General features: G+C 63.6%; 66 protein-coding genes (2 of these 66 running past the window's edge). 50 read left to right on the plus strand and 16 right to left on the minus strand.

What is annotated here, in order from left to right; genetic code table 11:
* Nucleotides 1-413, minus strand: partial view of an AAA family ATPase gene (locus LH20_RS21690; RefSeq protein ID WP_053556458.1) — the 5' portion only. The gene continues 271 nt to the left of window position 1, outside the view; only the first 413 of its 684 coding nucleotides appear in the window; the start codon lies at nt 411-413; its stop codon lies off the left edge, out of view.
* Nucleotides 414-422: 9 nt separating this feature from the next.
* Nucleotides 423-872, minus strand: a complete 450-nt coding sequence (locus tag LH20_RS24105) for a hypothetical protein (RefSeq protein ID WP_235527233.1) — start codon at nt 870-872, stop codon at nt 423-425.
* 36 nt (nt 873-908) lie between these two features.
* On the opposite strand from LH20_RS24105, the gene LH20_RS21695 reads away from it, so the two are divergent.
* From LH20_RS21695 to LH20_RS21705, 3 genes are read left to right on the plus strand one after another with little or no spacing between them, the layout of a single operon-like run.
* On the plus strand, nt 909-1,361 hold the full coding sequence (locus LH20_RS21695) for a hypothetical protein (RefSeq protein WP_235527234.1): 453 nt from the start codon (nt 909-911) through the stop codon (nt 1,359-1,361).
* A gap of 15 nt (nt 1,362-1,376) precedes the next feature.
* A complete protein-coding gene (locus tag LH20_RS21700; RefSeq protein WP_053556460.1) occupies nt 1,377-2,021 on the plus strand; it encodes a DUF6927 domain-containing protein in 645 nt (214 codons plus the stop codon).
* Between the two features lie 46 nt (nt 2,022-2,067).
* Nucleotides 2,068-2,274 carry a hypothetical protein gene (locus LH20_RS21705; protein ID WP_053556461.1) on the plus strand — a complete coding sequence of 69 codons (207 nt, stop codon included), beginning with the start codon at nt 2,068-2,070 and terminating at the stop codon, nt 2,272-2,274.
* A 32-nt stretch (nt 2,275-2,306) separates the two neighbouring features.
* On the opposite strand, the gene LH20_RS21710 is transcribed toward LH20_RS21705, so the two are convergent.
* On the minus strand, nt 2,307-2,792 hold the full coding sequence (locus tag LH20_RS21710) for a hypothetical protein (protein ID WP_053556462.1): 486 nt from the start codon (nt 2,790-2,792) through the stop codon (nt 2,307-2,309).
* A 123-nt stretch (nt 2,793-2,915) separates the two neighbouring features.
* On the opposite strand from LH20_RS21710, the gene LH20_RS21715 reads away from it, so the two are divergent.
* Genes LH20_RS21715 through LH20_RS21750 form a run of 8 tightly spaced genes read left to right on the plus strand, consistent with a single transcriptional unit; the run spans nt 2,916 to nt 10,202 of the window.
* On the plus strand, nt 2,916-4,166 hold the full coding sequence (locus tag LH20_RS21715) for a hypothetical protein (RefSeq protein ID WP_158501182.1): 1,251 nt from the start codon (nt 2,916-2,918) through the stop codon (nt 4,164-4,166).
* 44 nt (nt 4,167-4,210) lie between these two features.
* Nucleotides 4,211-6,604, plus strand: coding sequence for a DNA cytosine methyltransferase (locus LH20_RS21720; protein ID WP_053556464.1), 2,394 nt, complete (start codon nt 4,211-4,213; stop codon nt 6,602-6,604).
* Between the two features lie 46 nt (nt 6,605-6,650).
* Nucleotides 6,651-7,289, plus strand: a complete 639-nt coding sequence (locus LH20_RS21725) for a DUF7007 domain-containing protein (RefSeq protein ID WP_053556465.1) — start codon at nt 6,651-6,653, stop codon at nt 7,287-7,289.
* The gene (locus LH20_RS21730; RefSeq protein WP_053556466.1) at nt 7,286-7,606 is read left to right on the plus strand and encodes a DUF5983 family protein; all 321 of its coding nucleotides are present in this window, start codon (nt 7,286-7,288) and stop codon (nt 7,604-7,606) included. Before LH20_RS21725 ends, LH20_RS21730 begins: the two co-directional genes overlap by 4 nt.
* On the plus strand, nt 7,603-8,565 hold the full coding sequence (locus tag LH20_RS21735; RefSeq protein WP_053556587.1) for a hypothetical protein: 963 nt from the start codon (nt 7,603-7,605) through the stop codon (nt 8,563-8,565). The genes LH20_RS21730 and LH20_RS21735 overlap by 4 nt, the downstream gene beginning before the upstream one ends.
* Nucleotides 8,562-8,921, plus strand: coding sequence for a DUF3768 domain-containing protein (locus LH20_RS21740; RefSeq protein ID WP_053556467.1), 360 nt, complete (start codon nt 8,562-8,564; stop codon nt 8,919-8,921). Before LH20_RS21735 ends, LH20_RS21740 begins: the two co-directional genes overlap by 4 nt.
* Nucleotides 8,921-9,151, plus strand: a complete 231-nt coding sequence (locus tag LH20_RS21745) for a hypothetical protein (RefSeq protein WP_053556468.1) — start codon at nt 8,921-8,923, stop codon at nt 9,149-9,151. Before LH20_RS21740 ends, LH20_RS21745 begins: the two co-directional genes overlap by 1 nt.
* Entirely contained in the window at nt 9,144-10,202 is a 1,059-nt protein-coding gene (locus LH20_RS21750) for a helix-turn-helix domain-containing protein (protein WP_053556469.1), read from the plus strand. The genes LH20_RS21745 and LH20_RS21750 overlap by 8 nt, the downstream gene beginning before the upstream one ends.
* 139 nt (nt 10,203-10,341) lie before the next feature.
* On the opposite strand, the gene LH20_RS21755 is transcribed toward LH20_RS21750, so the two are convergent.
* Nucleotides 10,342-10,788, minus strand: coding sequence for a hypothetical protein (locus LH20_RS21755; RefSeq protein WP_053556470.1), 447 nt, complete (start codon nt 10,786-10,788; stop codon nt 10,342-10,344).
* Between the two features lie 110 nt (nt 10,789-10,898).
* Between LH20_RS21755 and LH20_RS23150 the strand changes: the two genes are divergently transcribed.
* The 6 genes from LH20_RS23150 to qatD all read left to right on the plus strand — a co-directional run bounded on the left by LH20_RS23150 (nt 10,899) and on the right by qatD (nt 16,994).
* On the plus strand, nt 10,899-11,123 hold the full coding sequence (locus LH20_RS23150; protein WP_268796126.1) for a helix-turn-helix domain-containing protein: 225 nt from the start codon (nt 10,899-10,901) through the stop codon (nt 11,121-11,123).
* 128 nt (nt 11,124-11,251) lie between these two features.
* Nucleotides 11,252-11,839 (plus strand): hypothetical protein, encoded by a 588-nt coding sequence (locus LH20_RS21760; protein ID WP_144423746.1) that lies wholly within the window; start codon nt 11,252-11,254, stop codon nt 11,837-11,839.
* Between the two features lie 199 nt (nt 11,840-12,038).
* On the plus strand, nt 12,039-13,997 hold the full coding sequence (qatA, locus tag LH20_RS21765) for a Qat anti-phage system ATPase QatA (RefSeq protein ID WP_053556472.1): 1,959 nt from the start codon (nt 12,039-12,041) through the stop codon (nt 13,995-13,997).
* On the plus strand, nt 13,997-14,887 hold the full coding sequence (gene qatB / locus LH20_RS21770; RefSeq protein WP_053556588.1) for a Qat anti-phage system associated protein QatB: 891 nt from the start codon (nt 13,997-13,999) through the stop codon (nt 14,885-14,887). The genes qatA and qatB overlap by 1 nt, the downstream gene beginning before the upstream one ends.
* Nucleotides 14,884-16,233 carry a Qat anti-phage system QueC-like protein QatC gene (gene qatC / locus LH20_RS21775; RefSeq protein WP_053556473.1) on the plus strand — a complete coding sequence of 450 codons (1,350 nt, stop codon included), beginning with the start codon at nt 14,884-14,886 and terminating at the stop codon, nt 16,231-16,233. The genes qatB and qatC overlap by 4 nt, the downstream gene beginning before the upstream one ends.
* A gap of 8 nt (nt 16,234-16,241) precedes the next feature.
* A complete protein-coding gene (gene qatD / locus LH20_RS21780; protein ID WP_053556474.1) occupies nt 16,242-16,994 on the plus strand; it encodes a Qat anti-phage system TatD family nuclease QatD in 753 nt (250 codons plus the stop codon).
* A gap of 28 nt (nt 16,995-17,022) precedes the next feature.
* Here qatD and LH20_RS24110 read toward each other — a convergent pair whose 3' ends face one another.
* On the minus strand, nt 17,023-17,370 hold the full coding sequence (locus LH20_RS24110; protein ID WP_321164252.1) for a helix-turn-helix transcriptional regulator: 348 nt from the start codon (nt 17,368-17,370) through the stop codon (nt 17,023-17,025).
* Between the two features lie 112 nt (nt 17,371-17,482).
* Here LH20_RS24110 and LH20_RS23160 point away from each other — a divergent pair, with 112 nt between their 5' ends.
* Nucleotides 17,483-18,028: a hypothetical protein gene (locus LH20_RS23160; protein ID WP_200905511.1), complete on the plus strand. Its 546-nt coding sequence runs from the start codon at nt 17,483-17,485 to the stop codon at nt 18,026-18,028.
* A gap of 72 nt (nt 18,029-18,100) precedes the next feature.
* Here LH20_RS23160 and LH20_RS21790 read toward each other — a convergent pair whose 3' ends face one another.
* Both LH20_RS21790 and LH20_RS21795 read right to left on the minus strand, forming a co-directional pair.
* On the minus strand, nt 18,101-19,300 hold the full coding sequence (locus LH20_RS21790; RefSeq protein ID WP_053556476.1) for an acetyl-CoA C-acyltransferase: 1,200 nt from the start codon (nt 19,298-19,300) through the stop codon (nt 18,101-18,103).
* A complete protein-coding gene (locus tag LH20_RS21795) occupies nt 19,293-20,774 on the minus strand; it encodes an MFS transporter (RefSeq protein WP_235527236.1) in 1,482 nt (493 codons plus the stop codon). Before LH20_RS21795 ends, LH20_RS21790 begins: the two co-directional genes overlap by 8 nt.
* A gap of 311 nt (nt 20,775-21,085) precedes the next feature.
* Here LH20_RS21795 and LH20_RS21800 point away from each other — a divergent pair, with 311 nt between their 5' ends.
* Together LH20_RS21800 and LH20_RS21805 are read left to right on the plus strand one after the other, a co-directional pair.
* Nucleotides 21,086-21,940 (plus strand): alpha/beta hydrolase, encoded by an 855-nt coding sequence (locus LH20_RS21800; RefSeq protein ID WP_235527241.1) that lies wholly within the window; start codon nt 21,086-21,088, stop codon nt 21,938-21,940.
* Nucleotides 21,941-21,990: 50 nt separating this feature from the next.
* Nucleotides 21,991-22,902: an SDR family NAD(P)-dependent oxidoreductase gene (locus LH20_RS21805; RefSeq protein ID WP_053556478.1), complete on the plus strand. Its 912-nt coding sequence runs from the start codon at nt 21,991-21,993 to the stop codon at nt 22,900-22,902.
* Here the strand turns inward: LH20_RS21805 and LH20_RS21810 are convergent.
* On the minus strand, nt 22,899-24,125 hold the full coding sequence (locus LH20_RS21810; protein WP_053556479.1) for a TetR/AcrR family transcriptional regulator: 1,227 nt from the start codon (nt 24,123-24,125) through the stop codon (nt 22,899-22,901). The two genes, LH20_RS21805 and LH20_RS21810, sit on opposite strands and share 4 nt — an antisense overlap.
* Before the next feature lie 161 nt (nt 24,126-24,286).
* Between LH20_RS21810 and LH20_RS21815 the strand changes: the two genes are divergently transcribed.
* Entirely contained in the window at nt 24,287-25,225 is a 939-nt protein-coding gene (locus LH20_RS21815; RefSeq protein ID WP_083455633.1) for an SDR family NAD(P)-dependent oxidoreductase, read from the plus strand.
* A 21-nt stretch (nt 25,226-25,246) separates the two neighbouring features.
* Here the strand turns inward: LH20_RS21815 and LH20_RS21820 are convergent, their stop codons facing one another.
* Nucleotides 25,247-26,863, minus strand: coding sequence for a class I adenylate-forming enzyme family protein (locus LH20_RS21820; RefSeq protein ID WP_053556481.1), 1,617 nt, complete (start codon nt 26,861-26,863; stop codon nt 25,247-25,249).
* A gap of 197 nt (nt 26,864-27,060) precedes the next feature.
* Between LH20_RS21820 and LH20_RS24295 the strand changes: the two genes are divergently transcribed.
* Nucleotides 27,061-28,038, plus strand: a complete 978-nt coding sequence (locus LH20_RS24295) for a TonB-dependent receptor plug domain-containing protein (protein ID WP_053556482.1) — start codon at nt 27,061-27,063, stop codon at nt 28,036-28,038.
* A gap of 35 nt (nt 28,039-28,073) precedes the next feature.
* Here LH20_RS24295 and LH20_RS21830 read toward each other — a convergent pair.
* The 5 genes from LH20_RS21830 to LH20_RS23170 all read right to left on the minus strand — a co-directional run bounded on the left by LH20_RS21830 (nt 28,074) and on the right by LH20_RS23170 (nt 33,191).
* A protein-coding gene (locus tag LH20_RS21830; protein WP_442800470.1) for an IS3 family transposase occupies nt 28,074-29,437 on the minus strand; the annotation gives its coding sequence in 2 pieces (ribosomal slippage) (nt 28,074-29,087 and nt 29,090-29,437; 1,362 coding nt in all).
* Nucleotides 29,438-29,476: 39 nt separating this feature from the next.
* The gene (locus LH20_RS21840; protein ID WP_053556483.1) at nt 29,477-30,721 is read right to left on the minus strand and encodes a methyl-accepting chemotaxis protein; all 1,245 of its coding nucleotides are present in this window, start codon (nt 30,719-30,721) and stop codon (nt 29,477-29,479) included.
* Nucleotides 30,722-30,811: 90 nt separating this feature from the next.
* Nucleotides 30,812-32,188, minus strand: a complete 1,377-nt coding sequence (locus LH20_RS21845; protein ID WP_235527237.1) for an FAD-binding oxidoreductase — start codon at nt 32,186-32,188, stop codon at nt 30,812-30,814.
* 29 nt (nt 32,189-32,217) lie between these two features.
* Entirely contained in the window at nt 32,218-32,685 is a 468-nt protein-coding gene (gene gloA, locus LH20_RS21850; protein ID WP_235527238.1) for a lactoylglutathione lyase, read from the minus strand.
* Nucleotides 32,686-32,708: 23 nt separating this feature from the next.
* Nucleotides 32,709-33,191: a cupin domain-containing protein gene (locus tag LH20_RS23170; RefSeq protein ID WP_083455635.1), complete on the minus strand. Its 483-nt coding sequence runs from the start codon at nt 33,189-33,191 to the stop codon at nt 32,709-32,711.
* A gap of 239 nt (nt 33,192-33,430) precedes the next feature.
* On the opposite strand from LH20_RS23170, the gene LH20_RS21860 reads away from it, so the two are divergent.
* The 23 genes from LH20_RS21860 (at nt 33,431) to LH20_RS21970 (ending at nt 48,597) form a co-directional block, all read left to right on the plus strand.
* Nucleotides 33,431-34,222, plus strand: a complete 792-nt coding sequence (locus LH20_RS21860; protein ID WP_235527242.1) for an SDR family NAD(P)-dependent oxidoreductase — start codon at nt 33,431-33,433, stop codon at nt 34,220-34,222.
* A gap of 42 nt (nt 34,223-34,264) precedes the next feature.
* Nucleotides 34,265-35,131: an acyl-CoA thioesterase gene (locus LH20_RS21865; protein ID WP_053556488.1), complete on the plus strand. Its 867-nt coding sequence runs from the start codon at nt 34,265-34,267 to the stop codon at nt 35,129-35,131.
* Nucleotides 35,132-35,253: 122 nt separating this feature from the next.
* Nucleotides 35,254-36,747, plus strand: coding sequence for an MFS transporter (locus LH20_RS21870; RefSeq protein WP_083455637.1), 1,494 nt, complete (start codon nt 35,254-35,256; stop codon nt 36,745-36,747).
* Nucleotides 36,748-37,224: 477 nt separating this feature from the next.
* A complete protein-coding gene (locus LH20_RS21875) occupies nt 37,225-37,431 on the plus strand; it encodes a hypothetical protein (protein WP_158501184.1) in 207 nt (68 codons plus the stop codon).
* Between the two features lie 9 nt (nt 37,432-37,440).
* Nucleotides 37,441-39,279 (plus strand): recombinase family protein, encoded by a 1,839-nt coding sequence (locus LH20_RS21880; protein WP_053556490.1) that lies wholly within the window; start codon nt 37,441-37,443, stop codon nt 39,277-39,279.
* Nucleotides 39,280-39,331: 52 nt separating this feature from the next.
* Nucleotides 39,332-39,838, plus strand: a complete 507-nt coding sequence (locus LH20_RS21885; RefSeq protein WP_053556491.1) for a hypothetical protein — start codon at nt 39,332-39,334, stop codon at nt 39,836-39,838.
* Complete coding sequence (locus tag LH20_RS21890; RefSeq protein WP_053556492.1) at nt 39,835-40,296, plus strand: DUF6878 family protein; 462 nt, start codon at nt 39,835-39,837, stop codon at nt 40,294-40,296. The genes LH20_RS21885 and LH20_RS21890 overlap by 4 nt, the downstream gene beginning before the upstream one ends.
* A gap of 3 nt (nt 40,297-40,299) precedes the next feature.
* Nucleotides 40,300-40,698 carry a DUF6915 family protein gene (locus LH20_RS21895; RefSeq protein ID WP_053556590.1) on the plus strand — a complete coding sequence of 133 codons (399 nt, stop codon included), beginning with the start codon at nt 40,300-40,302 and terminating at the stop codon, nt 40,696-40,698.
* The gene (locus LH20_RS21900) at nt 40,682-41,026 is read left to right on the plus strand and encodes a hypothetical protein (RefSeq protein WP_053556493.1); all 345 of its coding nucleotides are present in this window, start codon (nt 40,682-40,684) and stop codon (nt 41,024-41,026) included. The genes LH20_RS21895 and LH20_RS21900 overlap by 17 nt, the downstream gene beginning before the upstream one ends.
* 19 nt (nt 41,027-41,045) lie before the next feature.
* A complete protein-coding gene (locus tag LH20_RS21905; RefSeq protein ID WP_053556494.1) occupies nt 41,046-41,741 on the plus strand; it encodes a hypothetical protein in 696 nt (231 codons plus the stop codon).
* Complete coding sequence (locus tag LH20_RS21910; RefSeq protein ID WP_321164253.1) at nt 41,711-42,862, plus strand: phosphoadenosine phosphosulfate reductase domain-containing protein; 1,152 nt, start codon at nt 41,711-41,713, stop codon at nt 42,860-42,862. The genes LH20_RS21905 and LH20_RS21910 overlap by 31 nt, the downstream gene beginning before the upstream one ends.
* 23 nt (nt 42,863-42,885) lie before the next feature.
* Nucleotides 42,886-43,266: a hypothetical protein gene (locus LH20_RS21915; RefSeq protein ID WP_053556495.1), complete on the plus strand. Its 381-nt coding sequence runs from the start codon at nt 42,886-42,888 to the stop codon at nt 43,264-43,266.
* Entirely contained in the window at nt 43,263-43,544 is a 282-nt protein-coding gene (locus LH20_RS21920; protein ID WP_144423754.1) for a hypothetical protein, read from the plus strand. Before LH20_RS21915 ends, LH20_RS21920 begins: the two co-directional genes overlap by 4 nt.
* Nucleotides 43,545-43,727: 183 nt before the next feature.
* Entirely contained in the window at nt 43,728-44,270 is a 543-nt protein-coding gene (locus LH20_RS21925) for a hypothetical protein (protein ID WP_053556497.1), read from the plus strand.
* A gap of 195 nt (nt 44,271-44,465) precedes the next feature.
* On the plus strand, nt 44,466-44,720 hold the full coding sequence (locus tag LH20_RS21930) for a hypothetical protein (RefSeq protein WP_053556498.1): 255 nt from the start codon (nt 44,466-44,468) through the stop codon (nt 44,718-44,720).
* Between the two features lie 218 nt (nt 44,721-44,938).
* Nucleotides 44,939-45,394, plus strand: a complete 456-nt coding sequence (locus LH20_RS21935; RefSeq protein ID WP_053556499.1) for a DUF736 domain-containing protein — start codon at nt 44,939-44,941, stop codon at nt 45,392-45,394.
* Between the two features lie 126 nt (nt 45,395-45,520).
* A complete protein-coding gene (locus LH20_RS21940) occupies nt 45,521-45,769 on the plus strand; it encodes a hypothetical protein (protein ID WP_053556500.1) in 249 nt (82 codons plus the stop codon).
* 53 nt (nt 45,770-45,822) lie between these two features.
* Nucleotides 45,823-46,131, plus strand: a complete 309-nt coding sequence (locus tag LH20_RS21945) for a type II toxin-antitoxin system prevent-host-death family antitoxin (protein WP_083455638.1) — start codon at nt 45,823-45,825, stop codon at nt 46,129-46,131.
* Entirely contained in the window at nt 46,112-46,516 is a 405-nt protein-coding gene (locus tag LH20_RS21950) for a hypothetical protein (protein ID WP_053556502.1), read from the plus strand. The genes LH20_RS21945 and LH20_RS21950 overlap by 20 nt, the downstream gene beginning before the upstream one ends.
* Before the next feature lie 512 nt (nt 46,517-47,028).
* Nucleotides 47,029-47,358, plus strand: a complete 330-nt coding sequence (locus tag LH20_RS21955) for a single-stranded DNA-binding protein (RefSeq protein ID WP_053556503.1) — start codon at nt 47,029-47,031, stop codon at nt 47,356-47,358.
* 53 nt (nt 47,359-47,411) lie between these two features.
* Nucleotides 47,412-47,678, plus strand: a complete 267-nt coding sequence (locus LH20_RS21960) for a hypothetical protein (RefSeq protein WP_053556504.1) — start codon at nt 47,412-47,414, stop codon at nt 47,676-47,678.
* A gap of 20 nt (nt 47,679-47,698) precedes the next feature.
* Nucleotides 47,699-48,148, plus strand: a complete 450-nt coding sequence (locus tag LH20_RS21965; protein ID WP_144423758.1) for a hypothetical protein — start codon at nt 47,699-47,701, stop codon at nt 48,146-48,148.
* A 260-nt stretch (nt 48,149-48,408) separates the two neighbouring features.
* Nucleotides 48,409-48,597 (plus strand): hypothetical protein, encoded by a 189-nt coding sequence (locus LH20_RS21970; protein WP_053556506.1) that lies wholly within the window; start codon nt 48,409-48,411, stop codon nt 48,595-48,597.
* A gap of 326 nt (nt 48,598-48,923) precedes the next feature.
* Here LH20_RS21970 and LH20_RS21975 read toward each other — a convergent pair whose 3' ends face one another.
* A complete protein-coding gene (locus LH20_RS21975) occupies nt 48,924-49,328 on the minus strand; it encodes a hypothetical protein (RefSeq protein ID WP_235527239.1) in 405 nt (134 codons plus the stop codon).
* Between the two features lie 554 nt (nt 49,329-49,882).
* Here LH20_RS21975 and LH20_RS21980 point away from each other — a divergent pair.
* The 3 genes from LH20_RS21980 (at nt 49,883) to LH20_RS21990 (ending at nt 52,473) form a co-directional block, all read left to right on the plus strand.
* The gene (locus tag LH20_RS21980) at nt 49,883-50,860 is read left to right on the plus strand and encodes a DUF2493 domain-containing protein (RefSeq protein WP_053556508.1); all 978 of its coding nucleotides are present in this window, start codon (nt 49,883-49,885) and stop codon (nt 50,858-50,860) included.
* Between the two features lie 473 nt (nt 50,861-51,333).
* Complete coding sequence (locus LH20_RS21985; protein WP_053556509.1) at nt 51,334-51,891, plus strand: hypothetical protein; 558 nt, start codon at nt 51,334-51,336, stop codon at nt 51,889-51,891.
* 357 nt (nt 51,892-52,248) lie between these two features.
* A complete protein-coding gene (locus LH20_RS21990; protein ID WP_053556510.1) occupies nt 52,249-52,473 on the plus strand; it encodes a hypothetical protein in 225 nt (74 codons plus the stop codon).
* A 109-nt stretch (nt 52,474-52,582) separates the two neighbouring features.
* On the opposite strand, the gene LH20_RS21995 is transcribed toward LH20_RS21990, so the two are convergent.
* Entirely contained in the window at nt 52,583-52,798 is a 216-nt protein-coding gene (locus tag LH20_RS21995; protein WP_053556511.1) for a hypothetical protein, read from the minus strand.
* Between the two features lie 542 nt (nt 52,799-53,340).
* On the opposite strand from LH20_RS21995, the gene LH20_RS22000 reads away from it, so the two are divergent.
* On the plus strand, nt 53,341-53,631 hold the full coding sequence (locus LH20_RS22000; RefSeq protein WP_053556512.1) for a ribbon-helix-helix protein, CopG family: 291 nt from the start codon (nt 53,341-53,343) through the stop codon (nt 53,629-53,631).
* A gap of 226 nt (nt 53,632-53,857) precedes the next feature.
* Nucleotides 53,858-54,348, plus strand: the start of a protein-coding gene (locus LH20_RS22005; RefSeq protein WP_442800471.1) for a type IV secretion system DNA-binding domain-containing protein. 1,735 nt of this gene lie beyond the right edge of the window; the window shows 491 of its 2,226 coding nt (coding positions 1-491); it begins with the start codon at nt 53,858-53,860; its stop codon lies beyond the right edge, outside the window.

Below are 54,348 nucleotides of genomic sequence, written 5' to 3' on the forward strand. Positions count from 1 at the left end.
TTGCGCTCCACCGCCTCTTCCTCCTCCTGAATGAGGGACACAGCGGCAGCGGCCAGTTCGGCATCGACTGGCGATTGATTGAACGGAACCAGCACCAGGTGCGATCGGATCAACGCGCGCGACATCATCCGGGACGCCGTGCCCTCGAGATCGATGATGACCATGTCATTCTCGTTGGCGAGCTGCGCGATCGTCTCGATCATCGCGGCTTCCTTTGGTTGAGACGTAACAGAATAGGGCAATTCACGCCCCGCTTCGGCACGCTTAGCCGCCCACTTTGTGATGATTCCGTTGGGATCGGCGTCGATCACCGCAACGCTGAGCCCATTTTCGACCAATTGATCGGCAAGGATCATTGCCAGGGTTGTTTTCCCCGCACCGCCCTTCGAGTTGCTGACCGAGATCACCGACATACACGCTCCTTATCCTGCAAGCATTTCAGCTTGCAACCATGCAGGCGCAATTGCTTTCGCTCGCGCCTGCGCTTTACCTTGCGCATGCGCATTACCTAGCGCTTTCGCTTTTGCAATCCCTTGCGCTAGTGCTTGCGCTTTAGCTTGCGCAATCGCCTGCGCAATTGCTTGCGCATACCCAATCGCAATGCTTGCGCACTTGCTTGCACGTTTGCTTGCAGAACACCGGAACGCCAGGAGAGGGGAGGGGGGGCGGAAAAGGCGATCAGCTTTGGGAGATCGCCGGTGCCACCCTTCACCAGATACGACTTGCCGTTCCGCTTCGAGCGCGCTCTGCAGCCTGACGCTCTGCGCGTGGTCGCCACCTGCACGATAGCCGTCAACGACGCCATAGCCGACGCGACGAACGCGGGTCTTGATCCGGAGCGCGATCCCGCCGTCCTTCTCCTTGCGCGCCATTTGGGTAGGGTTGCCGCTGGTCAAGACCCCGAAGCGATGCACGATGAGGACCGGGATCTGCGAACCCTATGCCGGAGCCGGATCGCGGCGTTGCGATCGGCCGATGTCCTGATTCCCCTGGTGCGTCGCGGCTTTGCTCATGATGCTCATCTGACGAAGGTCTATCGAAGCGCCGCGCGCGATCGTCTGCGCGCAGTGGCGCACGCGCTGGATCTGGAAGCAGCCGATTACGACCTGAGAACACGCTCCGATCAAGGGCCCGTACCGATCATGGATCTTCAGGCGGATCACTTTCGCGTCACGATTGCGCCCGAACGGTTGATGCCGGGCCGCGAAGTCCGCTGGCTCAGGACCGCGACCCGCAGGGGAGGGTGGGAGGGTTCAGCGACCACCGGCGAGATCGGCCTTCTCGCCGACATCGGTCAATTAGCGCGGACGCTTCGCCGGACGCTCCACCTGCCGGTTGCCGTGCAGCCGGTCATTCTCTAACGAAAGGATAATACCATGGGATGGCTATCCATGCCCCTGTCGAGCATGCACCCGCATTCGACCCCCAAGGCCTATCTCGATGCGCAGCTAACTTACGAGCGCGTGATCGACGAACCGGCCGAGGCCGAAGGGGAGGGCGGTCCGCTTCCAAGCCGGAAGGGCCTGCGCGTCATCGCGTCGTCGTGCTTGCGCAACAAGGTCTATTACGCCGCGGTGGCACCGACGACCGACGGCGTCGATGGGCCGGTGTTCGCGGTCGTGTGCCTCGTGCGCTGGAATCCGCGCGCCAAGGACGGCTATGTTTTCGCGTACAAGGACATGGACGAGACCGCCGGGCCGAACGAGGCTGAATGCCCGGAGCGTATCCTGGCGCTCCTCTCGCCCACCCAGAACCATTCCGCCCTGCAATGGCGCCGGCGCTGCATCCGCAATCTCGCGCGGCCGACGGCGAAACTCGAGGACGGCATGCGAATACGCTTCGCTTCGCCGATCAAGTTTACCGACGGCTACGAAGGACAGGAGTTCTTTGTCCGGAAGCGCGGGCGCAAGACGGCGCTGGCGATCAGCGAACATGGCTCGGCCCGCTACCGGGTCACAAACATGGCGCGCATGGCCTTTTCGGTCGTGCCGCAAACGAAGGTCCACCGGACGGTATTCTGACCGTCACCCGCCACGATCACCCTCACATCAGGAAGCGAGTTCGATCATGCCCGCCGCATCAACCAACGGCCAGTTCAGCAGAAAGCGCCAGGATCTCTGCAGCCGGACCCATGCCCAGAGGATCGCGGGCCGATTGCTGGATGTCCTCGGCAAGCCGATGGCCGTCATTCACACCGACAACCCGTTGCAGCCCTTTCGGGTCGGCGATCCATCAGAGACCTCGAGAAGGGTGGTGGTCGAGGTGCGCTCGTAACGCGCCCCGACCATCCTCAATCGATTGACCGCTTACTCGGCCAGAGTCGGATCGAGATACCACGAGGCACCCTGCCGGAAATCCCGATCAGGTTTTACCACCGGCCCGTCCGGCTCACTCGCGACGTAAGGCTTGACCAGCGGCATCGTGGCGACACGGCGCTTGGCCAGCTTGCCAGCGACCTTCCCGCGCGCCTTGAGCAACTCTTCAAGCCACATGAGGTCGTCGAGCATCTGCACGACGCCCCGGCCCGCCAGAATGTAGTAGAGACAGCGCTGGAAATCGTCGCACTCGTTACCGAGGATCATCGACAACTTCAGCTTGGCGCCCGCCACACCCTCGTGAACCCACTCGACCGCTTCGCGCAGTTCGACCGTCGAGAAATAGCTGTCCTCGACATCCATACCGATCGCCGCCGCCGCAAGCATGCGCCGGGTCGAGCGATTGCCCAGGTCGACGCTGGCATCGCGCAGCGTGATATCGAGATCGAACCGATTGATGAATACCGAACGCTTCATGACGAGGGTCTCCTTGTCCATGAACATACGGTGAACAGACTAGACCGTCAACGACCAATGCGGTAGGTGTCGCGCATGTGGTTGGTGCCTCGCCATTCGAGAGGCCTGTCTCTCCGCACGGACGTGCCTGTTGTCGTCCGCGACGCGCTCGTGCGCTGGTACGAAGGGGGGGGCACTGACGCCGATCATCGGGCCAGCGTCACGATGGTGGTCAAAGCGCGGACACACGGCCAGTGGATCGCCTGCGACTGTCTGGGCGGTGAAACGCCGCCGCCATTGATGTCGCCGTCCTACCTGTCCGAGGCAGAAACCTACTACCTTCGGCGGCTGACGAGCACCCGGCAGAAGCGCCCCGAGCATCTGACAGACTGTCCGTTCTACCGCGAGCAGGCCCCACAGCGATTCCGCGAAAAGCGCAGCGCAATCCCTTCGACGATCGATGAGCCGCACGGCCTGTTCAATGCGCACCGCTTGGCGCCGGAGAAGCTGGCGGCCATGCCGGACGACAGTGAACCCGACGACCGAACCCGGGGCGTTGCGATACCGCGTCTCGCGCGCCTGCTGTGGCTCCTCATGGAAATGGCGCACGTCAACGTCGTCGAACCCCTCCCTCCGGATCAAGGACGGGACACTTCGATGGCGAAGGAATTCGCTCGCCTACGCCGCGCTGCAGAGCGACTGGACATCGCGCCAGGTATTCCCCTCGCGAAGCACTTCTACACCCATGTCGACCCCTACGATCGGAATGTGGTGTTCGCCCGCCTGCGCAAAGCCGCGGCGAAATGGCCTTCGGGCCTGGCGCCGCAAGCCTTCCTTGCGCTCTACGCTCTCGACATTTCAGGAACGACCATCACACTCGCCGAAGGCCGCGAGCTCGAGGTCAAAACGCGGGTCCAATATGCCGGAGCGCGGGTCGGACCGCCTTACCTCGTCCTCGTCGTCGTAGGCGAACACAACCCGCGTGACGGCTTTTCCGCGCTCCGCGGCTATGCGCAGCCGATCGCCCGCCCATCCAGCTTCATCGCGGTGCACAACCAGGCCGAGCGTGACGCCGTCATCGGCCTTCTCGACCTTCAGTACCGCTGGCGTCGGCGGCAGATCGACATAGGCTTCAAGCGCCCTCTCTTCGATCTCACCACCAGGGCAGGTCCGCTAAGGCCGGATCTCGTCCTCGACATCCGTGACAACAGTACCGGCGAACTGATCGAGGCGGCGCTCGAAGTCATCGCCAACGACGAACCCGACTACATCGACGCCAAGCAGCGCAAGATCTCCGCGCTGGCCGAGCTGGGCCCAACCGTCTTTGCGCGCGCCGCGACGCTTCGCGACCACGGCATCGAGGCCATCCTGAAGGCGAACCTGGGCATCGGCTGAAAGAGGAGGGGGAAGAGCGGCTCGAATCCAACAGGAGACGAGCCATGGTTCCCTTCACTTCCTCGCCGACGATCGTCCGCGACATCCGCCACGCCCACCTATTCTGCGGGATCGGTGGCGGGGCCATCGGCTTCCAGAAGGCGAGGGTGCGCGTCGGCCCGATGCAGGGTCGATTCGTCTGCGCCGGCGGAATCGACGTCGACCCCGGTGCCATCCGCAATTTCGAGCGGATCACCGGCACTCCGGGCACCGTCCTCGATCTGTTCGATCGCGAGCAGTATCGCGCCTTCCACGGCGCCGAACCCCCGTCGGACTGGCGCGAGGCCGCGCCGGCAGACATTCGGCGAATCTTCGGCGAAAACGTCGACGTCCTCTTCCAGTCCAGCCCATGCAAGGGCTTCTCTGGCCTCCTGTCCGCCAAGCAGTCGAAAACGGACAAGTACCAAGCGCTGAACCGCCTCGCGCTGCGCGGTGTCTGGCTGACGCTCGAGGCATATCAGGATGACCCCATTCCGATCATCCTGTTCGAGAACGTGCCGCGCATCCTCAATCGCGGCCGCTGGCTCCTTGACCAGATAACCGCGCTGTTCCGCTGCTACGGTTACAGCGTCAACATCGATGTTCACGACTGCGGCATCATCGGAAATCTGGCGCAGAGCCGCAAACGTGCGCTGTTGATCGCCCGCCACACGAAGAAGATCCCGCCGTTCGTCTATCAGCCCCGCCACCATCGCCTTCGCGGCGTCGGCGAAGTGATCGGCAAGCTCCCGCTGCCGGGTGACCCGATCGCGGGGCCTATGCACCGCATCCCGGCGCTGCAGTGGAAGACCTGGCTACGCCTCGCGCTTGTGCCGGCAGGAAAAGACTGGCGCGCGCTCAACGATCTCGCCGTCGTCGACGGCCAGCTGCGCGATTACGGGATCGTGCCCGAAGCCCACCTGCGGGACAACGCCCTTGGCGTAAACGCTTGGACCGACAGCGCGCCCGTCATCACCGGGCAGCGTGCTCCGGGGCAGGGCCGATTTGCCGTCGCGGATCCCCGCCCCGGGGAGGCCTGGCACAACGAGGCCCTAGGGGTTCGGACGTGGGCGGACAGCAGCCGTGTCGTCGCCGGCGCGAGCCGCCCGCACAACGGAGCGCACAGCGTTGCCGACCCCCGACCGGGTTACGGCGCGGGCACCCACCAGAACATTCTGGCTGTCGCCGACTTCGTCCGACCGGCCAAGGCCGTCACGGGTGCTCGTCACCCAGCAGGGGGAGCGCTCTCGGTTGCCGACCCGCGGCCGAATTACGGACCCGCGACGCATCGCCACGTCCTCGGCGTCAACACCTGGTCGGGCGAGCCGACCGGCACGGTAACCGGCGATCCGAAACCCAGCACCGGCGCCTTCTCGGTCGCGGACCCTCGCGTGAATGGCCATGCCCGCAGCGTCCAGCTCGGCGTGCGCCCTTGGGACAAGCCCGCGGCCTGCGTCAAAGGCGACGTCAGCGTCGGAACCGGCCCCTATGCAGTCAGCGACCCGCGTCTGATCGGCGACCGCCCCCGGTATAACAACGTATTCCGCATCGTGCCGTTCGACACCCCGTCACCAGCGGTAGCCGGACCGGGCGGGGCAGCGGGCGGGATTGCTGTCGCGGATCCGGGCGGCGCTACTAGCGAGACCTACAGCAGCCGGAAATACAAGGTTACGCCGTTCTCGGAGAGCAGCCGCGCCGTGATCGGCGCGAGCTCGACGGGCGAGGGTGCCTTCGCCGTCGCCGATCCCCGCCCCAGCTGGGGAAACCAGCGGCATCGCAACATCCTGCGAGTCACACCCTACAGCGACCCGTCGGGAACCATCGCGGGCGGCCACAGCGTCACCGGAGGGCAACCGTGCGTCGCCGACGAACGCCGCGAGCACTACCAGACCGGCGGGCATTACGGTGTCGTCGACTGGAAACAGTCCTCGTACTCCGTGAGCGGATCGGCCTGCCACGACAACGGCTTCAATTCGGTGGCGGACCCGCGCCCGACGGATATCGAGGCCGAGCGCTTCGAGTTGCCCGCCGCCAACGACCGCCTCGTCTGCCGGATCATCGCGACCGACGGCACATGGCATCGGCCGTTCACGACACTCGATCTTGCCGCGCTGCAGGCGCTGTTCGACCCCGAGGAGATCTTCACCGCAGTCCAGGGCGAGCAGGGCATCGAATGGCACTGCCGGGAAGCGTTCGACCTCATCGACGGAAGCGACGTCACCAAGCGCGAATGGATCGGAAACATGGTCCCCGGCGCAGCCGCCACCGGAATGGCCGAGACGATCGGTGAGACGATCCTCCTGGCCGAGCAGGGGGAGACCTTCTTCCTCAGCACCCGGGAGATCTGGGTCAAACCCGGCGCGATGGCTCTGGCGATCGACAACGACCAGTCCGCCTTTCGGCTCGACGCCCTGGGATGAAAGGGAAGGGGGAGGGGGGTGCCCGATCCGGTTGAGGAGACGAGCAATGCACAAGTTTCAATCCGTTCCAGCGCCTGTCGCGACCCTGTGGGGCTCCCCCCAACAGTCCGAGCAGATCCTTCCGGGAGTGTGGGAGGTTCACACCGCCAGCCATGGCGGCATCGTCCTGTCGGAAGAGCGCCAGGCCGCGATGCCTGCTGCGCTGCGACTGGCGGACCCGTTCTACGAAGAGGACGTGGACTGGTGCCTCGCCATCGTTGCTTTCGAAGCTGAATACCGCGCGTCGGGACGTCGATGCGCAGCGCTTCTCGCTGACAATGCGCGATCGAGCCTCCGCGCGTGGCATCCCGACCGGTTCACCGCCTATACCGGCGAAGCGGTACCGGAAGATGCGAGCCCGGTCCTGCAACGACGCGCCGCCTACACCGCGCTGATCGGTGAATTCGTCGTCACAAGCGCCAGCGGCGATTGGGCCGACTGGGTTCCGAAGGGCAAGGTCGGGGTTGTCGCTCGCCGCGTGACCGGCGTCGATGCGCTCGGTTTCGCCCGCTACGCCAACGGAGAGACGATCCAGGGCCTCGTCGACAAGGACGCCTACAACAGTTCGGCGATCAACGGGTTCGACGCGATCGGCGCTGTGCGCATCGATGGCGATGCCCCTGCGACCAAGGAAGTCGCGCTGTGACCGGCGGCATCGGCAACGACTTCGAGATCGCGCGCTCGCTCGTCCTCAGCACGGCCCACATGCACCCCGCGACCGCGCGCGACTGGATGCCCCGGTGCCCCTGGTCGTGCTTCGAAAAGGGCGACTACGGGTGGTTCATGGACGTCTGCGACGACGTCGGCATTACCGAAGCGCATGACGTGCCCCTGGAAATCCGCTCCGCGATCCACGTCGCCAAGCGCGAAGGCTGCCAGTGGATCATGTGGGACTGCGACGGACCTCTTGTCGCGGAGCTCCGCGAATACGATTGGGCGGCGTCGCTGCCGATCGCGGCATGAACGCGCCGGCGTTCCTCACGACGAGGCCGCGGCGCGCGGTGGACGTGCTCGACCTGCGCAACCCGCCCATCGTGCTCGCCTACGGTATCGGAGTCGACTCGACCGCGATGCTCATCGAGCTCGTCGCGCAGGGCCGAAAGCCCGATCTGGTTCTCACCGCGGATACCGGGAGCGAAAAGCCAGCCACTTACGCCTACCTCGACGTCATCCGGCCATGGATGGCCGCGCACGGCATCGACTTTCGGGTCTGCCGCTACGTCCCGCAGCGCTTCAAGCACTGGCCGCCCTACATGAGCCTGCTCGAGAACGTGCTGACCAACGCCACGCTGCCGTCGATCAGCCTCGGCCGACACAGCTGCAGCCTCAAATGGAAGATCGCGCCCCAGGACAAGTTCGTCGAGACATGGCAGCCGGCCATCGACGCATGGGCGCGCAGCCAGAAGGTCATCCGCCTGATCGGCTACGATGCGTCGCCGGCGGACACGCGGCGTCACGCGCATGCGCTTACCATCCCAAGCGACCGCTTCGAATGCCGTTACCCCTTGCGGGAATGGGGCTGGACGCGCGACGATTGCATCGCTCGGATCGAGGCCGAAGGCCTCCCGGTCCCGCCGAAATCGGCCTGCTTCATGTGCTGCGGCTCGCAGCCTGACGAGATCCGCGACCTCCCTGCATGGTGCCTGCGGCTCATCGTCCTGATCGAGGCCCGGGCCGCGCCGCGGCTCCGCACCGTGGAAGGCCTCTGGCGCACCACAACCAAGAAGCGACCTGGACGAATGACCGACTTCATCCGCGCGGAGCAGCTGCTCCCTGAGGGCGAGATCGATCGCATCGCGCACGAGGCGCCGACTGCGCTGCGGCTCTTTCAGGACGCCGCGGCCGACATCCCGCTCCCGGAACGCCCGCACCTGGCGGACTGGATCTCCCAATTCAACGCACAGCTGGAGCTGGCCGCATGATCAGCGAAACACTCACTCGCGCCGAACAGATCGCACGCCTTAACGACCGCGCGCGCCAAGGTCTCGATCGAACCGCACTCGTCAACTTCACCCGGGCATGCCTTGCTGAGTTCTGCTCGGACGACACGCCGAGCGGGCTGCTCGCCCAGGCCGAGATGATGAAAGCCATGCGTCAGCACGCTTTCGTCAACGATGCCCATGGCGAGCGCGACTTCGGGCAGATGACGTTCCACGACACGCCCGTGTGGTTCAAGATCGATTATTACGACATCGATCTCGAATACGGCAGCGAGGATCCCGCTGATGCCAGCATCACGCGCCGGGTCATCACCATCATGCTTCCGAGCGACTACTGATGCGCCCGCTCCGCCCCGCCACGCAAGCCGAGGCCGATGCAGCGGCCGCGACGATCGCCGCACTCCGCATCGCACGCGACCACGCCCGCAAGGCCGGCTCGCCGCGAACACTCGCGCGGATCCGCCTCGCCCTCACCAGCGCCGAAGGTGCGCAGCGCCACGCGCTGCACCGGCGCAATCGCACGACCGAGAAATCGGCCCAGACCACGATCGGACAGATCCATGACTGACCCTGCAGGAACCTACCGCGAACTCGCCGAACGCTACGGGCTCGACATCGAGACCATCGGCGGCGGCGCGCAGATGCTCTCCCGCTACTTCGCCAGCGGAACCGGCGTTCACGTCACCTGCCTCGATGGCGGCGGACTTCCGGCGAGCGACAACTGGCATATCGGGGTCCACCCCGCCAACTGGGATGGTGACGGCGGCAGTCTCCTGTTCGAGCGCCGCTCTGACGACGGCGGCGCGCGGTCCTTCCCTGACACGATCGACGCTGCCCTGTGGACGGCGGAATACGGTCGACGTTCGATCGGCGCACTCACGGAGGAATATGCGGCATTCCTCAAGGAGGAAGGCTTGCCCGAGCTGTCCGCCGACGAACTGCTCCACGAAGACCTGAAGCCCAATCAGCGCCGCTATGTCAGCGCGTTTCTGGTCCGCTGGTCGGATGCCGAAAGCGAAGCACAAGACACGATCGCGCTGGCGACGTACAACATTGCCACAGGAGGGCGGATTACCATGAGCCGACGCGACATCCCGATCAAAGACGGCGAGCGCCGTGCCGTGCGCGCCGTCGTCGGTTACGACCGCCCGCTCGAAACATTCTTCGCCCAAGTGTTCGAAACTGATGCCGACGGCGAGGAAGACGCTTTCCTCTGGCAGGCCGACATTGACGAAAATCTGAACTGGCGTTTCACGCTCAAACTGCCGCCGACGCCAGCGCAGAAACTGGCTGAGAGCAAGGACCTCTTAGCCGCTGGTCTTAACCTCAAACAGGTCGCCCAAGCCTGCGGCTACTCAACCGGCGGAAACTTCGTTGCAGCGTTCCATAAGCTCTATGGGTTGGCTCCTCGTGCTTGGCTAGAGGAAAAGGGCTATCGGTTGTCCGAGGATGATAAGCTTCGGGAGGCCGAGCGCCTCATTCGCGAAGGCTACTCGCGCAATCTAGAGACAATTGCCCTCGCCGCGGGATACGTAAGTCGAGTAGCGATGAAGGGCGCGTTCTACCGGGTTCACGGGATGAGTGCAGGTGCGTGGAGGAAAAAGATCATTGATGAGTGAGATCATTGATGAGTGAACAAGTGGAGTTGGCGGTGGTAGTCAGGTCGACCAAGCCGATTCACTTTCAAGGTAATGGGCACGTGCCGATAGACTCGGCGCAGCGTATCGAAAGCGTTGCGGAGCGTTGTTTGCGATCGCGTCATGAACGCTGCTGACATACAGGCATGTAACTTTTCACATAGGGGACCAATTGCTCGAACCTCGCGGACAGCTTCGCAGGATCGATGCCTGGAATTCTGAAAGCTTCGGCGCTGTAATCGCTCGATCCGTCCTGCGATATGAAGTCCAGCGACGAGCCGATCGTCATCACCCCCCTCATGGAAGCCGTCTCGTAGAAAAACATGCGGAATCCCCCATAACCCCCGAACCCGTTCTTCGCGTTGTATTCCCCGCACAGGACCGTGACGTTCTCGCCTGTGGGAGAGGTCGTCGAAACGGCGCGTGTGTTGCGAAGGACGAGACTATCGGGATCGACCAGACGCGCTGCGATCAACGAACGTGCCCTGATGGATAGGCTGGCTGCATCCTGCGCCGATAGACAGCTCGGCGCGGAGATCAGCGCGATCGCGCAAGTCAACTTCACCATGACAACGGCTCTCCTCTCATCAATCCGGCGTGCAACCGCTAGGAGACAAAGGTTAACATAGGGCATCATACTCCGTGGACTGATACGCGCCTATCATTCGATCTGCCGGGGTGGACCCGTATCTCGACATCCTCGGCAGGCGCATCCGAGAGAGGCGAAAGAAGCTCGGCATGTCGCAAGAGGGGTTGGCCCACGAGTCCGGGCTCGACCGAAGTTACGTAGGGCGAATCGAGCGCGGCGAACACAATCTGACATTCGTGTCGCTGGTCAGGCTTTGCCGGGCCATGCGATGCGACGTGGCTTCCCTGACTGGAGGCCTGCCGAGTAGCAAATGATCAAGGGCTTGACACCGTGATGATTTTGTATTAAACTTCGCGTCGCTCGTCCGCGAAGTTCGCACGAGATAAAAGCAACGCCGAGCGTCACACCGCAGGCGTCTTTCCCCCCAAGACAGGATCGTAGCATGACTATGAAGTTTTCCGCGCGCCAGGCGTCCGTGCATATCTCCGAACTCGAACAGTTGACCTGTCGAGGATCACAAGGTGTCGCCATTTTGGCGTCGGCCCTTGGTCGGCCCGTTCTCTCAGATCACTCGGTAAGTGCGGACATCGGAGGAGCTGTAAATATGCTCACGCTGTCAATCGCGGCCGATCATGGAGTCGAACTAGCGATGATGAAGGAGTGGCTTCCTGGTCTCCGCGTGGAAACTCTGCTGATTCTCGCCCAGCGCTATTCCAGTTGGCAGTACGACGGGCCTGACGAGCATGAACTAACTTTTTACTCGAATCTCGCAGGAGTGCCTAGCACTGTGCGCTCTAACGTGGCGTCCTTGCTCTCGCTCAATCAATTCGATGCCCGAGCGCTACTACGCTTTCGCTCACCGAGTGATGTGGAAGCGTTGACTCACGAACAGCTCGGCACCGCGCGAAGCGATCGTCCTTCGCTATTCAATATTTACGCCGCCGCATTGGCGGATCGCATCCAGGGCGTGTGTCGCAGACCGCTGTTCGTCAGTCTCCCAATAGCCCAGGTGTCTTCTCGAGCTTACTGAGTTCTTGTGGCGCCAGTCAGGCGAGAGATCAGCGGCAGTCGGTCTCGCTTGCATGCTCGCGATGCCACGCCGCTAAGGGGAGGTGTTGTAGTCCGGCGCCTATCCCCGGAAAAGGTCTCATTTCGAACTGTTGATTTATGTTTTGTCTGAAACTTAGATAAGACCGTTCGCAGAATGGAAGAGCTTCAGCGGGGGCGGGATGATCCTCACCGACAACGAGACAAAGGTCGACCTCCTCAACAATGAGGCGATAGCCAAGACCATTATCGAGCTACTACGGGAAAAGCCCGAGCGAGCTGTGACAATCGGCGTGCACGGCGACTGGGGTGCCGGCAAATCGAGCATCCTCGAGATGATCGAACACGCCCTTAGCTCGGACGAAAATGTTCTTTGCATCAAATTCAACGGATGGCGCTTTCAAGGATTCGAAGACGCCAAAATCGCGTTGATCGAAGGTATCGTCACCGGCCTTATCGAACAACGCCCCTTGCTTGCGAAAGCCGGTGTGGCCGTCACAGACATCTTTCGGAGGATCGATTGGCTCAAGATCGCCCGACACGGGGGCGGACTCGCCTTCACTGCTTTCACTGGCATTCCCACAGCCGATCAAGTCGGCGCGGTAGTCGGCACCTTGAAAGGCATTTTCTCCGATCCGACTAAACTCGCAACCCAGGAGAACTATGACAAAGCGATTGACGGTGTTCAGGGTCTGCTGAAACCTGGCGAGTCGAAGAACGTGCCGGAGGAGATCGAGGCGTTCCGGAAAGCCTTTGATGATCTGCTCAAGCAGGCGGGTATCAAGCAACTGATCGTCCTCATCGACGATCTCGACCGCTGCCTGCCGGATACGGCGATCGAAACGCTCGAAGCCGTCCGCCTGTTCGTTTTCACCGCCCGCACTGCGTTCATCGTCGCGGCTGACGAGGCGATGATCGAATATTCGGTGCGTAAGCATTTTCCCGAACTGCCGGATACGACCGGCCCTCGGGACTATGCGCGCAACTATCTCGAAAAGCTGATCCAGATACCGTTTCGCATTCCGGCTTTGGGAGAGACGGAGACCCGCATCTACGTCACTCTGCTGCTTATCGGCGCCGAGCTGAGCGAGGATGATCCAGCCTACTCGGCGCTGATCGCTTCGGCCCGCGAGTTGCTCAAACGACCCTGGCAGACGGCCGGGCTCGACGCGCAAACGGTTAAGGCCGCGCTGGGCGACAAGCTCCCCGATGTGCAGAACGCCCTCACTTTGAGCGATCAGATCGGTCCGATCCTGGCCAATGGGACTCAGGGCAATCCGCGGCAGATCAAACGCTTCCTGAATACCCTGCTGCTGCGCCATCAGACCGCGCTCGCTCGCGGCTTCGGAGAAGAGGTCAAGCTGCCCGTCTTGGCGAAGCTCATGCTGGCCGAACGGTTCCTCTCCAGATTGTTCGATCAGATCGCCAGCGCCGCCGCCCGCGATCCGGACGGCCGCTGCTTAGATTTGGCAGCGCTTGAAGCCGCTGCGTCAGAGGAAAAGCCAGCCCCCAAAACGAAGCGGGGCGGGCCGAAGATCAGTTCTACCGACGACCTTAAGCCAACCGCCGTGCCGGACTCGAAGGACAGCGCCATTCTGACCGAATGGAAGGCGGCGGACGCTATACGGGCTTGGGCGCGGCTGTCACCGGCCTTGGCCGAAGTCGACCTGCGCCCCTATCTGTTCGTGACCAAGGATCGAAAGGACTACTTCGGCGCGGCTTCCGTCCTTGGGCGTCTCGCTGCGGTGGTCGAAAAGCTGCTCGGGCCGAAACTGGCCGTCCAGGCGTTTGAAGGCGAACTCAAGCAGCTCGTGCCGGCCGAGGCCGCCCAAGTCTTCGAGGAACTGCGTGGGCGCGTCATGGGCGGCGATACCTTCGACACCGCGCCTCCTGGAATAGATGGGCTTGCCGTCCTGGTTCGCGCTCATCCCACATTACAGGCGAATCTTCTCGACTTGCTTGAGGCCGTGCCAGCCGATCGGTGCGGGCCGTGGCCCGCCTCAGGTTGGGAGGGTGTTATCAAGGATTCCGGTGCTCTGACGCGCTTCGAGAAGTTGCTCCAAGGATGGTCCACTTCCGGTTCGACCTTCTTGAAGACGACGGCGAGCGCGGCGCTCCGCACGCGCAAGGGGGGGCGCTGATGGGCACGTCGAGCGCCTACGGCGGTGCAGGCGGTGGCACACCGCTCATTCCGAGCTGGTTACAGGGCGATGGCGATGGTGGTGCCGGTGCTGCCGCAGACGCGGGTGATGGCGACGGGGTACAGCCCCCGTCTCCCGCCGAAAAACCCCCAGCAGTTCCCCACGCGCCAGCGCCCCGTCCGGCCGCGCCGGCAGGAGCATCGGATCGGTTCACATCCGCGCGAACCAATTTCACGCGCTTCGCAGGCTCGGGCGGCAGCGACCGCAGGAGTCTCGGTCGCGCGGTCTCGCAATATGTGTCGAAGTCGGCGGGCGGCTCGCGTCAGGCTGCGCAGCGCATGGGTTCATCGCGGGGCGCAGGCGCCGGGCTCGTCAGATTTCTTAACGACGCCAGCGCCAATGGCGTTCGTGAAGCCCTACGGACGCTCAACCTCGAAAGCCTAGCCGGGCGGCCGATCGAGGAAGTATTCGCGGGACTCGCCGACTACATTTGCCCCGAAGGCGGCTCGATCGACGAAGGTATCGCGCGCGACGCCTTCGTTGAGACAATCGCCGATCTTGCCGGTGCCGGTATTACCGACATCGACGCGCTGACACCGGGTCAGATTCAGACCGTCTTCGAGTTGTATGCGACGCACGCTATCGAGGCGCGCATCTGCAACGACATCGGCACCAAGGTTGTGACCTTGCCTGCCGATCCGCGCGCGGCCGAGAGGGTTCAGGCGCAACTGCGTGATTTCATCCAACGTGGCGTCAGCGACGCGATCAACGCCGCGAGCGTCAACGTCCAATCACTGACCTCCGACGCGGTGCTGGGCTTTGTCACCGACGTCTATCAATCCGCTTTCGACGTGTTGCAGACGATGGGCGATGGGGAGGCAGCGAAATGAGGCGTCATGTCATCATCGGCCGTTTCGGCGAGGACGATAAGACCCGTGTTCCCAAGGCGCGCGATGAGGTTGCATCGACCTTGCAGTTGGTGGCGGGCAAGCGCCTCGATCATGGGATCGGCCGCGCATTGGCCGACCTTAGGGCCCTGCACCTGACGCCGAGCGAGATCGGTGCAGACATGCTTGTGGTCGCGGCCCACGTTCACGCAGCGGACACCCGCATCGCGCGCGCTACGGAATCGCAAGACGCCTGGACGCGGGAGATTCGGCTGGTCATTCCAGTCAGCGATCCGGCGCGATGGACAGCCGCAGGACCCATCCTGGTCCGCGCCCTAAACTTCTTGACCGGCGACAGATGGGATGTGGGCTTCCGCAAACGGACCAAGGGCTATGCGAAACTGGTTCCCGCTGCGGTACCGACCCTTATTCCCGCCCCATTCGATGGCGTGAGCCTGTTCTCCGGTGGTTTAGACAGCCTGATCGGCGCGATCGATAGCTTGAATGCTGGCGAGACGCCGCTGCTGGTCAGCCACGCCGGCGAAGGGTTGGTAAGCAAATCGCAGGAGCAGTGCTTCGAAGGATTGAAATCCGCCTACAAATGGTTGGCCTTCGACCGACTGCGGGTCTGGATGAGCTTTGATCGCGAACTGGTCGAGGATGTCGGATCGGAGGACACCACGCGGGGCCGCTCGTTCCTGTTCTTCTCCCTGGGTGTAGCCGCCGGCACGGCAATCGGGCCCAACTTCGTGCTCAAGGTTCCGGAGAACGGCTTGATCGCGCTCAATGTGCCGCTCGATCCGCTTCGGCTCGGCGCACTCAGCACCCGGACGACGCATCCGTTTTACATTGCCCGCTGGAACGACTTGCTGAGGGCGCTGGGCATCGGAGGGAAGGTGGAAAATCCCTATTGGGATAAGACGAAAGGAGAGATGGCCGCACAATGCGCCAATCCCGCCTTGCTGAAACAGCTCGCCCCGCTGTCGCTATCGTGTTCATCCCCAACGAAGGGGCGTTGGAAGAAGAAGCCGCAGGGGCACTGCGGATATTGCCTGCCTTGCCTCATCCGACGGGCTTCTCTGCGAGGCAAGGATTCGACAGCTTACGGCGTGCCCGACCTGAAGGCTGCCACCCTGGACACTAGGCAGGCGGAAGGTCAGCAGGTCCGTTCCTTCCAGATCGCGGTCGCGCGGCTATCAAAGCGCCCAGAGTTAGCCAAAGCCCTAATCCACAAGCCGGGGCCACTTTACGACGATCCATCCCGCCACGATGACCTGGCCGATGTCTATCGCCGCGGATTGGAGGAGGTTGGGCGCTTGCTGGCTGGCGTTCGCGCCGCACCATCGTAAGAGGCCTCATGCGATCGGGTCTCGTCGATTTTCATTGCCACCTCGATCTCTACCCCGACCATGCGGCCGTGGTGGAGCGTTGCGAGCGCGATGGCATATTCACACTCTCCGTGACCACGACCCCTAAGGCATGGTTCCGAAATCATGAATTGACGTCAGCGACCCGCCATGTGCGCACTGCGCTCGGCTTGCACCCCCAACTAGTCGCCAGTCGGGCGACAGAGATTGGCCTATGGGAGGATTTGCTGCCAAGAACCCGCTATGTTGGAGAGGTCGGCTTGGATGCTGGTCCGCGCTTCTACAAATCCTTCGATGCCCAAAGACAGGTGTTCGCGCGGGTGCTTTCCCTGTGCGCGGCGGCAGGGAACAAGATCGTCACGACACATAGCGTTCGCGCGACGAAGGCCGTGCTCGATATGATCGAGCAATACATGCCCCCCCCGCGTGGGCGTGTGGTGCTCCATTGGTTCACCGGCACCGTAGCGGAGGCGAAAAGGGCTGTTGATCTCGGCTGCTATTTCTCAGTGAATGCGGAAATGATAGCGAATGAAAAGCGCGCGGCCATAACCAAGACGCTGCCGTTGGAACGCATTTTAACGGAGACCGACGGACCGTTTACCCAGACCGACGCTCGGCCGACTATGCCAAGCGATGTCTGGATTGCGGTAGAGGGATTAGCCCGCCTGCATCAGATGCGACCGATCGAAATCTCCGCCTCGATCATTCAGAACGTCAAGGTGTTGCTCGCGGAGCCAGGATAGCCGCCTGTCTTTCGGATCGGCGCGGCAACTAGTTGCGGTCTCTCCTGCGGCGTCGTGGCGGTGGTGGGTGTGGATGGGAAAGCCTCGCGCCAGCGCCAAGCTTTTGATCCCCATCGATAAACAACACGCCCTCGTGTTCCAGTGTGGTGCGGAGCAGCGCCGAGTTTGCGCTCGTGATTGGGGCAACTCCATTGCCGGCTTCGGCTCGACGAATGGTGTTCACCGCCAAGCCCGTCTCTTCCGCCAGCTCCTTGACCGACATGTTCAGCAGCCCGCGAGCCGCGCGCAATTGTGTTCCGCTTAGGGACACCGCGCTCTCCAGGCGCCTCGAAGGCTTCTCTTGTTGCAATTTAGCACTCACAAGGCTCTTTAGCACTAACAAGGTTAAAGGCTTTCTAATGGCGCGAATTGTTCGCCCGATCCCTCTTTGCCCGATCCACGGACCTCCAACCAAGCGCGCTCGATGCCGCCTCTGCGGAGCAGCTTACATGCGGGAGTACCTTTGGCGGCGCCGGCAAGCCGAACCCGATCGCGAGCTCTGGCGTCGAGCAAAGAAACGTGCGGCCGATCGCGGTCTTCCATTCGATCTCTCGATGGAGGAAGTAGTCATCCCGTCGCACTGCCCGGTCTTGGGAATAGAGCTGCGTTGCGGTGAGGGCCGGGGACCAGGTTCTCCGTCGTTGGATCGCATCGAGCCGGAGCTGGGATACATCTCGGGCAATGTCAGGGTCATCAGCGATAAGGCGAACCGGATGAAAGGGAGGCGCGACCACGCTTCTTTAGTGAAGCGATCTCAATGCGCATCCGGGTGGGAGAAGGTGGAGTTCCTTATGATCGCCGAGTATGTTCGGCGAGAACTTCTGTTGAAAGAAGTGCGACGCAAGGCGAGGTCGGGGGGCGGAGCAAAGCAATGGAAGAAAGTCGAAGAATTCCTTGAAGCTGTCTTCAGTCGCGGACAACTCGTCGATGTGGAAGAAGTCAAAAAAGATGATGTCGTCGAACCCGTTCTCACTCATGACATGATGTCATTCTAGCTTGATCGTTGGATCGGACGGGACGTATCGCGCAGCCGACTGCATGCTGACTTGGAAACGAGACGAATCTCGTCAGAGTTCAAACAGACCCGCAGCCCCCATTCCCCCACCAATGCACATAGTGACTACGCCGTACTTGGCGCCGCGGCGCCGGCCCTCAATCAGCAGGTGTCCTGTCATGCGGGCTCCGGACATACCATACGGGTGCCCGATCGAAATCGCCCCGCCGCTGACGTTCAGGCGCTCGTCTGGGATGCCGAGCCGGTCACGGCAATAGATGACCTGGCTCGCGAACGCTTCGTTGAGCTCCCAGATGCCGATGTCATCAACGCTCAGTCCATGCTTTTCCAGCAGCTTCGGCACCGCGAACACAGGTCCGATGCCCATCTCTTCCGGGGCGCAGCCCGCGACCGCGAGGCCGCGATAGACACCGAGCGGCTCGAGGCCGCGCCGCTTCGCCTCTGCGGCCTCCATTAATACCAACGCGGCGGCGCCGTCGGATAGCTGCGACGCGTTGCCCGCGGTGATGTACTGACCCTGCTTGATCTGCTGCCCGTCCTTGAACACCGGCGCCAGCTTTTGCAGGTCCTCGAGCCGAGTCTGCGGCCGGTTGCCCTCGTCGCGGTCGAGGGTAACCTCGCGCTTGGTGGTCGCGCCGCTCTCGCGATCGGTCACCACCATCGTCGAGGTCATGGGCGCGATCTCGGCGTTGAAGCGGCCTTCTTCCTGCGCTTGCGCCGTGCGCTGCTGCGACTGCAACGCGTATGTGTCCTGCGCTTCGCGGCTGACGCCGTAGCGCTCGGCGACGATCTCCGCGGTCTCGATCATCGCCATATAGATCGCGGGCTTCGTTTCGATGAGCCGCGGATCGCCGGCGCGATAATGGTTCATATGCTGGTTCTGCACGAGGCTGATCGATTCGACCCCGCCGCCGACGGCCACGTCGATTTCCCCCGTCATTATGCGGTTGGCGCAAGCGGCGATCGCCATCAGGCCCGAGCCGCACTGGCGGTCCATGGTCATTCCCGGAATGCCGTCGGGCAGCCCCGCCCACAGCGCCGCCTGGCGCGCGACGTTGAAGCCGGTCGAGCCCTGCTGCATCGCGCAGCCGAGCACCACGTCCTCGACTTCGCCGGGCTCCACGCCCGCGCGAGTAACCGCCTCGCGCACCGCGTGGCCTGCCAGAGCCTGTCCCTGCGTATCGTTGAACGCCCCACGATAGGCCTTGCCGATCGGGGTGCGGGCGGTGCTGACGATTGCGACCTCACGCATTGTTGTTCTCCTGCAGGCGTTGGGGATGAGCGGCATCGTGATCCGACGACAATTCGCTCAAGTGCTGTTCGTGCTCGTCGCGGCCGAACGGGAAGCGGCTGTAAAACCACGCCGCGGTGAGGCCGAGAGCGAGATAAGCGGCGCAAAAGATTACGGTCAGCCGGTCGATCGTTCCGACGGAGACGGCTCCCGGCTGCGCTTCGGCCGGGAATCCGGCAACCGCGAGTATGCTGCCGGCAAGGAAGATGCCGATGCCGCTGCTGCACTTCTGGACGAAGAACCCGCCGGCGAAGAACACCCCTTCAGAGCGACGGCCGGTCGTGATCTCCGATTGTTCGACCACGTCCGCCATCATCGATCCGCCGATGATCATGGCGGCGACCCCGCAGCCAATGTTGACGATCAGGATTCCAAACAAGGCCGGCACCAGTAGCGGACTGCCGACTGCCGGAAATGCGCCAAGCAGACGGAGCCAGTACGGAAGCGTGAGGAGCAATGTGCCGAGCGCCGCGAGCACGCTGCCTGCGCGGCGTTTACCCAGCCGCGCCGACAAGCGTGGCCCGATCGCGAACGCGATCAGCACCCCCGTCATCAGCGCGGCGGGAAGCAGCATCAGCGCTCCCCCGCGCAGCTCCCAGACGAAATTGTAGAAGTAGTTCGACAGCGCGAAGCTGATCCCCTGCGCGACGTAAACGCAGAGGCCCGCCGCCATCAGGATGACGAACGCGCGGTTTCTGATCGTTTGTACGAGCTCTGCAGCGATCTGCCGAAGCGAGAGTCGCTCGATCTCTGGCTTGGGCAAGCGCCCGATCTCGTGATGCGTGCCCCACGCCGAGAGCAGAATAGCGACGAACATCAGCACGGCGCCGGTCACCGCATAGGCTTGATAGCCGCCCCGGTTGAGCAGCCCGTTGGGCTGTCCGGGCTCGGGCACGAGGAACATCGAGTAGGCCATGACGAGCATGGCGAGACCGCCGACCCACCCGAAGACGTAGCGGTAGGAGATGATCCGGGTCCGCTCGTCGTAGTCGGCGCTGAGCTCGGGCGTCAGCGCGGCTGAGGGCACCTCGTATGCAGAAACCGCGCTGCGGACCACGATCGAGGTCGCAAACACCCAGCCGAGCATTGCCGCCTGGCTCATCTCGGGCGGGTTCCACAGGAGCAGCCACCCGAGCGCGATCGGGATCGCCGAAGCGTACATCCAGGGGTGCCGCCGGCCCCAGCGATGCCTGGTCCGGTCCGACGCCGCGCCGATCACCGGATCGATGAAGGCGTCGACCACCAGGGCCAGCATGATCGCTGTCCCCACCGACATCGCCGGCAAACCCATGACCTGGTTGTAGAATAACAGCAGAAAGGTCTGGAAGCCGTTGTCCTTGACCCCGTAGGCGACCGACCCGAAACCGTAAGCCAGCATCGTCCGCTGGCTCAGCCGCCGCGCGGGCGGAACCGGCGCGGTGTCTCGGCTGGTCATGTCATCGCCGTCACGCCCGGCGGGACCCGATCCGACAGAGTTCACAGACGATCGCCGCAAACGCGGACCGAGCACCGGCGGTTCACTTCGTTCCGGTGCTGGCCCATTCGTTGTTCCACCGCGACCCCCTGTTTTTCGACGCACTTGTGCGCGGACTGCTCCGTCCAAGCCTAGCTATGCCACCCCAACGAAAATGGTCAATCCTAATTCAGAACTTGTGTATGGTGTTGGAGGGGGTAAATGGCCTAAACAACGGAGCCCATAAGAAGCGGCGTCAGTTCAACACAGGTGAGGGTATGCCAGTGGCCGAGATGAGCAAGCGATCGTTCAAGGTCTACAGCGAAGGCACGCGCCTCGCGGCGGACTTCTTCACACCCGCCGGAACGGCCCCGGAGGGCGGTTGGCCGGCCGTGCTGCTGTGCCATGGCTGGGGCGGCCTCAAAGAGCACCTCAACGTGTACGCCAAGCGTTTCGCTGCGGCCGGCTACGCAGCCCTGACTTTCGACTACCGCGGCTGGGGCGAATCCGACGGCAAGATCATCCCGCTCAAGGACAGCGAGCCGCTGCTGGAGGCGGGCGAGCGGACCATGGCCGTGCGCGTGTTGCGCGAGATCGTCGATCCGATCGACCAGGTCGCCGACATCAAGAACTGTCTTGCGGTCCTCGCCGCCGAACCTGCGATCAATCCCGAGCGGATCGCTATCTGGGGTTCGAGCTATGGAGGCGGGCACGCGGCTTGGATCGCGGGCAACGATGATCGCATCAAGTGCGCGGTCGCCCAAATCGGCGGCTACGACCTGCCTGTCCAATACCGCGAGATCGGGCGGCAGCGCGCAGCGGACCGAGCGCTAGGAAGGATTGATCCGGTCGTACCGCAGGGAATCGACGCTGTCGGCGAACTCAAGGGCACGCCCGATCTGGCGCGGATGATCGAGCATTCCCAGCTCGAAGGCGCGGCGAAGATCAAGGTGCCGACGCTGTTCATGGACGCCGAGTTCGAAGAGCTGAACAACCGCTGGGAGAATGGATGGTTCGCGCACCTCATGGTCCGCCGCAATGCACCGTCAGAGTATCATACGTTCCCCGGCAAGCACTACGACGTCTACGACGCGTTCTTCGAGCCCTCGGTCAAACAGGCGCTCGACTGGTTCTCCCGTTATCTGTGAGCGCCGTCACGGCCTGAACCAAAGCCTCAACACGAAGAACGAGACAACGCATGGCAATCGATTTGACCGGCCGGGTGGCCATCGTCACCGGAGCGGGTGGCGGCTTGGGACGCGAACACGCAAAGCTGCTCGCGGCGCGCGGCGCGAAGGTGGTGGTCAACGATCTGGGCGGTTCGGTCAGCGGCAGCGACGGGTCGATCGCGGCCGCGGACGCGGTGGTCCGCGAGATTGAGGCAGCGGGCGGCGAAGCGATGGCGGATGGCGCGTCAGTCACCGAGATGGCGCAGGTCGAGGCGATGGTCGCGGCGGCGATGGAACGCTGGGGCCGGATCGATATCCTGGTCAACAACGCCGGCATCCTGCGTGACAAGACGTTCGCGAAGATGGACCTCGCCGACTTCCGCGCCGTCATCGACGTCCACCTCATGGGCGCGGTCCACTGCACCAAGGCCGTGTGGGAGATCATGCGGCGGCAGAACTACGGCCGCATCGTAATGACCACCTCCTCCTCCGGGCTGTTCGGCAATTTCGGGCAGTCGAACTACGGCGCCGCGAAGATGGCGCTGGTCGGTCTGATGCAGGTCCTCTCGCTCGAGGGCCGAAAGAACGACATCCGCGTCAATTGCCTAGCGCCGACTGCGGCGACCCGAATGCTGGAGGGGCTGCTGCCCGAGGAGGCGCTCGCCGCGCTCGCGCCCGCAACGGTCAGTCCGGGCGTCCTCGCGCTGGTGGCCAAAGACGCGCCGACGCGAACGATCCTCTGCGCCGGAGCGGGGAGCTTCGAGCAGGCACACCTCACGCTCACCCGCGGCATCCACGCGGGCCGCGGTGACGACGCCGCCGAGCGCATCCAGTCGTCATGGGCCGAGCTTGCCGATCAAAGGGGTAGCGTCGTCCCCGAGAACGCGGGCGTCCAGGGGCAGGTCGAGTTGGAAAAGCTGAAGGAAGCGCTAGGGGTCTAAGGCCGGCGGCTGAACAGGCCGTGGAGCAGCGGCCGGACATACAGCTCGGAAACCTGCTCCGGCTCGGCGCCGGGGACCCATCGCCCCAATTCGGCGGCCGAGTTGATCATCGCGGTCACCATTTCTGAGGCGATCCGGAGATCGCAGATCGTCACCGAACCGTCGGCGACGCCATCGCTCAAGATGTCCTGGAAGCGCAGCGTGACGAGCGACATCCGCCGCATCATCTCGCGGCGAAGCTCCGGCCCCACGACCGTCAGCGCGCTCGTGCGGAGCATGAAACCTTCAACGGTCATCTGACGGGTCACCAGATCGACGGCCGTTGAGGCAACTCGCGATATACCTGGCTCGCGCCGCAGCATTGCCGCGCTCTGCGCCTCGCGCAACACCTCGAACGTGCGGTCGAAGCAGGCGACCACAAGTTCTTCGCTCGCCTCGTAGTGATGGTAGAACGCGCCGCGGCTGACATTCAGCATCGCCGCGATCCGTTCGATCGACGCCCCGCGATAGCCGTGCTCGTTGATCAGCGCCGTCGCCGCGCGAAGGAAGGATTCCTGCGAGAGAGGCCCGCGCTCGCCCGCGGGGTGCTTCTCGAGCGCCGCCTCGGGAGGGCGCAGATCGACCTGTCCCGCCGCCAGTCCGCCGAGTAGGATTTCGGTAAATCGATCGGCGATGCGCGGGAAGTCTTCAGGCAGATAGTTACCGATCCACGCCACCGACCAAAGCAATTGAGATACCAGCATGTGGGTGCGCGCGTTGAGCTCCCCCCGGTCCCATTGAGGTATTCCGGGGCGCATGAGCGAGCGCACCATCCGGAAGAACTCGGTATATCCCTTGTAGACCACCAGCGAATGCGGCTCGGTGAGAGCGCGCAAGTCACCGAAGTAGGTGAAGGCGGGCTGTTCGCCGCGCGCGACGCGCCCCAGCAGTGCGAAGTACCCGTGCACGAAGGCTCTGACCCTGGCTTCGGGGGTCTTGCGTTTGAGCGCCTCGGTGGCGAGCCCCTGGTGAAGCGCGATCGACTGCAGGAAAGCGGCGACCATCAGGTCTTCGCGCTTCTCGAAATAGTAGCGCAGACTCTTGAGGTTGAGGCCGATTTCCGCAGCGACCAGAGCGAGGGTGGTATCCCCCAATCCGACCCGGTTGATCACCTTGGCTGCGGCATCGAGGATCGACTGCTGACGGCGGTTGAATCGCTTCGTCCCAGCGCGTTCGCCGATCATCTCCGAGCTCCCGCTCTCGGAATGAGAGGTAGAAGCGACCGCCGAACTCTTCATCGAAATCCTCACGCGACGGGCTGCCCACCCGATCATGAACCTCACTTTCTTGTTAGACGAGAAATACTGATTGTCTATCGGGCCGTTTCTGACATACCATTTTGAGAATGAGCGTCGGTGATTCCGGCGAATTGCAGGGAGTTTGGATCGTGGAATTGAGTGGCAAGGTAGCGGTGATCACGGGGGGCGCCAGCGGTATAGGATACGCTATGGCAGAGCGCTTTGCCCAAGCAGGTATGCGCATCGTTCTCGCGGATATCGAAGAGGGAGCCCTGCAGACGGCGGTCGAGCGACTTGCAGGTGCCGGGGCGGACGTGATCGGATTGAGAACCGATGTCGCCAACTTTACGGACCTTCAGGCGTTGGAAGCCCGCGCCGTGGAGAAGTATGGAAAGGTCCATCTCCTGTGCAACAACGCCGGGGTATCCATCACCGGACCCGCGTGGAAGTTTTCGCTGGATGACTGGCGCTGGGTTATGGACGTCAACGTCAACGGCGTGATCTTCGGCGTGAAGGCTTTCCTACCGGGCATGCTTGAGCATGGCGAGCCAGCACACATCGTAAACACCGGATCGCTCGCTTCGTTCAACGCTATCGGAGACCACTCTCCTTACTGTACCTCGAAGTTCGCGGTGCTCGGCTTTACTCAGTCCTTGTACAGCGAGATGGTCGCGCTCAAGACCAACGTAGGGGTCAGCATTCTGGCGCCTGGAATGGTTGCCACGGGCATCAACCGCGCATGGCGCAATCGGCCTGACAGCGACAAGCCCTGGAGCGATCGCGAATATGCGGACGAAACGTTCATGGCCCACAGCAACGCATTCCAGGGCGCCGGCATATCGGCCGATGTTGTGGCCGAGCGCGTGGTGGAAGCGGTCCAAGGCGGCCGATTCTATATTTTCACCGAAGACGGCGCGCCCGCGTACGTGGCGGCCACCGCCGGCCGGGCAGCGACAGGCCAGAACCCGTATGCGTGGACCTGGGGCGAGGATCGGCGTTCCGAAAGCGAACGCGGAACGCCGCCTTGGATGGCAGAGACGGTCTGAAGGGATCGCTGGCGGCCGTCGTCAGTGACGTGAGCCGCCTTCGACCGCTACCTCTTGCGCATTCCAGTCGTCCAGCAACTCCCGCTTGAGCACCTTGCCGATCGCGCTGCGAGGTAGTTCGTCGACCACACGCACCGCCGCGATCCGCTGCATCTTTCCCAGCCTTCGGTTGGCGAAGGCTCGCAGGTCCTCCGGGTCGACTTCGCTTCCCGGTTTCGGAGTGACGAAAGCCACCGGGGTTTCGCCCCACTCGGAAGACGGAGCGCCGACAACCGCCGCTTCGGCGACTGACGGATGCTCAAGCAGCACGGCCTCGAGGTCGACCGGGTAGATGTTGATTCCGCCTGAGATGATCATGTCCTTGGCGCGGCCGACGAGGGTGAAGAACCCGTCCTCGTCGACGCTGGCGAGGTCTCCGGTGCGGATGAACCGCCGGCCCTCTTCGTCGAACCATTCGGCTTCCGCGGTCTTGCCCGGCTGGTTGTGGTAGCCATTCATCATCGAGCGCGACCGGCCCACCACCTCACCGACCTCGCCCGGTCCGACCCGGCGCCCGTCCGCGCCGATGACGAACATCTCGTGCCCGTCGATCGGCCGACCAACCGTATGAAGCTTGTCGGGATGAAGATGCGCGTCAAGCTGACACGAACCGCCGCCCTCGGTCATGCCGTAGTATTCGGTCAGCCCGCCGGGCCAGCGCGCGAGCACCTCGGCCTTGAGCTCCGCGGGAAACGGCGCGGAGGTGGCGTACTTGAGATGATAGCTCGATAGGTCGAAGGCATCGAAGTCCGGCACCGCGAGAATTCGGCGGTACTGCACCGGAACCAGCATCGCGAAGTTCACGCGGTGGCGTTCACTGAGCACGAGAAACTCGCGCGCATCGAACCGGTCCATCAAGATGACCGTGCCGCCGCCTGCCAGCGCCGGGATCAGGCTGACGAGGGTCGTGTTCGAATAAAGCGGCGTCGAAATCAATGCCACCCCCAGAGGAGTATAACCGGGTGGATTGGCGAGGTGGTGATGCGGCCAGCGCATGGCGTGGGATTGCACGATGCCCTTGGGCGTTCCGGTCGTCCCCGACGAGTAGATGATGTTGAACGCCTGGTCAGGATCGATCTCGACGGCCCTGGGAACGGAACCGGATGCAGTGAGCCACTGCTCGAAGGGTGCGCCGACTGCACCTCGCGTCAGCGCCACTCGTCGCGCCCGAATGCGCTCTGCGACCGGCGCGAGGAGCTTCGAGACCACGGCATCGAGGAACAGATGTGCGGCGCCACTGTCGGCCAACATCTCCGCCAGTTGTTCGGGTGTCGCTGAAGGCGAGAGAGGCGAGATCGCAGCTCCTGCCCGCAACGCGCCGAGAAAGATCGCGATGTATGGGATCGACGCGGAAGCGCAGATCGCGACGACGTCGCGCGACGCCACGCCATCGCGCTGCAGGCCAGCGGCGACCCGGTCCACCATCGTATCCAGCTCACGATAGCTGATGCTCTCATCGCCGCTGACGATCGCGACCTTGTCAGGCCGCGCCGCCGCCTGCAAGCCGACGAGTTCAGGGAAAGTGCCGAATGGTCGCGCGACGTAATCCGCGATGGCTTGCTCAGCCCCCACTGCTGTCACGTTCGTCTCACTCTCCATACCTCGGGAATCTCCTGTTTGCCGATCCGCGCTATCCGGTGTCACGCCTGACGCATATTCTCAATAGCGCACCTTTTCCCGCTCGACACACAATATTTCTCTTCTCATAAAGGCGGAAGCGCACTACCCTTGCAGCAGGCCGGCAACGATCGGCAGCGAATGTTAGCAACCGGTCCGCGCGACATTGGGAGGATGAAATGAGGGTGAAGATCAATTTCAGTCTGGCCGGCTCAGTGCTGGCAATAGCGGCCTGCGCTTCGAGCCAGACTGTCTCCGCGCAGGAGGGCTCGCAGACAGACAGCGATGCCACCACCCAGGCGCCCGAAGATCGCCCATCGGCCCAGGTGACCGAAGGTCAGACCGAAGCCGGAATAGTTGTCACCGCGAACCGCCGCGAAGAGCTTTTGAATGATGTCGCCACGGCGGTGTCGGCGTTCACGGCAGAGGATCGTACGATCCGCGGCATCCTCAGCACACAGGATGTCGCGAAATTCACGCCGGGCGTCTCGATCTCCGACAATCCGAATCGGGTCAACATTCGCGGCGTCGGCCGCGTGACGAACGCGCTCGGTTCCGATCCGGGCGTGGCTAACTACGTCGACGGTTTCTACACATCCGAGTCCGATGTGATCGGCTCCTCTGAATTCCTTACCGAGCGCGTCGAAGTGTTGCGTGGTCCCCAAGGCACGCTGTATGGCCGCAACTCGATCGGCGGCGCGGCCAACATCATATCGAAGCGCCCTACGGACGAATTCCAGGTCGAAGGCCGCGCGTTCATCAACGACTATATGCGTTACGGCGGCGCCGCTTCAATCAGTGGGCCGATCAGCGATGCGCTGCGCTTCAAGGTCGCGGCTATCGGAGCCAAGCAGAAGGGCGGCTACATCGAGAACATCAGCGGCCCCGACCAGTACTCCGACGAAATCTACACTATCGAAGGTCAGCTCGAGCTCGACATCACGCCCAATCTCACGGCGTGGACCCGCGTTCAGCACACGCGGTATGACCAGCAGCCGCAGATTCCCACCGTCATTTCGTCGTTTGCGAATGTTCCCTATTTCGGGGGCTTGGTGGCAAACCCCCAGTTCGGCCTGACCAATCCGTCCCAGGGTGATCCGTTCGTCGTGTCCTATGACTGTCCGTCGTCAGAACATTCGGCACAACTCGCGGCGTAGATTAGCGGAGTGCGGACCTCGTCAGGGGGTTGATGTTAGGCGGCGAACTTGCGGTGCTGCAAGCGCCGATGATCGATGGTCTGTCGCTTGATCCTTTCGCGCAGTTTGATGATTGCCGGAGCCCTGCCGAAGTAGGCGTCGGCAGGCGTCACGTTGGCCAGGCTCTCGTGGTATCGCTGGTGATTGTAGTGCTCGACGAAGGTCTCGATGTGGGCTTCGAGGTCGCCGGGCAGGAAGTAGTTTTCCAGCAAGATGCGGTTTTTCAGGGTCTGGTGCCAGCGCTCGATCTTGCCCTGGGTTTGGGGATGACACGGGGCGCCGCGGACATGGCTCATCTTCCGGGCCTCGATGTATTCCGCCAGCTCACCCGCGATGTAGCTGGGGCCATTATCGCTGAGTAGCCGGGGTTTGTGCAGCACCGTGGCGCTGTCGCAACCAGAAGCCGCCAGGGCGAGGTCCAGCGTGTCGGTGACGTCCTCGGCTCGCATGTTGGTGCACAGCTTCCAGGCGATGATGTAGCGTGAGAAGTCGTCGAGCACGGTCGACAGATACATCCAGCCCCACCCGATGATCTTGAAGTAGGTGAAGTCGGTCTGCCACATCTCGTTCGGCCGCGTGGTTTTCGTGTGGAACTGATCGGCAGCCTTGATCACGACATAGGCCGGGCTGGTGATCAGGTCGTGGGCCTTCAACAAGCGGTAAACCGTGGATTCCGACACGAAGTAGCGCTGCCCATCGGTGAAGCGTACGGCCAGTTCCCGGGGGCTCAGCTCAGACTGTTCCAGCGCCAGCTCGATGATCTGGTCGTGGATGCCCGCCGGGATGCGGTTCCACACCCGGCTCGGCGCCGATGGCCGATCTTCCAACGCCTCCGGCCCGCCTTCGAGGTAGCGATCATACCAGCGGTAGAATGTCCGACGAGGGATGCCGAGTTGGTCCAGCGTGCGCTTGGCCGACAGGTGCGACTGCTCGACGGTTCTGATGATCTCGAGCTTCTCGGATGCGGGATACCTCATTCGTCGTTGCCCCCATCCGCGACCATGCTTTTTTTGAGCAGACGGTTTTCCAGTGTCAGATCGGCCACGCATTCCTTCAGGGCCCGGGCTTCGCGGCGCAGGTCCTGGACCTCTCCGGTGGTCGCGGCACGGGCGGTGTCGCCGGCCAGGCGGCGCTTGCCAGCTTCCATGAACTCCTTCGACCAGGTGTAATACAGGCTCTGGGCAATGCCTTCCTTGCGGCATAGCTCGGCGATGCTGTCTTCCCCGCGCAGGCCATCCAGCACGATGCGGATCTTGTCCTCGGCCGAAAAGTGACGCCGGGTCTGTCGGCGGATGTCCTTCACTACCCGCTCTGCTGGGGCCTTGGCGGGCGATTTTACATTGGAGGATCTGGGCTTCATCTTCGTTCCTTCGTCACTACGACGAAGCCCAGATCCTCCTTAAATCACAACCTCAAATCTGTGCCATTGGTGCCGACGGCGGACATCGGTGATCGCGCCCGCCATCGAATTGGCGGTGAGTGCAGTTTCATCGATCGAGCTGGTGATAGCCGTCACCGTGCGCGCCTGACGATCCATCGCGCTTCGCACGCTCTCCGCATCCCTGCGCAAGGCTAGCACCGTGTCGCGCATGGAGGTCGACGCCGACACTGTCTGAGCGGACGCGCTCTGAATCTCGGCGATCCGACCGGCGATGTCGTCCGTAGCACTCGCAGTCTGTGCGGCGAGGCTCTTCACTTCCTGCGCGACCACGGCGAACCCTCGCCCCGCATCGCCTGCTCGGGCGGCCTCGATAGCGGCGTTGAGGGCCAGCATCTGCGTCTGCTCGGCGACGTGCCGGATGAGACCGGTGACCGTCTCGATCGATCCCGCATGGCCGGCGGCCGCGGTGGCGGTGCTGACGGCGAGCGCTGCTTCTTCGGCGGCGCGGTCGGCGACTGAAGCCGAATTGTCGACCACCGCCTGCACCTCGCCGATCGCGCTGATCAACCCCGCGGCAGTGCGGGCGGCGTCGTCCATCGCGAGGGCTGACTGCTCGGCGGCCGAAGCAACGCTGGCCGCGTTCGACAGCATGTCGACCGTCAGCCTCGCCGTTTGGTCGGCGCGATGCCGCACGTCCTTCGCCGTCGCCGTGGCGATTTCGACCGTGGCGGCAATGTCTTCGCGGAATAGTTCGGCGTGCTCACCCAGCCGGCGCGCAGCTCGTTCACGGTGGATCGAGGTGACCTGCGAGGTCATAATCTCGCATTCGAGTACGACATGGCGCAGATAGACCGCGGCCAGACGCCCCAGCTCGCGCGGATCGTCGATCCGGCGCGTCAGACTGTCGATCAGGCGATCGTGCCCGGCGGAGAAGGCCGAAAGCATGAGATCGAGCGGAGTGCCTTCGATCACATACTCGCGCCCGGAAGCGGCGATCCGGTCGACCCAAGCCTGGTCGATAGGGCTGGTTAGCTTTCCTTCCATGTAGGCGATGCCCGTGGGCAATTCGCGGACTATGCGGTCTTCGTCGACACCGCCCTCCGGCCCCACGAGCGCGGCGATGTGATCCCAGAAGCCCCTTACGATCCACTCGATGTCAGGACGGACCAGTCGCCAAATCTCCCGCAGGTCGGCCTCGAAATTGCCGTCCAGCCCGTAGAACTGTAGACGATCGGCGATCGCAATCGCACCCGCCTCCGTCATCTGCCTCTCCCTCGATTCCCCACCTAGTGGATAGCGGAACAGAGTTAACGGAGCATCACGATCTTGCCTGTTGTCTGAAGATTTCGGCAATCATGTCGGTATTTCGTCCGACATGATCTTGGCGGGATTGAGAATTCCCGACGGATCGAGCGCAAGCTTGACCGCTCGCATGACTGCGACGCTTTCGTGGCCATGCTCTAAGACTAGCTTATCTCGTTTGCCCAAGCCGATGCCGTGCTCGCCGGTGCAGGTTCCGCCTGCCTCCAGTGCTCGGTCGACCATCGTGTCGTAGACGCAGTCCATCCGCCGCATCTCGTCGATATCGTGCGGATTGACCTGGAACATGACGTGGAAATTTCCATCGCCGACATGCCCCACGATCGGCGCGACCAAGCCCGCCGCGTCCACGTCCTGCCGGGTGAGCGCCACGAGCTCGACCAGCGCCGACACGGGAACGGCGACATCGCTGATCACGCTGAGTGCGCCCGGCCGCAACGCCCGGGCCGCGTGATAGGCATTGTGACGGGCGGCCCATAGCGCCGTGCGCTCTTCAGCCGCGCCCGCCCACTGGAATTCACCACCCCCGTTGGCGGCCGCGACCTCGGCCGCGAGTGCGGTCTGCTCCGTCACGCCCGCTGGGGTGCCGTGGAATTCGAGCAGCAGGGTCGGTTGCTCGGGAAGCTCGGTGCCCGAATAGCGATTGCTGGCGGCAACCTGCACTTCGTCCATGAACTCCATCCGCGCGAGCCCGACACCGAGCTGCACCAGTTGCACGACTGTCTCCACCGCGCCGTCTAATGATGCGAACGGACAAACCGCGGCGGTCACCGCTTCGGGGATTCCGTGCAGCCGCAGCGTCAGCTCGGTGATCACGCCGAGGGTTCCCTCCGACCCGATCAACAATCGGGTCAGATCGTACCCCGCAGAAGACTTGCGCGCCCGGCCGCCGGTGCGGATGACGCGCCCGTCGGCCAATACGGCGGTGAGTCCGAGGACGTTCGCGGACATTCCGCCATAGCGCACTGTGGTGGTTCCCGATGCGCGGGTCGCGGCCATGCCGCCGAGGGTCGCGTTCGCTCCCGGATCGACAGGAAACATCAGCCCTCGATCGCGCAGGTGGGTATTCAATTGTTCGCGCGTGACGCCGCACTGGACCGTGCAGTCGAGATCGAGGTCGCGCACCGCAATGATCCGGTCCATCCCGGAAAGGTCGATGCACAGTCCGCCACTCGGAGCGGTGACATTGCCCTCGAGCGAGGTCCCCGCTCCGAATGGGATGACCGGAAGGCGATGGCGATGGGCGATGCGAAGGGCTTCCGCGACATCCTCGGTGCTTGTCGCCATGAGGACGCCGTCCGGAGGCAGCAGGTCGGCCCGGCCTTCGCCCCTCCCGTGTTGCTCGCGGATCGCCGCCGAAGTCTTGACCTGATCGGCAAAGCGCGCTTGCAGCTCGGGTTGAGCCGCCAACCACCTGGGCGAAACTGGCGCCTTCACGGTCAACTCTTCTGCTGCTGCGCCATGATGATGTTCCGCAACGAGGCGGGAGACAGGAGCTCGACCCAATAACCGTCCGGGTCCTTGACGAACGCGATGCCTTTCATCGCGCCGTCCTGCGGCCGCTTGACGAACTCGACGCCGTTCTTTCCCAGCCCGGCGCAAACGGCTTCGACATCGGGCACCGACAGTCCAATATGTCCGAAGCCCCGTGGCTCGGCATTACCGTCGTGATAGTGGAACTCGGGATCGGCCTCGCTGCCCCAATTGTGAGTCAGCTCGAGCAGCGCGGGTTGACCGAATACCCATTCGACCCGCTCCGCGCGATCGGCGGGCCCCGCTTCCGGCACGAACCCCAGGAAATACAGGCTGAACTTCAGGTCAGGGAAATCATAGCGATCGAGCAGGCTCATACCAAGCAGCCCGCGATAGAATTCCAGCGACGCCGCGGGATCGCGCACGCGCAGCATCGTGTGGTTCAACACCGCTTGAGTCATGCCGGGGCCGTTCCTGCCGTGCGCTTGGCGCTGGCCGCTTCCGGCGTCGCGGCGGCGCCTTCGCGCATCCGCTCCCACTCTTCCCAGCCGATATAGCCGGTGAACTTGTCGTCGTCGAAGAACAGCAGCGGACCGTTGCAGATGAATAGATACTCGGTGTCCTCCAAGGCCTCCGTGCGGCCATGCAGCACGCCGTTCGGCTCATACACGTAGTCGCCAGCCTCAAGGACGCCGTCCCGCACCCTCAATCGTCCTTTCAGAACATATGTATGCGAGGCTGAAAGGTGCTTGTGGGGCGCAGCGACATGACCCTTGGCCCATCGGAACACCGCCGCCCACGTTCCCGACTCAGCGCCGGTCCAGAGAATTCTCGTCCACGCTTGGCCCGGTTCGTTCTCAATCCAATCAGCGTCGGAGGCCTTGAACAGAGCGTCCTGGATTCCTTGATGAAGCGGCTCAATTCCTTGTGGTAACGGCATAAACTTATACTCCCACTAGTCGCTCAACATTGGGTCTGGCTAACGAGCCCTGCACTTTGCTCACCGAAAATCTTCGCAGCCTCTGTGGCGAGCTACACCCAGTTAGCTGCCAAACCCAAGGCCAAAAGCGCGCCGGTGCAGCAACGATATCTATCTTTTGAACGTGCCGTAGGTATAGCATGAAATTGCACGGGAGAGAAACGGTGTCGGATCGTAGGGAATTCCAGGGCAAGGTTGTGATGGTTACCGGCTCGAGCACTGGTCTCGGTCGCGGGATCGCAGTCGCGCTAGGCAGAGCGGGTGCGCGGGTGGTGGTCGCCGACGTCGCCGAAGCCGCGACGGAAGGACACTTCGATGAAGCGGGCGAGCTGACCACCGCCGCGCTTATCAACTCCGAGGGCGGCGAGGCCTTCTATCACGCTTGCGACGTCAGCAATGCCAATGCCGTCGAGGCAACCGTGCAGGCCGCGGTGTCTCGGTTCGGCCGGCTGGACGGGTTCGTCAACAATGCTGGTATCTACCGCGGCGGCCCATTCCATGAGCTCGCGGCAGAGGACCTCGACGCATGTCTGGCCGTCATCGTCCGCGGAACCTGGTTCGGCTGCCAAGCCGCCATTCGCCAGTTTCTGACGCAGGACGGCGCGGGAAGCATCGTCAACATCGTCTCGACCGCCGGCCTGCGCGGTCACGCGTATCAGGCGGCTTACACCACAGCGAAGAGCGCCCAGGCGGGCCTGACCCGCGCGCTTGGGGTCGAGTATGCGAAAACGGGCATTCGGGTGAACGGCGTCTGCCCGACCTACATGAAGACGGCGATGTCGCGGTCCGGCATCGAGAACCCGGAGTTCGACGCCACCATTGCCGCAACCATTCCCGCGGGCCGGTGGGGCCAGATCGCCGATGTGGCCACCTCCACGCTGTTCCTGCTGTCCGACGAGGCGGATTTCCTGCGCGGCGTTCTTTTGCCTGTCGACGGCGGCGAGACCGCGGGGGCAGCGCCTCATCATGCGGTCTCCGAGCCCGCCGCCTGAGCGATGCCCCTTCTGTCGAAGCCCCAGATGCAAGGAGAAGCGATGGACCCGAGCGATCCTGGCGCGGCGGAGAGTTTCGAGCAGCTGCTACAGCCGACGTCTCTCGGGGCACATCGTTTTGCCGGCATCGCCGGGGGCGGTCATCCGCGCCGCACCTTTGGCGGGGTTCTGGCTGCACAGGCGCTGGCCGCCGCAGCGGCGACGGTCGAAGGTAAGCACTGCCAGGCGCTGCATCTGTTGTTCCTCGCTGGCGGCGACGCCGACCTCGGCGTGGACCTCGAAGTGGGGGAAGTGCGGAACGGCGCCCGCTTTTCAGCGCGGCAAGTCCGGGTGACCAGCGAGGGCCGGCCGCTCGTCCAGGCTCTCGGCTCTTTCCACGCCGGGGACGAGGGTCCGGACCTGGGCGTCATGATGCCACAGGCGCCCTCACCGGACACACTTGAGGATCAGCGCGAGACTCGCGCCCGGAATGCGGCCCGGAAGGGCGTTCAGCACAGCAATTACGTGGCCGAACGCTGGCTGGACCTGCGACCTGTCGAACTTGCCGATGCTACCTCGAAGGACGGTGGCGGACACCGTTTGCTATGGTTTCGCGCGCGTGAGCCGCTCCCCGACGATCCGATCGTGCACCAGGCAGCGATCACATTCGCATCCGATGTCGGCCTTGTGTTCGTCAACCTCCAGATGCTTAATGCCTCGGGAGACACAGTTCGCCTCAACGCCGCGAGCCTCGATCACGCGATCTGGTTTCACCGGCCGGCACGCGCGGACGAATGGCTGCTGTGCGTTCAGCGCAGCACCGTGATGACGGGCGGGCGGGGACAGTCGCACGCCGAGATATTCGACCGCGAAGGCAATCTGGTCGCGACCGTCGCCCAAAGCCTGCTTGCCCGGTACGCGGCAAAATGAGGCTCGCCGAAAGCGCGTTTGACCACGCCTCTCCAACGCGATAGCCACTGTTTGAGAAAACGAGTCGGTCACCACGCCGGCCGCGGGATGCGTCGACACGGCCGACGTGAGGGAGACGGAATATGTCGACGACCTACGTTGAGGGAGGTGGGCAAGAACCCGCGGAGGTTCTAGCGGCCGCCGAGGCAGCCAACGACGCGCCGCCCACCAAGCGGTCCCTGCGCGACAAGCTGTTCTACGGACTGGGTTCGGTCGCCTTCGGTGTGAAGGACAACGGTTTCACGGTCCTCCTGATGATCTTCTATAACCAGGCGCTGGGCGTATCGGCGGCTGCTGTGGGCGTCGCGATCATGGTGGCGCTGATCGTCGATGCGGTGTGCGATCCGCTCATCGGCAACTGGTCGGACAACTTTCGCTCACGCCTGGGGCGCCGCCATCCGTTCATGTACGCCGCCGCGCTCCCGATCGCGGTTTCCTATTTCTTCCTGTGGAACCCGCCCGGCTGGCTCACGGTGGACGACCTCTTCTGGTACCTCATGCTGTTGTCGATTTTCATTCGGCTGTGCATTTCGCTGTACGAGATTCCGAGTGCAGCTCTCGTCGTCGATCTCGCACAGGATTATGACGATCGCACCTCGCTCCTGAGCTACCGCTACTTCTTCGGCTGGGTCGGCGGGCTCACCATCAGCGTGCTTGGCTTCAGCGTATTCCTGAGGCCGAGCGCCGAGTATCCGACCGGCACGCTGAACCTCGATGGCTATTCACTGTACGGCCTCACCGCATCGCTGATGATGTTCGCCGCCATCATCGCTTCCAGCCTCGGGACACAGCGGCTGGTCGCCCAGTTCCCCGCAGTGCCCGAGCGGCAGCCGTTCGTGTTCGCCAGGTCGGCGCGGGAGATTTGGGGGACCCTGGTGAACCGACCGTTCCTGACCGTCGCGGGGGCCACGCTCTTCAGCTTTGCGGCAAGCGGCATCGCCACGGCCTGCCTGACGTACTTCCGCATATTCTTTTGGGAGCTCACGGGCGATCAGATATCGCTCCTCCTCGTGGGCAACTTCGCGGCAGTCTTCGTGGCCCTGTTCGCCGCCCCGCGGATTGCCGCTGCGCTCGGGAAGAAGCGGGCGGCGGTGACGCTGTGGATCGGGATCATCCTCGCCAGTCCGGCCATGTACTGGAGCCGCTTGCTGGGCCTGCTGCCGCCCAACGGCTCGGAACTGCTCTATTGGATTCTTTTCACCTCGAGCTTCGTTAATACGCTGATGGCGGTATGCATTGGGGTGGTCGGATCGTCGTTGCTGGCCGATGTCGTCGAGCACACAGCAGCGCGCACCGGGCGTCATGCCGCTGGCCTGATTTTCTCCGCCAACGCATTCATGCTGAAAGCGACCTCGGGCATCGGAGCCTTCGGCGCTGGGATGATCCTAGCGTATGTCGAGTTTCCTGAGGGCGCCAAAGTCGGGCAGGTTTCGCAAGATGTCCTGATCAAGCTGGGCTGGACCGAACCCGCAGTCATCATGGGCCTACAAATCGCAGCGCTAGGGCTGATCCTCGGCTACCCCATCACACGTGCGATCCATGAGGCCAATCTGCGGAAGTTGGCGGCCAATTCCTAATCGGTCAGAAATCATCCCGGCGAGCGATGCCTCGGCGACCCCCGGGGCGCGTATGACCCGCGGTAGTGTCCGCATGGGGGTCTGCCTGGGGCAATGTGCCGTGCTCGCAACCTCGAGTCAGCGATTCGCGCCGCCAGCTTAACTAGGCGTTGTATGCGGACGCCTAGTGATACGTCCGTAGATTCGGTGGCCCGCTAGTGAAGTGAGCAACGATCGTAGATCAAGTTACCGATCTTCGAGGGCGCAAATTTGCCCATACGCCGGCGCAAAAAATCGATCGCGGTCAGCAATTTATGCAGGCAGGGATACAAGTTCCAACGCTTCCAAGCTTCGAGGTCATGACCGACAGTTTAAGTTGAGCACTGTCGAGGTAAAATAAAAACGCCACCGCCATTCTCCATGCCTAGTGCTAGTTCGAGCTTACTCCTAATTGGTAGGGCATCGACAACAGCTAGAGAACTACCAATTATGAGAACCATGATCGAGGAGTGGCCTGCCATGCATAGCGCCGGCGCAATTCCCATGCCCGCAGGGCTGAAATTCTACACGAAAACGGTCAAAAGTGGCCGTCGAGGGAAGCAACCGCACGTTGTCTACCTGCTGATGGACGACGATCCGCCCGTGGACCTGTCAGAGGTCGAAATGTTTGCAGACTTGATGAACCGCAAGTCGGCGGCTTCGTAGGAGGAACAAATGGTAGTCAAACCCCGTCCGTCCCTCTCCAAGCCGCGGTGCGTCATCTACGCTCGTGTATCCACGGATAAGCAGGCGAAACAGAACATTTCCATTCCCGATCAGATGGCCAGAGCTAGGGTCTACGCAGATTTGCAGGGCTGGCAGGTTGTAGGGGAATATGTGGATGCGGGCGCGAGCGGCAGGGACGACACTGGTCGGCCCCAGTTCCGTGAGATGCTGGCTGAAGCGAAGAAGAAGCCCCGCTCCTTTGAGTTCATTGTGGTGCACAGCTTCTCCCGCTTTTATCGCGATCAGCCTCGCTCGGAGCTGGAGCGGCGCGAGTTGAAGCGCAACGGAGTTCAGGTCCGCTCTCTCACGCAAGAAATCGAGGATGACGGAGGCGGTGGAACCCTAGCACTGTCGGTCATGGGTCTGATCGACGAGTATTTCAGCCGCGAACAATCGAAGCATGTCCGCAGGGCGATGGAGGAGAATGCTCGCCAAGGGTTCAGAAGCGGAGGTACGGCACCGTTTGGTTACGAGTACAAGGTCGCCGAGATGCGCGGCGAGCGTGCGAAGAAGAAGCTCACCATCAACGAGGCCGAGGCCGCCACTGTGCGAGAGGCCTTTGAGTTGCACGCCGCGGGACTCGGGATCGCGAAGATCACGGATCGCTTGAACGAAAAGGGCTCCAGGACACGCAGCGACCGCCTCTGGGCGAAGAATGTGATCCACGCGATGCTCTCCAACGAAACGTATGTCGGTCGGAATTATTATCGACCAACCGATCCCATCACCGAGGAAAAATTGCCCCGCGAAGGTTGGATCACCGTTCCTTGTCCGCCGATCGTTAGTGAAGCCCTCTTCGAAAGCGTCCAGGAGCAGATGCGCATGAGGGCACCTGAGATCACCGCGCCCCGGCTTACCACGAGTCCGGTTCTGCTGAGTGGAATTGCTCGGTGTGGCTCTTGCCTCGCGCCCTTGCAGCTAGCAACTGGCACGAGCTGGACCAAGGACACCTACCGATACTACAAGTGCTCTGGAAAAGTGCGCATTGGTGCATGTGCTGGCGGCAAGCCGGTGAGCATCTCGGAAGGATTGCTCGACGATCTCGTCCTCACCACCCTTTGCGAAAGCCTCTTCACTGCTGACCGCCTCGCTTCGATCGTCAAAAGCTGGATCGAAGTCCGCTCCAAAGATCGATCAGCCGCGTCCTCTCGCCTCAGTAGTTTGAGAGAACAGCTTAAGGGTACCAAGAAGCGCGAGCGGAACCTGTGGGACTTGGCCGAGAAGCACGGTCTCGGCCTGGAGGAAGATTTTCGCCAACGCCTGACCGAAATCGTGGAAGAACGGAACAACCTTACCCGTTTGATCTCCCTTCAGGAAGCTTTGGTGTCGGAGACCATCAAACCGCTCTCGAAAGCGGAGGCAGGCCGCATCGCAAGCGAGTTGCGTGAAGGCATTCAGCATCCGGATGTCGATGTCCGTCGTCGCTATGTACGGGCGTTCCTGTCGTGCGTCGTGGTCTATGAGGATGAAATCATCATTGGGGGCCACAACTCTTCGGTTGCGGAGGCAGCCAGCGGCTGCGATTTGCACCCGTTGGACCGCACTGCCTTAGTTCGTGCTTCTGTCCAGGATTGGCTGGGCACTTTTCCGGGCGAACTTCCAACACCCCGCTCCGCGATCGCCCTCATCGAGCCTTTCTGTGACGTCCCTGCAGACCTCGCTGCCGCGCTCGAGACCGACCGGCTCAAGACGCTCGCCCAGCAGGATTCGCCCGGCCAGGCCGAAGCGAAACGCCTCCTGATCCGCGGCGAACCCGCCCAGCCACGACCGAGCGAACCGAAGGACTGAAGGGGAGGGGGATTGGTCCGACGATCCAGAGGAGGATCGCAGGAGACCCCCCATGCCCATCACGATCGACCTTGGCGGCGCCCCCGCCAACGAAGACTGTGCCCAGCTCGGCCACACACCCGATTTCGCCGCCGTCAATCGCCTGGAGGTCGACGCCTACCGCGCCGCCCTGATTGCGCTGTTCGGAACGCCGCCCGAAGGCTGCGCCCTCACCGCGCAGCCCAATCACCACGATTTCGGAACCTACACCACGCTCGCCTTCGTGATCGGGGACGACGCCGACCTTGGTCCGGCAAGAGCGTATGCCGAGGCCGTCGAAGATGGCATCGGCTCCTGGCTCGAAGCCGGAATGGCGCCGCCGGTCACTTACGACGACGCCGAGGCCGTCTGCCACAAGGCGAGCATCGCGGACGTCGTGCTCGGCGCCCTGCAGACCACGCGACCTGATGCGCGCGGGAATTTCCCCCTGCCGGCGTTCGCCACCATCCACCGCAACCTCTCCGGCGCTTACCCGGACGAGGCCGTCCGCTTCGCCGCTCTCATGGGAGAACCCGCATGACGACCAACACCCAGCCCACCGCGCGCCTTCGCACCGCTCCGCGCGACGATGCGCCCTCGCTGATGCTGGCGGCGGTTTGCGCGGTCGCGGTCCTGAACGGGATCAGCACGATCGTCGTGTTCTACGACGGGTGCGGCGACGAAGGGCAGATCCACAGCATCGTCCTGCAGGGACCAGCGGACCACGATGGCACCGCACCGGAACTGCCGATGCCCGAAATGCCATGCACGTCCTGGTCAGTTCCCTTCCGCGGCGACGCATTCGAGGTCGACACGACCTTCGCCCAAGCGATCGACGATCTCGGCCTCGAGATGCTGGCCCAGAAGCACAACGGTTGGGAGGACGGCGACGGCGCCTTCGGCGAGCTCACCATCGACATCGCCGCGCGCAAGGCCGTCCTCGAACACAGCGTTCGGATCACCGAGACCGAGTGCTTCACCCACGAATGGGAGGGCTGACCGATGTCGCACTGCTACTACCATTGCCTGTCGTCGGTTCGCCGCTGGGGCGGACGGGTCGAGGATTATCGGGCGCTTCACGACTGGTTCGACCAGTCCAAGGCGATCATCGCCGACCCCCGGCACCGTGCGCTGCGTCACCATGCCGAAGGCATCTTCATGCTGGAGACGATCTTCGGCCAGACGATCGTCAACAGCGACGGCCGCATCGTGCCGGTCCGCCTGATCGGCGAGCAGCACGTCATCGAGGATCTCGGACGCGTCCCCTCCTTCGCCGATTGGGCCCGCGAGATACGGCCCGCCAGCTGGATGCTCCGCGCGAATCCGCAAGGCTCGCCGGGCCTCGACCCCGACATCATCACCGTCACCGTGAAGGGAGAGGCCGATGCTGACCGACTCTGAGCGCTTCGCGTTCACCGCGCACCGCATCCACGCCTTCGAGACGACCGGCAACGCCTACGATGCGACGCAGATCGACGAGGCGATCGAGACCGGCGACACGCTGCTCGTACACGCCGAAGGCGTCGTCGCGGTCGCTATGACCTGGCCGTTCGCCATCACCACCGCGCACGGCCACCTGCACAGCATGGCGCCGTCGAAGGACGGCGACACACTAGAGATCGTCGCCGAATCGCTGAAGGTCGAGCCTGGCGCCATCCGCCGTGCGGCCGAGTTCGCGCGGCAGCTCGGTTTCGAAATCGACCCCGCCGTCGCCCCCCTTCTCGCCTGACGGCAACCGGAGACCCACCGTGGCAAACAACTATCTTCAGGCCGCATTCGCGGTCACCGTTACCGCGTCCGAAGCCCGCCTGATCGCCGCGGTCCAGCGCGCGATCGAGGCCATCGACAACGGCGTCGAGGGCGATGAAGCCACCGCCTTCGTGGCGGACCTCGGCCCCGAATTCGCGACCGCTTTCCCGGGCGGTGATGCCGACCCGTTCGCCGGCGTCATGACGATCTTTCCCGACGCGGATTTTCCCTGTCTCGACGCCGACATCACCATTGAGGACGGACCCGAGGCCGACACCAAGATCGTGAGCTTCACCGGTGACCAGTTCGGCGTCGAACAGGTCGCGAACCTGCTGTTCGCGTGCGCCAAGTCCGCGTTGCCGCTCGGATTCCAGTACGCCTACACCTGCGATCGGCTTCGCCACGACGAGTTCGGCGGTGGGGCCATCGTGATCACCCAAGCCGGGATCCGCTACCACAGCACATCCGATATCCTGCGCGCCGGCCTCGACGGCACACCTACCGACGAAGGCCGTTCGGGCTTCGTGCTCGCCACGCGCGACCCCGAGCATGGCTTGTCGTTCTGGAACAACGAAACCGGTTTCGGACGATTGGCTGAAGCGACCGTTTTTTCCAAGGCCGAGGCCGCCGCGTTCGACAAGCCGATTGCGCACGACGAACCCGAATGGCTCGCATGCCCGGCAGGGTCGCCGTGACCGCCGTCAGCCGTATCGTCCTTCCCGCGGCGAGCGCAATCCCCCCAATCGCGCTCCCGCCGGAGATCGAGCGGGCACTGCGGGACGGTGCCTGGGCCGTATTCAACCTCTCGGGCGGCAAGGATTCCTCGGCCGCGCTGTTCGCGACCATGTTGGCGCTGGATGCCATCGGGCATCCGCGCTCCCGGCGCATAGCGGTCCATGCCGACCTCGGCCGCGCCGAATGGGACAGCACCCCTGATATGGTCGAAGCGCTGGCCGTGCGCGCGGGAATCCGGCTGCACGTTCGCCGCCGCCGCGGAGGTGACTTGATCGACCGCTGGGAACAGCGCTTCGCCAACGGGAAAGCCCGTTACGAGAATCTCGAGATCTACAACCTCATCGGTCCGTGGTCCTCGGCCTCACTCCGATTCTGCACGTCAGAGCAGAAGGCGCAGGTGCTTGGGCCCTTCCTCGCACGCGAATTCGCCGGCGAAACGATCGTCCAGATCATCGGCATCCGACGCGACGAGAGCGCCGCGCGCAGCAAGGCGCCGGAATGGAAGCCCGACGACCGCTTCGCGAGGCCGGGGAACGCCAACGGCACCGCCATGATGGTGTGGCACCCGATCGTCCATTGGGCGACCGATCAGGTCTTCGCGCTGCATGACGCCCTCGGGATCCCGCTCCACGAAGCCTACACCTGCTACGGCTCCACTCGCCTATCATGCCGCTACTGCGTGCTGCAGTCCCTGGCAGACGCCAAGGCGTCGGCTTCAGCGCCGACCAATCGCGAAGCGCTCTTGCAGCTGGTCGACCTCGAGGCACGCTCGACCTTTTCGTTTCAGCCCGCGCGATGGCTCGCCGACACCGCACCGCATCTGCTCCCCACGACGCTGCGGGCGGATATCGAGCGCGCGAAGCGCGACGCGGCCGAGCGCCGCGCGCTGGAGGCTGCGATGCCCGCCGATCTGCGGTTCTGCAAAGGCTGGCCACCCCGCCTGCCGACGCTCGACGAGGCAACCCGGATCGCGGCGTCCCGAGCATCGATCCTGGCACGCCACCGCCTCGACAATCGCTTCAGCGATGCCCGCGCCGTGCGCGGCCGCTTCGAGCAGCTGATGCTCGCCAAGCCCGCCTGATCCTCTCAACACGGAGAAGTCCCATGCCCGATATCACCGAACTGCCCGTCATGCGGGCGGCCGACGCAACCGCGATCGGCTTCGCACAGTTCAATGACGTTCCGCACAAGGTGATCGACATTCCCGACGGGGGATTCACCCTGACCACCAAGACGAGCGACGGCAATCGCGTCACCTTCTACTTCGGACCCTACGAGACCGGCGGCCCACCGGCGTTTATCGACATCCAGTACCACGATCGCGGCTCGACGATTCCGAACGCGAACGGCGGGCAGTCGCCCACCTTCGACTGCTTTGCCATCACCCGGGGCGGCACCCACGTCGTCGACAGCCGCAAGCTCGAAGAGGCCAAGAAGCCCTCGATCCTCGTGATGCTCCTCGAGCGCCTCGGAGCGCCGTCGTGAAGGAACCAGAGTATCACCGGATGATCGCCGCCCGCGATGCTGTCCGCGCGCGCCTTAACGGCTTGCAGGACCGTCTTCGCCGCGATGCCGCACGCTCCGCCAATTCGCCAGCGGCGCATCGTGGTGACAGCGGATGGCGCAAGACCGATGAGGTCGAATACCAAGATTCACTGGCGCGCCTGCAGCACGCCCATCGGTCGGACATCGGTGCGCTGACCGCCAAGCTGGACCGCCAGCAGGCGGCGATCCGAGCATTCATCATTCGCAACCCCAGCTGACGCGGACGAAAGGCAAGGGGGAACGGCAGATTGCTCCGGAACGGATGCAATAGCTCACAAGCGACAAGTAAACCGCCGCAAGCGACTGGATTGCCTCGCTTTGAGACAATCTGTTCGCAGTCGCACAAGGACTCTTGTCAATCGTGAATTTGTTCTGAACATACAGATCGAAAGGATACGGCAATGCACCGGGTCCACCACTTCGCTTCCTCCGCGGCGGCGCTGTCCGCGCTCCGCGACAATCAGGTTGAACCCCAAGACGTGCTTCTCGTCACAGACGAATGCGTCGTGGCAACGGCGGGGCCTACACCCTTCGCCGTGACTGTCGAGGCCGGGAGCTTCGCCGTCCTCGACGATGCTGCGGCCGACGACAACGGGATGATCGCCGGGGTACCGATGGACACCGTCGTCAAGGCCGTCGACGAAGCCGTTCGGCATTACATGCCGCTCGCCGATCCGTTCGTGCCTTACGCAACGCTTCCGCTGCGGTCGTCGGGATGTGCGCTCGCGCACAGCTTCACCTTCGACGAGATCCTGCTGGTCGCCGAAGCGATCAACCATCGGGCCCGCAGGTTTGCGGAGAAGCTCGCACAGTCTCCGGATGACCATGTCGCACGGTCGGTCTGGATCGCCAGCACCGCCCAGCTGGAGACGGCACGCCACAAGTTGCTCGAGGGCAGCTTCGGTCCAGGGGTGGGGGAGGGCTCACCGGCACTCCCAGCGTGACGCGCGGACCCGGCGTCGGTCAAGGATCGGCGGTCCCCCCAATTTTCACGTCGCGGTCTCTTGCGAGCCCGCCGCCTTAGAAAATCGGTTCCCCCACCGCCCGCCATGCGGCGCGACGGGCTGCGCCCGATCGCGTCCCTGACCTCCTGGTCCCGCGCGTCCTGCCGGAACCCTCGTCAGATCAAGGAGGTTACCATGACGAACATGCCAATCGACTTCTTCCGCGCGCTGCGTTCTGCTAAGATCAGTGCAGACGAAGCCCAGAAGGTGGTCGAAAGTCTCGAAGGACACATCGCCGTGAAGATCAGCGAAGCCAATGCCAGCCTCGTCGGCGAACTGAAATCCATGCGCAAGGACATGGGCACACTTCGGTGGCTGCAGGTTACCGCGATCTCGCTCAGCGTCATTGCTGGAACCATCGGGGGCTACGCCGCCGCGATCATCAAGTGATCCAAGGGGGCTTCGGCCCCCTTTTTTGTTCGTCCTCTTCGATCAGCCCTGACAACTCCTGAACTGCCCCAAGGCAGACCCGTCGCCGCGCGAGACGCGCGGACGCCGGACGGGCGCGCGAGGCGCGCCCTGCTCGGCCTGAAGAGGCCGAGGAGAGGAGTGGGATTGAGAGAGGTGTCGAAGACAGGGTGTCCGAGACGCCAACCAGGAGAACTACCATGAACATCGGTTCCATCAAGCAGAACGACAACGGCATCTACATGGGCCGCATCTCGACCCTCGCCGTGGCGATGACGATCGCGCTCCGCCCGGTGAACAGCCCAAACCCGAAGGCGCCGCGCTTCGAGGTCCACGCGCTCGGCCCCAACCGCAACTGGGTGCAGGTCGGCGCGCTCTTCGAGCTCCACTCGAACAACACCGGCGAAGCGTTCCTCAACGGCCGCATCGACGACCCGTCGCTGGCTGCGCCGCTGCAGGTCTCGTGCTTCCGCCAGGACGACGGCAGCTACAACGTGGTCTGGTCGCGCCCGACCCGTCGCCGCGACGTCTCGCAGCAGCTGGCCGCGAAGACGGACGAGCTGCCGCCCTTCGGCGACGACGCCGGCGACGCCGGTGACACCAGCGGCGCTCCCGCCGACGGCCTCGGCGAATCCACCGCCGAATTCGCCGGCTGACCTCCCCGGTGTGGGCGGGACCGCTCCCCGCCCGCCTGCACCCCCTCGGGGTCCGTCTCTCCCCCCGGAGACGGACCCCTTTCTTTTGCCTGCGCGGCATTACGCCGCCCCACGAAAGGACAAGCCATGGCCGACAACTCGCATTCCATCAGCGTCACCGACGTGATCGGAATTCCCGCTACCGCGACGATCGCACATTCGCCGAACGGCAACATCTGCGGGCTTCGCCTGGCCGATGGCCGGCTCGTCCGACCGTGGATCACTTGGGAGATCGAGGACGCCGGCGAGAACCACCGCGAGCTCGATCACGACGATCTGCTCGCGCTCGGCTTTCAGCCGACGCTCGAGACGGCGATCGCCATCGACCCCGCTTAATGGAACTTGCGATTATGGGAATAGTTGCTATTTTTACTCGGAAGGAGTCGGACATGGCCGCAGCGCGCCCCCTCGAGAGACATGAGCATATCCCGCTCACGCGTTTCCACAACAACACAGGCGAGTTCCTCGACCTGTCGACGCGCACCCCGGTCATCCTGACCAGTCACGGCCGCGAGCGACATGTCATCACCGACATCGAGTATTTCCGGCATCTGGAGGCCGCTGCTAGCGGGACGCTCCTTGCGGCAATGGATCTGACCCCTGTTCGGGCGTCGAACCTCGACCCGGACCAGCGCGCGGCGATCGAAGCCTCCCGGCCCACCGCAGACGAGATCGCCAATGACAAGTGGAACGATTGACCTCCCGAAGGTCGGTCACGTTCTCCGCTACGTCTATCTCTTCGCCAACGAACAGAAAGCCGGTCGCGACGAAGGCGTGAAGGAACGCTTCGTGGTGGTCATCGCGATCGACGGCAAGCGGTACAGCGTCGCGGCGATCACGACCAAGGGCGAGGGCAGGGCCAACGCCTTGCCTTTGCCAGCGCCAGTCGCCACCGCCGGCGGCGTTGCACCAAACAGCAGCGTCGTGACCGACGAGATCAACATCTTCTCCTGGCCCGGATTCGACATACGACCCCTGATGAAGGGGAAGGGCTTCGTTGCAGGCCGCTTCCCGCCAGCCTTCACTAACAGCCTGCAGAGCGCGATACTCAGCGCCCCACACGAGCGGGTCGACCGCGACTGACCGTCGCCAGGCGACAGGTCTAACAGTCAACCTGATCGCATCGTAGTGATTGCCCGCGCTGCGCACGGGCAGGGACGCACCCTTCGGACGCGCCGGACGCCTGCAGCAGTAGCGCCAGCGGGGCGCGACCAGCAGGTTCCGTGGACCGGCTCCCAGGCGGGCCGCTCCGTCATGGTCTGCGCCCAGCATCACTCGATCGGAGGCGCGCTGCAGCCCCGTTGGCGCCGATGCAGATCTCGGGGCCGCGGCGCGGCCGAGACAGTCGGCTGCCCGTTATTCGGTGCCGATCTCCTCGGCGTCAGCGGGTTCGCTCGCTCGGGTTCACTGTCACCTGCGGACCACCACGAACAGCTGCAACCCCTTTAGCAGGGCCGTGTTGCCGCTTCGCGGCTGCCCGCACCACCCCAGCGAAAGGGGTTTCCCTGCGCTTCGCTCCGGTGCCGCTGCCCGCGGTGCCCCGCTCATCGGTGACACCCGGCGGACGACCCGCTGGACAGCCAAGGAGGCACCCGATGAACAACGTCAACCTGGTCGGCCGTCTGAGCCGCGACCCCGAGACCCGCAACGGCAACACCACCGTCACCACCATCTTCGTCGCCACCGATCGGCCGAAGCTGCGGGACGGCAAGACCTACAAGGACGAGAGCGGCTACACCGCCAAGGAAACCGAGTTCCACAAGGTCACCTGCTTCAACGGTCTCGCCACCGCCGTCGCCAACAACCGCAACAAGGGCGACCTGGTCGCGGTCGAAGGCCGCCTCCACTACACCCGCTGGCAGGACGCCGACGGCAACGACCGCTACGGCTGCGAGATCATCGCGGACCGCATCGACTTCTACTGACCCCCGACGGGCGGCGCTTCGGCGCCGCCCGCTTCGTTTCAGGAGCACCGCACATGCCGCATACCGACCTCTTCGACGATCGCGACATTGCCCGCGCGACCCGCAAGCTCGCTGCCCTGCAGCGCCACGCCGAACGGCGCGATCGGTTTCTCGACGCGCTCGATTTCGACGCGCTCGACCCGCAAACGCAGCGCGAGATCTGCATGGAGGATCACCACCTCGCGGAACAGATCAGCTTCGGGCCGATCTACCTCTACCACCTCGAGACGCTCGAGGCGCAGCGCGCCGCGATCGCCGCCAGCATACCGCTGGCGGCATGATCGCCTCCCGCGTCAGGCGCGTGTTAACCCACGCCCTCAACCAAATCGCACCGGTCTCGGGTTATCCTGGGCGCATGCTCGCGCTGCTGCGTAAGACCCCGGCCCATAACGGTTTCCCGTTCACCCAGGAGCGGCGCGACCTCATGGAGCGCGCCCGCGAGCAGCTGACCCTCCTCGGGTTCGCCCCTTGCAAGATCGGCGGTATGCCAGGCTTCCGTTACCAATTGCCTGCCGGATATATTGAGGTTTGCTCGACGATCCACACCGACGGGACCACCATGCGGGTCAGCTGGATGGTGACCCTATACCGGCACTCGACCCGGGGCTGGTCCGAAATGCGGACGATCGGCGAAGACCTCGACGCACTCGGGCCGAGCTGCCACACAGCCGTGCTGTCGCTCCTGCGGCCGAACGACGACGATACCGCCTACCGCCCGCGTCGCGGGCGGTACCGCGCTCTACTCCGCTAGGCTCCTCGCGACCCTGGCTACGCTAGGGCCGACTTCGTCGCCAAGCTCCACCGAGCCCCAGCGGGTCTCGGCCCTGCCGGGTCACGATCGACTGGCGGGCAGGGGTGCCTCTTCACACAAGCCCCATCGTGCCACGCGCATCCCGCTATGCGTCAAGGATCCTGCGGCCCGCTGCGCGGCGCCGGCACGCCGGCGTCCCTGACCCGCGTTCCGCGCGCGCCCCTCCGAGCTGTCGATCACGACACAACGGAGGTTAACCTATGTCAGTCTTCAAATCATACGATCGCGCGGTTGCTCATGCCGAAGCCGAAGCCGTCGCCTGGGAAAGCGACATGCACATCGTCGCTGGCGCAAACGAGACGTTCGCCGTCGTCGACGAATTCGACCTGACGCCCGAACAGGACAACGCGATCGTCGACACGATCTTCTTCGAAGATACGGCCGACTGATGCCCGGGGGCGGCGCTTCGGCGCCGTCCCCTTTTTTTGCTGCAAGGCTGCAAGGCGGCGCGCATCGCGCTGCGCGCTGCGCCGCATGACGAGCGGGGCGCTGCGGTCTCGCTTCGGCCTACGGCCTGACGGCCTTCAGCCGAGGCTCGGCGCTTTGGCCCGCCCCGCGGGCGCTCGGTCCCGCCTCGGGGCGCGGCTCGGCCGCGGGCACGGCCGCCGACAGATGCCGGCGCCTCGGCCCGCGACAGTCGCCGCCAGTGCCCCGGGCTCCTGCGGGCGCCGACCTTTCGCTGAGCGCGCCGCGCTTCTGCGAAGCGCCGCGCGGCTCACCAGATCACGCGATAACCGTCTTTCGGTTTCAGAGGGTGCGACTTGGGCGGTGTTTTGGAGGGGCCCGATTTTGGTTTGCCACGAGGGCGCGTAACAATTTCGACCAGCCACAGCTCTTCCCCGCGCTGCTCGAACCGCACGAAGCAAACCTGCTTGCACTCCTTTCCGGCCAGATTGACGTTACCGATCTTGGATTTCGCCGTCGTCTTCACCTCGACCGACACCTGATTCCATACCAGGTCGTATTCGTCGAAAATGTGACTTGCGTGCGTCGCCTTCAGCTCGTGCGCTGCATAGATCTCGCCCAGCGCACCCAAGAACTGACTGGCCAGCTTCGCTGGCCGATTTTCCGCGACGGCCGCGCGCAATTCCGCGCGCGCAGCTGCGTGCCCGTTCAGCACGAGAAGGCAGGGGTGTTGTTGGGTCGACGCCGGCATGATCGGCAAAATAGCCAGACAAAGTGAGGGATTGGTTACGCATCCCGCCTTGGGGCGGGACCGCGCTCTGTTGCGCTAGGTTCGTCGTGCCCTGGCTGCGCCTGGGCCTCCTCACCAAGCTCCACCGAGCCCCTGCGGGTCTCGGCCCTTCGGGTAACGATCGACTTGCGCGACGCCGGGCGTCCTCGCTGGTCCATAGCAGGCGCTTTGCGCCTGCCGGACTGCGCTCAGTCCACCCGGCGCACCCGCCATAAAACAATTATCTCTCTCTCTGATTTGGAAGCATGGCACGCCGGATTGGCGGGCCTCAAGGATCGGTGGTTCCCCCAATTTTCACGCGGCCGACCCTGCAGGCCGACCACGAGAAAATCGGCTCCCCCACCGCCCGCTTCGCGGCGTTAACCGGGGTCCGGCCCAAGGGCCGGCTTCCCGGTTAACGTCCCTGACCCCCTGATCAGCGGCGTGCCGACAAGGACACCTCATCGATGACGATGAGGACATCAACCTTGGAGGCTACCATGAACAAGTTCACCGATTTCACCGCTCTCGCCGCTTTCCTCGAAGAGGCACGCGACCAGGGCATCGACACCTCGAACGAGTACTCCAGCAGCTTCATCGAAGAATCCGAGATGGCCAAGCTCAGCGTCGTGTCCGAACCCGAGAAGGCGGACATGCCCGACCCGTTCCAGGTCGAAGCAGCCGTCGACCTAATGATGCGCACGATGTTCGACGTGCTGCGCGACACCCGGATGGAGGAGTTCGCCAAGGATCTCGCGTGGGGCTTCTGCAACAGCTTCCACATGGTGGCGAAGCGTCTCGAAGGACGCGAGGATGACGCCGCCCGCAAGCTGGGTGAACTCGCGCGCACCTTCGACCCCTCAGAGATCTACGCGAACGAACTCGAGGACACGCAGCTGCTCTGCCAGACCCTCGAGGGATGCCGCGCCGCGATGGAGTGCATGCGCGACCACGCCGCCGAGATCTACCGCGTCGAAACGGGTCAGCCGTTCTCCACCGTGAAGGGCAGCCGGGTCTCCACCAAGCTCAGCGCTTCGATGATCGACGCGCGTGACTACCTCGCAAGCCGCGCACGGACCCGCCGCGAACAATTCGCGCCCGAAGGCCCCGTCGTCGCATTCTCCGGAGGTCAGGAGTGGCACGACCACGAACTGCTCTGGGACCGCCTCGACCAGATCGCCAAGCGCATCCCCGAGATGGTCCTCGCAACGACCGCGCAGGCCAAGGGCTGCGACGCCATCGCCACCGCGTGGGCAGCATCGCGCGGCATCAAGGTGGTGCAGTTCAAACTCGACCGCAGCCAGGGAAACCGCGCCGCCTTCGTCCGCAACGACCGCATCGTGAACCTCAAGCCGGTCGAAGCGATCGTCTGCGAAGGCTCGGGCATCCAGTCCAACTTCGCCCAGAAGCTGCGCGCCGCCGGCGTTCCGCTTCACATCTTCCGCCGCGCCCAGCAGCGCTCTGCAGCCGCAGCGTGACGCCCTCGGGAGGAGGCTCCGGGAGACCGGAGCTTCCTCCCTTTTTTTTGCCTCGCTCGACGTGCGCCCCGGGGGCATCGAACCCCCGGGTCGCACCCGGGACTGATCGCACCGCGATCGGGATGACGCTACGCCCGCTGCACGGCTCGCCGGACGGCCCTGCGGCCGTCTCGGCATCGCCAGCAGCGTCCGCGCCAAAGACGCCCCTCATGGCTCGCCAGGACGCCCCTGCGGGCGTCTCCGGCTTCGCCCGCCGCGTGCCTGGTCGGCACGATTGCGATCGCTCACACCGTCCCGGCTCGCTTGCCCGCATGCAGCCCTCACGGGCTGCGCGGGCCTGCGCCTCGCCGGTCCCGGCACCCATGCGGAGCGCAACATCCCACATGCGTCCCCCCGGCGCCTGCCGCCTTCGGCGACGGCCCGGGGAGAGAGGCGAGGGGGATCGGAAGAGTGAACCATTCGGGAGTTCCGAGATGATCACCTTCACCGTTCGATCCGATGCCGAATTGCGCGCCAAACCGGCCGTCGTGACCGCTCGCCAGCTGGCCGCTTTCCGCGCATTCGCGCGTCAGCATGGCCAGCTGGTCGACGTCTATGACGACGATGACTTCGGCTATCTCGCCTACGGCTTCGAAGCCCGCGTCTGCCCGTGGTCCTGGGCGACGATAGCCGGCCTGTTCGGGGACAGCGAAGCCGTCATCGCCGTCGTCGAGGAAGCGCAGTTCGAAGGGCTCAACGTGCGCTTCTGGAAGGACGAGGAGTCGGCATCGATCATGATGGGCGTGTCCACCACTCCGGACGGCACCACCGAAATGCAACTGTCGAACGCCAACGCCTACGCACTGCTGGCGGCGATCGGCGCACAGCGCGACGCGACGGGCGAGATCGACCTTGCAGACCTAACGTCCGCGATCACGGATCCCGCGACGCGGCGTTACCTCGAGCGCGAGGGCATGGACACCTACCTCGGACAGCTGGACGCAATGGCGTCGCAGCGTTCGCGAAACGGGAAACGTCTGGTCTGGGCCTAGCCTCCTCCCAGATCGGGCGTCCGGGGGCGTCGGCGGTGCCGGCGCCCCCTTCCATTTGCCCGAAAGGCTCAAGGCTCTGGCGGCACCGTTGCGCCCTCCAAGGAACCAAGGGCTCTCACACATGACTTCCCATTCTGACATCCGCCAGGCAGGCGGCGTCAAGGATCGGCGGTACCCCCAATTTTGACGGCCCGGGCCACTCCGCTTCGCTACGCTACGCTCCGGACCCGAACCGTCAAAATCGGCTCCCCCACCGCCCGCTTCGCGGCGCACGGGCTGCGCCCGCACGTCCCTGACCCCGCCTGCTGCCGAACGTCCCTCATGACCCTGTCAATTTCGACAATCATGGAGGCAAACATGACCCTGCAGCTTCACTACACCGGCACGAACAATTCCGCTTACCTCGACGCTCTCGAAATTGCCGAACGACGCGCTCCGCACAGCTACTTCAACCAGCACATCATTGCCGAGCGAGACGACCGCTTCATCGCGATCGACGAGGGCGACTACAACGCCCTCCCGGCACATCTCGCAAGCCGGGTCATCCACACCATCCCGGGCGGCATGCACGACGAGTTCTGAAACGACAGGGGAGGGGCCGCGCGCCCCTCTCTTTTTGCTTGCTAGGCCAAACGGACACGAGGGGCATCGAACCCCTCGCGTCCGTGTCGTGGCGCAGTCCTGTTGTCGATCAGGCGAGGCGCTTGATCGTCTCGTCCAGACCAAGCGCTTTCATGCGCTTCAGGATCGTGTCCAGCTGGTCCTCGCTGGCCTTCATCAGGACGCTCTTTCCGATCAGCTTCTGACGCTCGGATTGCTCGCGTTCCTGCAACCTTTTCCGGCGCTCGGCCAACTTCGATTCCTCGGCCTCGATTGCCTTGCGCTCGCTCTCAAGTGATCCCGCCATTCTCGTCTCTTTCGTGCTTCGTTTTTGGGTGCCTCCGAGCAAACCTTTAGCCGCCTCCCAACGCACATGGAAGCGCCGGGAACTAGCCATGCCGGAAGAGGCATGGGCGACCCAGTTATGTCCGACGGGAAAGGGGGCGCGTGCCTGGCCTTCGGCTAGGGCACGCTCGGGTAAGGGATCGCTTCGCTTTCCCCTTGGACGGTCCGGGACTATTGCGCACGGCGCAGCCCCAACCGGATTCTGGCACCCCTATCGAACGACCAGCGACCCAGGAGCAGCAACCACGTCAGCAGTCCCTATAGATTTGCACACCCTATGCGGCGACCGCACTAGTTAACCCGTTGATAACATGGAGATACTACGTCTGTAATCTCGTCATACAGGTGTAGTCGCGGCCTCAGTTTGCCGCTACAAGACTGATATTTCACGATTTTCGGCAGACGACAATCGGAATACAGTTTCAATCTTCACACCCTGACAGCCTTGCGCTAAAAGGACACTGCGAAACCCCCACCAGCCAGTCCTGAAGACAGGGACTGGTGATGATCGACAAGTCCAAGGTAATCAGCCTCAGGCTGACCGAACAAGAAACTGCTGCGCTCGACAGCGCCGCGCGGAGTTTGGGAACAACCCGCGCTGAAGTCATCCGAACAGCGCTTCGCATAGGCGTCCCATTCGCCGTTGCTTCCCATGGTATAAATGCCCCACGGCTCGTCATGTGCCTCGAACGCATGCAGGCTGCGCTGGACGTTATTGTCCACCGGGAACACGCTGACGCGGCCCCTCAACTGAACACCATTGCCGAGCAACGCATGGCTGAATTCCATGCGTAGGGACGACATCCGTTTCAACGGCAAAGCGGCCACCATCGAGCATCATTCCGCACGCGGACGCGTGACTCGAAACGCGGGCAATTTCACTCGTGGATCGCAGCTCGTCACGCACGAGTTCTGGATGTGGTTTGCAGGGGTCAGCATCCCCCTCAAGATCTACGGCCTGGTGCTCGCCCTGTGCCTCACCGTCTTCATCCTGTTCGGGCTCGCCGAGTTCGAATTCCAGATGATCCTCATGCGCCTCTACTCGACGCTCTGGACCTACCTCGGGTTCGACCCGCAGAAGATCGTTCACCTGACCCTTCCGGGGCGAACGATCCGCGCGATGCCGATCGGCTACGTGCCCTTCAATCCCTTAGTCAACGCGGCCTGGCAAACCATGATGCGCATCCTGTTCGCATCACTCGTGATGAGCGCCTTTATCACCGCGCCGCTGACCATGTGGTACGTCGATTTCTCGCGCAAGCGGGGCAAGGCGATCTTGCAGGAACGGCATGAACGCGGGGCCATGCTTGTCACGCGCGACATCCTCCAAAACGAGGTGCGCGCGCACAACAACAACCGCTTCGCCTACGAGTGTCAGAACCTATCTCCGCCGATGCTCCCGAAAGACGTGGTCATCCTGAATCGCGCGTCGAAAAGAGCGCTGGGCATTCACCAGCCCTACAAGATCGCCGGGATCGCCTATCCGTGGCGCCTCGAGCAGTCGCACACGAT

Origin of the sequence: Sphingopyxis sp. 113P3 (assembly GCF_001278035.1) — a bacterium.
Classification (GTDB): domain Bacteria; phylum Pseudomonadota; class Alphaproteobacteria; order Sphingomonadales; family Sphingomonadaceae; genus Sphingopyxis.

Excerpts from the sequence above, each read along its gene's own strand:
- LH20_RS24105 (WP_235527233.1), bottom strand. The coding sequence starts at position 872 with ATGGCGCGCAAGGAGAAGGACGGCGGGATCGCGCTCCGGATCAAGACC.
- LH20_RS21695 (WP_235527234.1), top strand. The coding sequence starts at position 909 with ATGCACGATGAGGACCGGGATCTGCGAACCCTATGCCGGAGCCGGATC.
- LH20_RS21700 (WP_053556460.1), top strand. The coding sequence starts at position 1,377 with ATGGGATGGCTATCCATGCCCCTGTCGAGCATGCACCCGCATTCGACC.
- LH20_RS21705 (WP_053556461.1), top strand. The coding sequence starts at position 2,068 with ATGCCCGCCGCATCAACCAACGGCCAGTTCAGCAGAAAGCGCCAGGAT.
- LH20_RS21710 (WP_053556462.1), bottom strand. The coding sequence starts at position 2,792 with ATGAAGCGTTCGGTATTCATCAATCGGTTCGATCTCGATATCACGCTG.
- LH20_RS21720 (WP_053556464.1), top strand. The coding sequence starts at position 4,211 with ATGGTTCCCTTCACTTCCTCGCCGACGATCGTCCGCGACATCCGCCAC.
- LH20_RS21725 (WP_053556465.1), top strand. The coding sequence starts at position 6,651 with ATGCACAAGTTTCAATCCGTTCCAGCGCCTGTCGCGACCCTGTGGGGC.
- LH20_RS21735 (WP_053556587.1), top strand. The coding sequence starts at position 7,603 with ATGAACGCGCCGGCGTTCCTCACGACGAGGCCGCGGCGCGCGGTGGAC.
- LH20_RS21740 (WP_053556467.1), top strand. The coding sequence starts at position 8,562 with ATGATCAGCGAAACACTCACTCGCGCCGAACAGATCGCACGCCTTAAC.
- LH20_RS21745 (WP_053556468.1), top strand. The coding sequence starts at position 8,921 with ATGCGCCCGCTCCGCCCCGCCACGCAAGCCGAGGCCGATGCAGCGGCC.
- LH20_RS21750 (WP_053556469.1), top strand. The coding sequence starts at position 9,144 with ATGACTGACCCTGCAGGAACCTACCGCGAACTCGCCGAACGCTACGGG.
- LH20_RS21755 (WP_053556470.1), bottom strand. The coding sequence starts at position 10,788 with ATGGTGAAGTTGACTTGCGCGATCGCGCTGATCTCCGCGCCGAGCTGT.
- LH20_RS21760 (WP_144423746.1), top strand. The coding sequence starts at position 11,252 with ATGACTATGAAGTTTTCCGCGCGCCAGGCGTCCGTGCATATCTCCGAA.
- qatA (WP_053556472.1), top strand. The coding sequence starts at position 12,039 with ATGATCCTCACCGACAACGAGACAAAGGTCGACCTCCTCAACAATGAG.
- qatB (WP_053556588.1), top strand. The coding sequence starts at position 13,997 with ATGGGCACGTCGAGCGCCTACGGCGGTGCAGGCGGTGGCACACCGCTC.
- qatC (WP_053556473.1), top strand. The coding sequence starts at position 14,884 with ATGAGGCGTCATGTCATCATCGGCCGTTTCGGCGAGGACGATAAGACC.
- qatD (WP_053556474.1), top strand. The coding sequence starts at position 16,242 with ATGCGATCGGGTCTCGTCGATTTTCATTGCCACCTCGATCTCTACCCC.
- LH20_RS23160 (WP_200905511.1), top strand. The coding sequence starts at position 17,483 with ATGCGGGAGTACCTTTGGCGGCGCCGGCAAGCCGAACCCGATCGCGAG.
- LH20_RS21790 (WP_053556476.1), bottom strand. The coding sequence starts at position 19,300 with ATGCGTGAGGTCGCAATCGTCAGCACCGCCCGCACCCCGATCGGCAAG.
- LH20_RS21795 (WP_235527236.1), bottom strand. The coding sequence starts at position 20,774 with ATGACCAGCCGAGACACCGCGCCGGTTCCGCCCGCGCGGCGGCTGAGC.
- LH20_RS21800 (WP_235527241.1), top strand. The coding sequence starts at position 21,086 with ATGAGCAAGCGATCGTTCAAGGTCTACAGCGAAGGCACGCGCCTCGCG.
- LH20_RS21805 (WP_053556478.1), top strand. The coding sequence starts at position 21,991 with ATGGCAATCGATTTGACCGGCCGGGTGGCCATCGTCACCGGAGCGGGT.
- LH20_RS21810 (WP_053556479.1), bottom strand. The coding sequence starts at position 24,125 with ATGATCGGCGAACGCGCTGGGACGAAGCGATTCAACCGCCGTCAGCAG.
- LH20_RS21815 (WP_083455633.1), top strand. The coding sequence starts at position 24,287 with ATGAGCGTCGGTGATTCCGGCGAATTGCAGGGAGTTTGGATCGTGGAA.
- LH20_RS21820 (WP_053556481.1), bottom strand. The coding sequence starts at position 26,863 with ATGGAGAGTGAGACGAACGTGACAGCAGTGGGGGCTGAGCAAGCCATC.
- LH20_RS24295 (WP_053556482.1), top strand. The coding sequence starts at position 27,061 with ATGAGGGTGAAGATCAATTTCAGTCTGGCCGGCTCAGTGCTGGCAATA.
- LH20_RS21840 (WP_053556483.1), bottom strand. The coding sequence starts at position 30,721 with ATGACGGAGGCGGGTGCGATTGCGATCGCCGATCGTCTACAGTTCTAC.
- gloA (WP_235527238.1), bottom strand. The coding sequence starts at position 32,685 with ATGCTGCGCGTGCGCGATCCCGCGGCGTCGCTGGAATTCTATCGCGGG.
- LH20_RS23170 (WP_083455635.1), bottom strand. The coding sequence starts at position 33,191 with ATGCCGTTACCACAAGGAATTGAGCCGCTTCATCAAGGAATCCAGGAC.
- LH20_RS21860 (WP_235527242.1), top strand. The coding sequence starts at position 33,431 with ATGGTTACCGGCTCGAGCACTGGTCTCGGTCGCGGGATCGCAGTCGCG.
- LH20_RS21865 (WP_053556488.1), top strand. The coding sequence starts at position 34,265 with ATGGACCCGAGCGATCCTGGCGCGGCGGAGAGTTTCGAGCAGCTGCTA.
- LH20_RS21870 (WP_083455637.1), top strand. The coding sequence starts at position 35,254 with ATGTCGACGACCTACGTTGAGGGAGGTGGGCAAGAACCCGCGGAGGTT.
- LH20_RS21875 (WP_158501184.1), top strand. The coding sequence starts at position 37,225 with ATGATCGAGGAGTGGCCTGCCATGCATAGCGCCGGCGCAATTCCCATG.
- LH20_RS21880 (WP_053556490.1), top strand. The coding sequence starts at position 37,441 with ATGGTAGTCAAACCCCGTCCGTCCCTCTCCAAGCCGCGGTGCGTCATC.
- LH20_RS21885 (WP_053556491.1), top strand. The coding sequence starts at position 39,332 with ATGCCCATCACGATCGACCTTGGCGGCGCCCCCGCCAACGAAGACTGT.
- LH20_RS21890 (WP_053556492.1), top strand. The coding sequence starts at position 39,835 with ATGACGACCAACACCCAGCCCACCGCGCGCCTTCGCACCGCTCCGCGC.
- LH20_RS21895 (WP_053556590.1), top strand. The coding sequence starts at position 40,300 with ATGTCGCACTGCTACTACCATTGCCTGTCGTCGGTTCGCCGCTGGGGC.
- LH20_RS21900 (WP_053556493.1), top strand. The coding sequence starts at position 40,682 with ATGCTGACCGACTCTGAGCGCTTCGCGTTCACCGCGCACCGCATCCAC.
- LH20_RS21910 (WP_321164253.1), top strand. The coding sequence starts at position 41,711 with ATGGCTCGCATGCCCGGCAGGGTCGCCGTGACCGCCGTCAGCCGTATC.
- LH20_RS21915 (WP_053556495.1), top strand. The coding sequence starts at position 42,886 with ATGCCCGATATCACCGAACTGCCCGTCATGCGGGCGGCCGACGCAACC.
- LH20_RS21925 (WP_053556497.1), top strand. The coding sequence starts at position 43,728 with ATGCACCGGGTCCACCACTTCGCTTCCTCCGCGGCGGCGCTGTCCGCG.
- LH20_RS21930 (WP_053556498.1), top strand. The coding sequence starts at position 44,466 with ATGACGAACATGCCAATCGACTTCTTCCGCGCGCTGCGTTCTGCTAAG.
- LH20_RS21935 (WP_053556499.1), top strand. The coding sequence starts at position 44,939 with ATGAACATCGGTTCCATCAAGCAGAACGACAACGGCATCTACATGGGC.
- LH20_RS21940 (WP_053556500.1), top strand. The coding sequence starts at position 45,521 with ATGGCCGACAACTCGCATTCCATCAGCGTCACCGACGTGATCGGAATT.
- LH20_RS21945 (WP_083455638.1), top strand. The coding sequence starts at position 45,823 with ATGGCCGCAGCGCGCCCCCTCGAGAGACATGAGCATATCCCGCTCACG.
- LH20_RS21950 (WP_053556502.1), top strand. The coding sequence starts at position 46,112 with ATGACAAGTGGAACGATTGACCTCCCGAAGGTCGGTCACGTTCTCCGC.
- LH20_RS21955 (WP_053556503.1), top strand. The coding sequence starts at position 47,029 with ATGAACAACGTCAACCTGGTCGGCCGTCTGAGCCGCGACCCCGAGACC.
- LH20_RS21960 (WP_053556504.1), top strand. The coding sequence starts at position 47,412 with ATGCCGCATACCGACCTCTTCGACGATCGCGACATTGCCCGCGCGACC.
- LH20_RS21970 (WP_053556506.1), top strand. The coding sequence starts at position 48,409 with ATGTCAGTCTTCAAATCATACGATCGCGCGGTTGCTCATGCCGAAGCC.
- LH20_RS21980 (WP_053556508.1), top strand. The coding sequence starts at position 49,883 with ATGAACAAGTTCACCGATTTCACCGCTCTCGCCGCTTTCCTCGAAGAG.
- LH20_RS21985 (WP_053556509.1), top strand. The coding sequence starts at position 51,334 with ATGATCACCTTCACCGTTCGATCCGATGCCGAATTGCGCGCCAAACCG.
- LH20_RS21990 (WP_053556510.1), top strand. The coding sequence starts at position 52,249 with ATGACCCTGCAGCTTCACTACACCGGCACGAACAATTCCGCTTACCTC.
- LH20_RS21995 (WP_053556511.1), bottom strand. The coding sequence starts at position 52,798 with ATGGCGGGATCACTTGAGAGCGAGCGCAAGGCAATCGAGGCCGAGGAA.
- LH20_RS22000 (WP_053556512.1), top strand. The coding sequence starts at position 53,341 with ATGATCGACAAGTCCAAGGTAATCAGCCTCAGGCTGACCGAACAAGAA.